Genomic DNA, 57,671 nt, shown 5'->3' with positions numbered 1-57,671 from the left:
CTCGGCGACCACATCGGCCGTCGGTTGCTGCTCATGATGGGTGCAGTGGTGTTCGGCGCGGCGTCCCTGGCCGCCGCCTACGCGGGCAGCGCCGAGCTGCTGATCGCCGCGCGGGCCGTCCTGGGCGTCGCCGGAGCCGTGCTCGCGCCCTCCACCCTGGCGCTGATCCGCAACATTTTCCACGATCCCACCGAGCGCCGTACCGCCATCGCCATCTGGACGGCCGGTCTCTCGGGCGGCGCGGCACTGGGTCCGATCGTGTCGGGGCTGCTGCTGGAGAAGTTCTGGTGGGGATCCGTCTTCCTCATCAACATCCCGGTCATGGCCGTGATCCTGGTGCTGGGCCCGCTGCTGCTGCCGGAGTACCGCGCCCCGCGCCCCGGCCGCTTCGACCTGCTCGGCGCCGCGCTGTCGCTGGGCACTGTGCTCCCGGTCATCTACGGCATCAAGGAACTCGCCGACGACGGCTTCGCGTGGACGTACGCGGCCATCACGGCGGCCGGGGTCGTGATCGGTGTGCTGTTCTTCCTCCGCCAGCGCTCGGCCGCCAATCCGCTGATCGACCTGAGCCTCTTCCGCGACCGGGGGTTCAGCGCGTCCATCGGCGTCAACCTGGTGGCCCTGTTCGCCATGGTCGGCTTCCTGCTGTTCTCCACCCAGTGGATCCAACTGGTCTACGGGCTGAGCCCGTTGAAGGCCGGGCTATGGACACTGCCCGCGCCATTGGCGGTGGCGGTGACGACATCGGTGGCCGCCGTGCTGGCCAAGTCGATCCGCCCCGGGTACATCATCGGCGTCGGCATGGTCATCGCCACGATCGGATTCGCCGTCATGACGCAGCTGCGCGCCGATTCGAGCCTGGCTCTCGCGGTGGTCGGCGCGACGATCATCTCGGCCGGGGTGGGCATGGCGATCCCCCTGACCGCCGACCTCATCGTCTCCGCGGCGCCACCGGAGCGGGTGGGCGCGGCCTCGGCGCTGCCGGAGACCAGCAACCAGCTCGGCGGGGCGCTCGGCGTGGCGCTCCTGGGCAGCATCGGTTCCGCCATCTACACCCGCGATGTCGCCGACGCGACGTCCGGTTTTCCGCACGAGGCCGCCGACGCCGCGCAGGGCTCCCTCGGCGGCGCGGCGGAGGTGGCCAAGCACCTGCCCGACGACGCGAGCGAGCCGCTTCTCCAGGTCGCCGGGGAGGCGTTCACGCGCGGAATGAACGTCGGCGCCGTGGTGGCCGGGGCCGTGATGCTGGTGGGTGCCGTGGGCGCCGTACTGCTGATGCGCCACGTCGCGATCCCCACGGCCGCACCGGCCGGGCCTTCTGTGAAGGCCGAGCCCACGCCCGCGTCCAGCCCGGAGTAGGGAGCTGGCGTACGTACGGAGTCCCTGCGGCGACGGTCGCGGCAGGGACTCCGTACGTACGTGGCCCAAGGGGCCGTCAGCGGCCGAGGGTCACCGGGAGCGTGGTGTAGCCGGTCAGGCCCATGACGGCGCGGCGCTCGGGCGTACCGGCCTGCTCGATCTTCGGGAACGTGTCGATCAGCTTCGGGAAGAGTTCGGCGCCCTCGATGCGGGCGAGGCTGCCGCCGAAGCAGTAGTGGGCCCCGGCGCTGAAGCTCAGGTGGGGGCCGTTGTCGCGGGTCAGGTCCAGGCGGTGCGGGTCGGGGAAGCGGCGCGGGTCGCGGTTGGCGGCGGCGAGCAGGGTCAGGACGAGCACCCCCTCAGGGATGCTCTCGCCGGCGATGGTGACCGGCCGGGTGGTGACCCGGCTCGCCGCGGTGGTGTGGGTGGTGTGGCGCAGTAATTCCTCGACGGCCGACGGCGTGATGCTCTTGTCCGCGCGCCACCGGTTCAGCTCATCGGGGTGGTCGAGGAGCGCGAGCACACCGGTCGCGACGAGGTTGGTGGTGGCCGCGAAGCCCGCGGTGAACAGGAACAGGATGAGCGCCATCAGCTCGTCCTCGTCGAGACGGCCGTTGGTGGCCTCCTGGACGAGGGAGGACATCAGATCCTCGCGCGGGTTGATGCGGCGGCTCTTGATCACCTCACGGAAGTACCCGGCCAGCTCCTCGGCCGAGGCGTCGGCCCGCACCAGGTCCTCATCGGTGTAGAGACCGGAGAACACGTGTGACCAGTCGTCGGCCAGCTTCCACAGGTGTTTGCCGTCCTCGAACGGGAGGCCCAGCATGTCGCTGATGACCGCGACCGGGAACGGCACGGCCAGCAGGTCGACAAGGTCGACCGGCTCGCCGCCGTCGGACCGCTCGATGAGCCCGTCGATGAGCCCGGCGGTCAGCCGTTCCACCGCGGGCTGCATCTTCTTGATCTTGTTGGGGGTGAAGACGCGAGCGGCCAGGCCACGGATACGGCCATGGTCGGGCTGGTTGAGGGTGACCATCGAGTTCAGGTACATGCGCAGGGAGAGGTGGTCGGCCCAGTCCTCGCGCATCTGGGTGGCGGCGCGGGCGCCGCTCTGGACGTCGGGCAGCCGCAGGAACTCGGTGACCTCCTCGTACCCGGACATCACCCACACGCCGAGCGCGGCGGCGTTGTGGACCCGGTTCACCGACTGCAGCGTCTCGTAGAGGGGGAAGGGGTCGGCGGGGAAGGGCGGCGAGATGAGCGCGATCAGCGCTTCGTCGGCCTGCTGGGCGGTCGGGGTCGCTTCGGTGGTCATGTGAGGCGTTCTCCTCGGTGTGGTGCCGTGGTGGTGTGGCTCGGTGTGGTGGCTTTGTGTGATCGTTTTGTGTGGCTTTGTGTGGTGCTTCGGTGCGCGGCTACGACGGGGACCTCGTGTCCAGCTCGTCATCGAGGACGTCGAACAGCTCGTCGGCCGAGAGCGCGGCGAGGTCGGTTTCCTCGCCCTCGTCCGGCCGGTGGGCCTCCAGCCATCCGGCCGTCAGCGCGCGCAGCCGGTCGGCGACCCGGCCGTATGCCTCCCCGTCCGGCTTCGCCGACGCCAACGCGGCTTCCAGCCGGGCCAGTTCGGCCTCCAGAGGGGATGCGGCGGTCTCCTGGCCCCCGCTGAGCTGTTCGCGCAGCTCGTCGGCGACCTCGGCGGGTGTCGGGTGGTCGAAGACGAGGGTGGCGGGCAGCTTCAGCCCGGTCGCCGCGCGCAGGCCGTTGCGCAGCTCCACGGCGGTGAGCGAGTCGAAGCCCAGGTCCTTGAACGCCCGGTCGGCCCGGATGGCGTCGGCCCCGTCGTGGCCGAGCACCGCCGCCACCTGCGTCCGTACCAGGTCCAGCAGCAGCCCGTCGCGTTCGGCGTCGTCGGTCAGGGCCGCCAGCCTTCGCCGCAGCCCCGCGCCACCGTCTCCGCGCCCCGCCGCGCCCGGGCTCCCGGCGCGGCGACGCGGCGTGGGCACCAGGCCGCGCAGCATCCCCGGGAGCCGGTCGGCGGGGCGCGCCCGCAGGGCGGCCACGTCCAGCCGGAACGGCGCGAGCGCGGGCTCCCGCGTACGCAACGCGTCGTCCAGCAGCGCCAGGCCCTCGTCCTGCGACAGGGCGGGCAGGCCCATGCGCAGCATGCGTTTCCGGTCGGCCTCGGCCAGCTCGCCGAGGCCGGTGTCGGCCTCCCACAGCCCGTACGCCAGCGAGGTCACCGGCAGTCCGGCGTGGTGGCGGTGGCGGGCGAGCGCGTCCAGGAACACGTTCGCCGCGGCGTAGTTGCCCTGTCCTGCGGCCAGCACGAGCCCGGCGAGCGAGGAGAACAGGACGAACGCCGTCAGGTCGCGGTCGGCCGTCAGCTCGTGCAGGTTCCAGGCCCCGTCCACCTTGGGCCGCAGGACCGTGTGCAGACGCTCCGGCGTCATGTCCCGGACCAGGCCGTTGTCCACGACACCGGCCGCGTGGACGACCGCGTCGACCGGATGCCGGTCCAGCACTCCGGCGAGCGCGGCACGATCGGCCACATCGCACGCCTCCATCGCCACGTGGGCACCGTGCGCCGTCAGTTCGGCGCGCAGTTCCGCCGCACCCGGTGCGCTCTCGCCCCGGCGGCTGGTCAGGACGAGCCGCCGGACGCCGTGTGTGGTCACCAGGTGGCGGGCGACCAGGGCGCCGAGGCCACTGGTCCCGCCCGTGATGAGCACCGTGGACGCCTGATCCCACGGGCGGTGTGTCTGGTCCACCGCCCCGGCCGGAACGCGGACGAACTCGGGGACCAGCAGCTCACCGCCCCGGATGGCCATCTCGGGTGCGTCCATCTCGATATGGGAGGGCACGGTGGCGGCATCATCGAGGTCGAGCAGCAGGAACCGGCCGGGATTCTCCGCAACCGCCGCCCGGACCAGACCCCAGACGGGCGCCTGGCCCAGATCGATGTCCTCGCCCTCCACCGGCACCGCGCGACGGGTGACGACCGCGAGCTTGCCCTCGTCCTTGCCGTGGTCGGCCAGCCACTCCCGGAGCCGCGCCAGCACCTCGCCCAGAACGGAGCGTAGGGCCTCGGGTGTGTCCCCCGCCGCACGCGGGACCTCATACACCTCGACGGGGGTGTCCGGCGCGGGGCGGGTGGTGGCCTTGGTCCAGGTGAGGGCGAACAGCGACTCGCGGTGATCGCCGCCCGTGCGCAGTTGCCCGGCCGAGACGGGCCGGGACGCGAGGGCGGCCACGGAGAGGACGGGTGCCCCGGTCTCGTCGGCGACCAGCACCTCCGTACCGTCGTCCCCGTCCCGGTGCGACAGCCGGACGCGCAGCGCCGGGACACCGGCCCGGTGGAGTACGACGCTGCCCCAGGAGAACGGCAGCTCCGGCGCCCTCGCCTCCTCGCCTCCGGCCACGTCCTCACCTTCGATCAGGCCGACGTGCATCGCCGCGTCCAGCAGTGCCGGATGCACACCGAACCGGGCCGCCTCCGCCCCTTCCGGAAGCGCGACCTCGGCGAACACCTCGTCATCGCCGCGCCGCCAGGCCGCCTTGAGCCCCTGGAAGGCCGGACCGTAGTCGTACCCACGGGCGAGCAGCCGCTCATAGGCGCCGTCCACCGCGAGCGGCGTCGCGTCGACCGGCGGCCACACGGTCAGATCGGACGACGGTGGTGTGGCGGCGGTCGGGACGATGCCACCGGTGGCGTTGCGGGTCCAGGTCTCGTCATCGAGGGACGAGTAGATCTCGATGGTGCGCGCCGCGTCGGAGACGTCCGGGCCGCCGACCACGACCCGTACCGAGACCCCGCCCTTCTCGGGCACGACGAGGGGCGCTTCGAGGGTCAGTTCGTCGATGGCCTCGCACCCCATCTGCTGGGCGGCCTGCAACGCCAGCTCGACCAGCCCGGTGCCGGGCAGCAGCAGGGTGCCCAGCACATCGTGGTCGGCGAGCCAGGGGTGGGAGTCGAGGGACAGCCGCCCGGTGAACACGGCCCCGCCGGTGTCCGGCAGCACGATCCGCGCGCCCAGGAGGGGGTGGTCGACCGCGTCGGCCCCGGTGAGGGCCGTCGACCGCTCGACCAGCCAGTACCGCTTGCGCTGGAAGGGATACGTGGGCAGCTCAACGCGCCGGGCGCCACGCCCCGCGAATACCGAGTCCCAGTCCACCGCCGCGCCTGCGGTGTACAGCTGCCCGACCCCGGCGAACACGCTCTCCACCTCGGGACGATCGCGCCGCAGCGTGGCCGCCATCGTGCCCTCGACGGTTTGCTGCGCCATTGCCGTCAGCACACCGTCCGGCCCCACCTCCAGGAACCGGGTCACGCCCTCCGCGTGCAGCTGCCGTACGTCGTCGGCGAACCGCACCGCCTCCCGCACATGCCGCACCCAGTACTCCGCCGACCCCATGTCCTTCGTCAGGCGAATGGCGGGGGCCTGGTACTCCACGCTCTCCGCGACCTTGCGGAACTCCCCCAGCATCGGGTCCATCAGGGGTGAGTGGAAGGCGTGGGAAACGGACAGACGGCGCGTCTTACGGTCCTTGAAGCGCTCGGCCACCGCCGCCACCGCGTCCTCGGCCCCGGACACCACCACCGACGACGGGCCGTTGACGGCCGCGATCCCCACCTCACCGTCCAGCAGCGGCGCCACTTCCTCCTCCGTGGCCTGGATCGCCACCATGGCTCCACCGGGCGGCAGCGCCCCCATCAGCTGTCCCCGCGCCGTGATCAGCCGCGCGGCGTCCTTCAGACTCAGCACTCCCCCGACATGGGCCGCCGCCAGCTCCCCGATCGAATGGCCGACGAGAAAGTCCGGGCGCATCCCCCAGGACTCAAGAAGCCGATACAGCGCCACTTCGAGGGCGAAGATGGCGGGCTGGGTGAACTCCGTGCGGTGCAACGCCGTCTCGTCGTCACCCCACATCACCTCCTTCAGCGGCAGCCCCGACGCGTCACACACCGCGTCGAACGCCGCAGCGAAGGATGGAAAGGTCTTATACAACTCCCCTCCCATGCCGAGGCGTTGGCTTCCCTGCCCGGTGAACAGGAACGCAACCTTGCCTCCCCCACCCGCCACCACATCGCTGATCGGCTCCGACGACCCGATCAGCACCGCACGGTGCTCCAGCGCGGCACGCCCCGTCGCCGCCGAGAACGCCACATCCAGCGCATCCTGATCTGCGGCGAACGCGCGCATCCGCGCCACCTGGGCGTGGAGTGCGGCAGGCGTCTTCGCCGAGACGACGATGGGCGCCACCGGGAGCTCGCGGCGTTCCTCGGTCCGGTCCTCGACCGGTGGGGCTTCCTCCACGATCACATGGGCGTTCGTCCCGCTGATGCCGAAGGACGAGATACCCGCGCGGCGCGGGCGCTCGCCGCGCGGCCACGCCCTCGCCTCGGTCAGCAGCCGGACATTGCCGCCCGCCCAGTCCACCTGCGGCGTCGGCTCCTCGACGTGCAGCGTTCTCGGCAGTACACCGTGCCGCAGCGCCTGCACCATCTTGATGATGCCCGCCACCCCGGCGGCGGCCTGGGTGTGGCCCATGTTGGACTTGATCGACCCCAGCCACAGCGGCTCAGCGCGGTCCTGGCCGTACGTCGCCAGCAGCGCCTGCGCCTCGATCGGATCGCCCAGCGTCGTACCCGTGCCATGCGCCTCCACCGCGTCCACATCGGCGGCCGACAAGCCCGCGTTCGCCAACGCCTGCCGGATGACGCGCTGTTGTGAAGGCCCGTTCGGGGCCGAGATGCCGTTGCTGGCGCCGTCCTGGTTGAGGGCGCTGCCCCGTACGACCGCCAGCACCGGGTGGCCGTGGCGGCGGGCGTCCGACAGCCGCTCGATCAGCAGCATGCCCACGCCCTCGCCCCACCCGGTGCCGTCCGTGGAGGACGAGAAGGACTTGCATCGACCGTCGGCGGCCAGACCGCGTTGTTCGCTGAAGTCGATGAAGGACTGCGGCGTTCCCATGACGGTCGCGCCCCCGACGAGGGCGAGTGTGCATTCGCCGGTACGCAGCGCCTGCGCCGCCCAGTGCAGGGCCACCAGCGACGATGAGCACGCCGTGTCCACGGTCACCGCGGGGCCTTCGAGGCCGAGCGTGTAGGCCACCCGGCCGGAGACGAGGCTGCCGCCGCCGGTACCGCCGGAGTAGTCGTGGTACATGACCCCGGCGAACACCCCGGTCGGGGTGCCCTTCAGCGTGCCCGGGTCGATCCCGGCGCGCTCCAGCGCCTCCCACGACACTTCAAGCAGCAGCCGCTGCTGCGGGTCCATGTCGCGGGCCTCGCGGGGGCTGATGCCGAAGAAGTCCGCGTCGAACTCCGCCGCGTCATGCAGGAACCCGCCGTCGCGCACATAGGTCTTGCCGGGTTTGCCGGGCTCGGGGTCGTAGATGTCCTCGACGCCCCAGCCACGGTCGGCCGGAAACTCCGAGATCGCGTCCACGCCACCCTCGACCAGCCGCCACAGCCCCTCGGGCGAATCCACCCCGCCCGGATAGCGGCACGCCATCGCGACGACGGCGATCGGCTCGTCGTCCGCCGACGTCACGACCTGTGCGGCGGAAACCTCCTCCACCACACCGGACAGCTCGTCCAGCAGGTGCCGGGCCAGCTCGCGCGGTGTCGGGTAGTCGAAGACGAGGGTGGCGGGCAGCCGGAGTCCGGTGGCGGCCCCCAGGAGGTTGCGCAGTTCGATCGCGGTGAGGGAGTCGAAACCGAGGTCACGGAAGGCCCGTTCGGGGTCGACGGCCTCGGCTCCGGCGCTGCGGAGAACGGTGGCGGCCTGGGAGCGGACGAGGCCGAGGAGTTCGTCGGCGCGTTCGTCCTCGGTGAGTGCCGCGAGGCGCTGCCGCAGCCCGAGGGTGGCGGAGGCGGTGGTGTCGGCGACGCGGCGCGACCGGCCGCCGCGAACGAGGCCGTTCAGCAGGGGTGGGGGCGTGTCGAAGGCGGCCAGGTCGAACCGGGCGGGCACCAGCGCGGGGTCCGGACCACCGGCTGCGGCGGCGTCGAGCAGCGCCAGGCCCTCTTCCGGTGCCAGGGTGCGCAGCCCGGCCTGGGCGAGACCGTCCGCCATGCCGTCCCCGGCCCAGGGGCCCCAGGCCAGTGACAGCCCGGGGAGTCCGTGCGTGTGGCGGTGGTGTGCGAGGGCGTCGAGGAATGTGTTGGCGGCCACGTAGTTGCCCTGTCCGGGGGCGCCGAGGACGCCCGCGACGGAGGAGAAGAGCACGAACGCGGTCAGCCCCAGGTCGCGGGTGAGTTCGTGGAGATGCCATGCCGCGTCCGCCTTCGGGCGCAGTACGTGGTCGACGCGGCCGGGTGTCAGCGAGGGGATCACACCGTCGTCCAGTACACCGGCCGCGTGGACGACCCCGCCGATGGAACGGCCGTCGAGCAGCGTGGCCAGGGCGTCGCGGTCGGCCACATCGCACGCCGCCACCTCGGCCTCGGCGCCCAGTGTGGTCAGCTCCTCGGCCAGCTCGGCCGCGCCCGGCGCCTCCGGCCCACGACGGCTGGTCAGCAGCAGGCGCCGCACCCCGTGGCGGGTGACGAGGTGGCGGGCGACGGCGGCGCCGAGGGCGCCGGTCCCACCGGTGATCAGGACGGTGCGTTCCGTGTCCCAGGTGGGGGCGTCCGTACTGTGCGCCACCCTGGCCAGGCGCGGTACCCGCATCTCTCCGCCCCGGACGCTCAGTTCGGGCTCACCGGTCTCCAGGAGGGCGCGGATATCGATGTCGGTGTCCGTGTCCGTGTCGACGAGGACGACGCGGCCGGGGTTCTCACTCGCGGCGGTGCGCACCAGCCCCCGGACGGCGGCGTGGCCGAGGTCGGAGCCGTCGATCGCGCCGTGGGTGACGACGACGAGCGTGGCATCGCGTTCGGCCGCCGCCTGTACGGCTTCCAGCGCGCCGCCCACCGCCGCGCGCACTGCGGACGGAGTGTCGCCGGTCGTCGGCGGGCAGTGGTGGACGGCCACTTCGGCGTCATCGGCGTCATCGGCGGACGATCGTCCACCGGTGGTCGGAACCCCGGTGGCCGGGACCCACTCGACGCGAAACAGAGCGTCTGTGACCTGGACCGAGGCCAGGGCGAGACCGTCCGCGGTGACGGGCCGCAGCGTCAGCGCGCCGACCGAGGCCACGGGCCGTCCCATGGCGTCGGCCAGCTCCAGCGACACCGTGTCGTCGCCCCGGAGGCGCAGCCGGGCCCGTGCGGCCGTGGCGCCTTCGGTGTGCAGGGTGACGTCCGACCAGGAGAACGGCAGGACGGTCGCGCCCTCGTCCGCCAGGTCGAGCGCGTGCAACGCCGAGTCGAGCAGGGCGGGATGGAGGCCGAAGTGTCCGCCGTCGACACCTGCCGGAAGGGCGACCTCGGCGAACACATCGTCGCCGCGCCGCCACGCCGTACGCAGCCCACGGAACGCGGGCCCGTAGTCGAGCCGTTCGTAGAGCCCTTCGACGGCGAGGGGTTCGGCGTCGCGCGGTGGCCACGCGGCGAGGTCGGTGGCCGGTTCACCCGCGTCGGGTGCCAAAACCCCTTCGGCGTGCTGGATCCATTCCCGGTCGAGCGGGGCGTCGTCGGCGCGGGAGTACACCGTCACCGGGCGGCGGCCGGACGTGTCGGGGGCGTCGACGGCGACCTGGAGATGCACGCCACCGTGTTCGGGCAGGATCAGCGGGGCGCCCTGGGTAAGTTCCTCGACGCGGCCGCATCCCACCTGGTCACCGGCGCGTACGGCCAGTTCCACGTACGCGGTGCCGGGCAGCAGCACGGAGCCGAGCACGGTGTGGTCTGACAGCCAGGGGTGGGCTCCGGTGGCCAGCCGTCCGGTGAACACCACACCGTCAGAGCCGGGCAGCCGCACCATCGCGCCGAGCAGTGGGTGGTCGGGCCTTTCGAGGCCCGCGGAGGTGACATCACCGCCGTGGCCGCTCTTGTCGAGCCAGTAGCGGGCGCGCTGGAAGGGGTACGTGGGCAGGTCGACGCGCCGGGCGCCCCGTCCGTCGAACACGCCCGTCCAGTCGACGCGCAGGCCCGCCGTGTGCAGCTGGCCGAGGGCGGTGAGGGCGGCGACCGGCTCGGGGTCGCGGCGGCGCAGCGCCGGGACGAGTACGGCGGTGTCGGCGGTGGTGGTGAGGCACTGCCGAGCCATGGCGGTGAGCACCCCGTCGGGTCCCAACTCCACGTATCGGGTGACGCCTTCGGCCTCCAGCCTGGCCACCGCGTCGGCGAACCGGACCGTGTCCCGGACGTGCCGCACCCAGTGGTCGGCGGTGGTGACTTCGCCGTCCGCCATGACGGGGATGCGTGGCTCGGCGTAGGTGACGGACTCGGCGACACGGCGGAACTCAGCCAGCATCGGGTCCATCAGCGGCGAGTGGAAGGCGTGCGAGACGGTGAGACGGTTGGTCCTGCGGGCGCCGAGCCGTTCGATGGCCGCCACCACCGCGTCTTCCGTACCGGAAAGTACCACCGACGTAGGGCCGTTGACGGCGGCGATGCCGACACCCTCGCCGAGCAGCGGGGCCACCTCGTCCGGCGTGGCTTCGACGGCCACCATCGCGCCACCGGGCGGCAGCGCGCCCATCAGCCGGGCCCGCGCGGTGATGAGGCGGGCCGCGTCGGCGAGGGAGAACACCCCGGCCACATGGGCGGCGGCCAGCTCGCCGATGGAGTGGCCGGTGACGAAGTCGGGCCGTACACCCCAGGAGTCCAGCAGCTGGAACAGCGCCACTTCGAGCGCGAAGATGGCGGGCTGGGTGAACTCGGTGCGGTGCAGCGCCTCCTCGTCGCCCCACATCGCCTCACGCACCGCTGGATCCAGCGCGGCGCACACCTCGTCGAAGGCGCGCGCGAAGACGGGGAACGCCGTGTGCAGCTCCCGGCCCATGCCGAGGCGCTGGCTGCCCTGTCCGGTGAACAGGAAGGCGGTCAGCCCGGTCGGCCGGGCGGCGCCGCCCAGGTGCGTATCGTCGGGGGCGTCCGCCAGCGAGGTCAGCTCGGCGAGGAGTTCGTCGCGGTCGTGGCCGATGACGACGGCGCGGCGGGTGAGTGCGGCACGGCCGGTGGCGAGGGAGAATCCCACGTCCACGGGGTCCAGCCCGAGCCTGTTCCGCAGCTGGTCGGCCAGTTGCCGGGCCTGGGCGCGCAGGGCGGCCGTGGTGCGGGCGGACAGCGGAAGCGGCACGGGAACACCGGAGGCGGAAGGCCGCTCGGCGGGTTCGGGGGTGTCGGTGTCCGCCTGCTCGATGATGACGTGGGCGTTGGTGCCGCTGACGCCGAACGAGGAGACGGCGGCGCGGCGCGGACGGCCGGTGTCGGGCCACGCGCGGGCCTCGGTGAGGAGGCGTACGTGTCCGGCGTCCCAGTCCACCTGCGGTGTCGCCGCGTCGATGTGCAGTGTCTTCGGCAGGGTGCCGTGCCGGATGGCCTCGACCATCTTGATGACGCCCGCGACGCCAGCGGCGGCCTGGGAGTGGCCGATGTTCGACTTGATGGACCCCAGCCACAAGGGTTCCGTGCGGTCCTGGCCGTACGTGGCGAGCAGCGCCTGCGCCTCGATCGGGTCGCCGAGCGCGGTCCCGGTGCCGTGCCCCTCCATGGCGTCGACGTCGGCGGGCGTCAGCCCGGCCGCCTTGAGCGCCTGCCGGATCACACGCCGCTGGGACGGGCCGTTGGGCGCGCTGAATCCGTTGGACGCGCCGTCCTGGTTGACCGCAGAGCCGCGTACCACGGCCAGCACGGGATGGCCGTGGCGGCGGGCGTCGGACAGCTTCTCCAGCAGCAGGACACCCGCGCCCTCGCCCCAGCCGGTGCCGTCGGCGGAGGCGGCGAACGAGCGGCAGCGGCCGTCGGGGGAGAGCCCGCGCTGCTCGCTGAACTCGATGAACGTCTCGGGCGTGGCCATCACGCTGACGCCACCGGCCAGCGCGAGTGTGCACTCCCCCGTACGCAGCGCCTGCGCCGCCCACTGCAACGCCACCAGCGACGACGAACAGGCGGTGTCGACGGTGACCGCCGGGCCCTCGAAGCCGAGGCTGTAGGCGACCCGTCCGGACACCAGGCTGCCGTCGCTGCTGGTGATGCCGTAGTCGTGGTACATCGCACCGGCGAAGACACCGGTGCGGCTGCCGCGCAGCGCCACCGGGTCGAGGCCCGCCCGTTCCAGCGCCTCCCAGGTGATCTCCAGCAGCAGGCGTTGCTGCGGGTCCATGGTGAGGGCTTCGCGCGGGCTGATGCCGAAGAACTCAGGGTCGAAGTCGGCGGCGTCGTACAGGAAACCGCCGTGGCGGACGTAGCTCTTGCCGGGTTTTCCGGGCTCCGGGTCGTACAGGGCGCTCACGTCCCAGCCACGGTCGGCGGGGAACGGGCCGATGGCGTCGCGGCCCTCGGCGACCAGCTCCCACAGCTCCTCCGGGGAGCCGACGCCACCGGGGAAACGGCAGGCCATGCCGATGATCGCGACGGGTTCCGCGGCGGCGTGCGCGGTGGCGCGCAGGCTCTCGTTGTCCCGCCGCAGCCGCTCGTTCTCGACGAGCGAGCCGCGCAGGGCCTCGACGATCTCCTCGACCTTGGCATCCACGGTCGTCTCAGCCTCCGCTCAGCGTCGTGGTCCGCGCGCCGGGCCCGCCGACCGTGTCCAGGAATGTGCCGAGCACCTTGGTGAAGTGTTCCGGTTCTTCGAGGTGCGGGGCGTGGCTGGAGTCTTCGAAGATCTCCCAGCGGGCGTTCGGAATGAGGTCGTGGAACGGGCGCACGGTGACCGGGGTGGCCTCGTCGTGGCGGCCCGAGATGACGAGGGTGGGCACGTCGACTCGGGGCAGGTGGTCGATCACCGACCAGTCGCGCAGGCTTCCGATGACGTGGAACTCGTTGGGCCCGTTCATGGTGCGGTACACCGTCGGGTCGGTGACGGCCTCCAGGTACGAGGCCATGAGTTCGCCCGGCCACGGGTCGAGGCGGCACACGTGGCGGCTGTAGAAGACGAGCATGGCCTCCAGGTACTCATCGCTGTCGGTGGTGCCCTTGGCCTCGTGGCGCCGCAGCGTCTCGTCCACACCGGGCGGCAGCTGGGCGCGCAGCACATCCATCTCCGACAGCCACAGCGGGTAGGAGGCGGGGGCGTTGGCGACGACCAGGCCGCGCAGCCCGGCGGGGCGGGCGGAGGCGTGCCAGGCGGCCAGCATTCCGCCCCACGACTGCCCGAACAGGATGTAGTCGTCGGCGATGCCGAGCCGGTGCAGGAGGTTGTCCAGCTCGTCGCGGAAGAGCTGAGGGGTCCAGAAACCGGGGTCGGCGTCCGGCAGATGGGTGGAGCCGCCGTTCCCGATCTGGTCGTAGTGCACCACGGGCCAGCCGTGTTCGGCGAAGGCGGCCAGCCGGATCAGATAGTCGTGTGTGGACCCGGGGCCGCCGTGGATGACGACGAGCGCCGGGCGGCCCGATCCCGGCTGTCCGGTGACGCGGTACCAGGTGCGGTACTGCCGGAAGGGGACGGTTCCTTTGGCCGTGGGCGTGGGCGTGGGCGCCATGTCTCAAACCACCTCGGTTCGGGTCCTGCTCAGCAGCGGTCGCGGGTGCATCGGTCGCGTGTGCGTCGGTCGCGGGTCAGTCGAGCGCCGTCAGCCACTCATCGATGGTCCGGGCGGTCGTCGGGGCGTGCTTCTGCCCGAGCGAGAAGTGGTCACCCGGCACGGTGCGCAGCGTGTGCTCCGGGTCCCAGGGCCGGGCCCGCATCTGTGCCGGGTCGCCGCCCTCGGGCGGCTTGACGAACGGCTCGGCGGCCTGGACGAACAGGGTCGGCGCGGCCAGCGGTACGGGGTCGAACTCCCCCAGCACCCCGAAGTAGTGCGGCATCGCCGACAGCCGCGCCGCGTCGTACGGGCCGAAGGCCGACTCCATCGCCAGCACGTTCAGCATGAGCTGGTCGAACCCGACCTTCATCGCGTCGTCGTCGACGCGGAAGGTGTCGATCAGGATCAGCCCGGCGGGCGGGACCCCCGCCACCTCCTCCAGATGCCGGGCGAGGACGTGGCCGATGATGCCGCCGGAGGAGTAGCCGAGCAGCGCGTACGGCTCCCCCTCGGCCACCGCCAGGACGGCGTCGGCCAGCACCCGCGACAGTGCCTCGGCGGAGGCGGGCAGCGGCTCGTCCCGTACGAATCCGGGCAGCGGCAGCGCCGATACGTGGCGGATGTCCCGGAACTCCGCACCCAGGCGGGCGTGTTGGTGCACACCACCGGCCGCCATGGGCGTGGCCAGGCAGATCAGCCGGGTACGGCGCGGACCGTCGGCCAGCCGCACCGCCTGCGGTACGCGGTCGAGGTCGCCGGGCGCGGCGAACCGGGGCCGCAGCGCCGCGACGGCCGACATCAGCGCCAGCGCGCCGGAGGTGTCACCGGCGTGGACGGCCCGCCGGAACATGCCGGTGGCGGTCTCGTCCGGCTCTTTCTCCGGCGCTGTCTCTGTCTCTGCTTGCGGCTCTGGTTCGGCGGTGTCCAGCTGCGCCAGCTGATCGGCGATGAGACGGGCCAGCAGGGCCGGGTTCTTGCTGTCGAACACCGCCATCGCGGGCAGCTTCAGCCCGGTGGCGGCGTTCAGCGCGGTCCGCAGCTCCATCGCGGTGAGCGAGTCGAACCCGGACTCCAGGAAGTCACGCTCGGGATCGACCGCCTCGGGGCCACTGTGCCCGAGCACGGCGGCGGCCAGGCTCAGCACCAGATCGCGCAGCGCTCCCTCCCGCCGCTCGGCGGGCAGCGCCGCCAGCTCGCGCCGCAGCGCCGCCGGATCGGGAGCCGTCGCCGTACGTCGTGAGGTGGCCGGGACCAAGCCGCGCAGCAGCACGGGGAGTTCGCCACCGGTCCCGCTCCGCAGCGTTCGCATGTCCAGCCCCATCGGCACCAGCACCGGTTCGGTACGGGCGGACGCGGCGTCGAACAGCGCGAGGCCATCGGCCGACGACAGGGCGGGCATGCCCTGGCGGCGCAGCCGCCGAAGGTCGGCCTCGCTCAGGCCGCTCGCCATGCCGCCACTGCCTGCCATGCCGCCGGTGTCCGCCCACAGCCCCCAGGCGAGGGACTGCGCGGGCAGCCCTTCGGCGTGGCGGTGTGCGGCGAGGGCGTCGAGGAATGTGTTGGCGGCGGCGTAGTTGCCCTGGCCGGGCGCGCCGAGCACCCCCGCCGACGACGAGAACAACACGAAGGCGCCCAGGTCATGGTCGCGGGTGAGGTCGTGGAGGTTGAGCGCGCCGTCCACCTTGGGACGTAGCACCTGGTCGAGGCTGTCCGGCGTCAGGTTGGCGATCAGGCCGTCCGCCAGCACCCCGGCCGTGTGCACGACGGCGCCGAGCGGGCGATCGGCGAGCAGCGCCCTCAGGGCCTCCCGGTCCGCCACGTCGCAAGCCGCGATCTCGACCGTCGCGCCCAGCCCGGTCAGCTCCTGTCGCAGGTCGACCGCGCCCTCGGCCGCCATGCCGCGACGGCTGGTCAGCAGCAGATCGCGGACGCCGTGCTCGGCGACCAGATGGCGGGCGACGAGGGCGCCGAGGCCGCCCGTACCGCCGGTGATCAGCACGGTTCGGAGCCGGTCCCAGGCAGGCGGGTGTTCCGGGTCGGCGGAGGTGCGTGCGAGGTGGGGTACGAGGATGGCATCGCCCTGGATCCGCAGTTCCGGTTCGCCGGAGGCGATCGCGCGGCCGATCGCCTCCGGGGCACCGTGGCCATCCGTGTCGAGCAGCGCGAAACGCTCCGGGTCCTCCGCGTGGGCGGCGCGGACCAGGCCCTTCGCGGCCGCGTGGGCGAGTTCGTCGCCACGGGTGACCACCATGAGCCTGCGGTCGGCGAACCGTTCGTCCGCGAGCCAGGTCTGCAGAGCCTCTAGCGTCGCGCCGGTGACCGTTCTGACGTCGTCGGCGAGGTCGCCCGTGCCGCCGGGGAGCGTCAACGCCACCGTGGCGGGCACCGAGTCGGCGAGTGCCGCCAGGTCGGCGACCATCGTCCAGTCATCCGCTTCGGCGGTGGCCGTGGCAGGAACGGGCGTCCACTCCACATGGAAGAGGGAGTCGGCGGGCTTCGCGGACGCCGGTGCGAGGTGTTCGGCCGAGACCTCCCGCGCGATCAGCGAATCCACGGACGCCACCGGCCGCCCCTGGGCGTCGGCGATCCGCAGTTCCGTCGCGCCCTCGCCCTTGGGCGTGAGCCGGACGCGCGCGGCCGTGGCGCCGGAGGCGTACAGCCGGACGCCCTTCCAGGCGAACGGCAGCATCGTCGCATCGTCGTCACCCGCGCCGAGCAGCACCGCGTGCAGCGCGGAGTCGAGCAACGCCGGATGCAGTACGAAACGCCCTGCACCGGCCGCGTCGCCGAGCGCCACTTCGGCGAAGGTCTCGTCGCCGAGGCGCCAGGCCGCCTTGAGTCCCTGGAACACCGGGCCGTACACGAATCCGACGTCCCGGAAGCGTTCGTACGCGTCGTCAGTGGCGATCCTCGTGGCCTCGGGTGGTGGCCACTGCGTCAGATGATCGGAGAGCGGCGGCACGGCGGCGGTGTCCTCGGGCGTCAGCCCGCCCTCGGCGTGCAGGGTCCAGTCCGCCTCCGCGTCGGTGTCCTCGGTCTGCGCGTGCAGGGTGAGCGGGCGTCGGCCGGTGGCGCCGTCCGGTTCGCCGACCGTCAGCCGCAGCCGCGCACCGCCGCTCTCGGGCAGGGCCAGCGGCGCGTGCAGCGTCAGCTCCTCGAGGACACGGCAACCGACCTGGTCGCCCGCGCGGAGGGCTAGTTCGACGTACGCGGTCCCGGGCAGCAGCGTCGTGCCGAGCACCGCGTGGTCGGCCAGCCAGGGCTGGGTGTCCGTCGACAGCCGCCCCGTGAACACCACGGTCTCGGAGCCCGGCACCGCCACTTCGGCGCTCAGCAGCGGATGATCGAGGGCGCTGAGGCCCATGGACACCGCGTCTCGCCTGCCCGTCCCGGCCACCGGCTCCGACAGCCAGTACCGGCTTCGCTGAAAGGCGTAGGTCGGCAGATCGACGCGGTGCGCTCCCCGCCCCGCGAAGAGGGCGGTCCAGTCGGGGGAGGCGCCCGTGGTGTGCAGCTGCGCGACCGCCGTGAGCAGCGTCGCGGCCTCGGAGCGGTCGCGGCGCAGAGCGGCGGCCGTGGTGGCGTCCGGCGCGGTCTGCCGGGCCATGGCGGTGAGGATGCCGTCCGGCCCGACCTCCAGGAACCGGGTCACGCCCTCGGCGTGCAGCTGCCGTACGTCATCGGCGAACCGCACCGCCTCCCGCACATGCCGCACCCAGTACTCCGCCGACGCCACATCCTTGACGAAACGGACCACCGGCTCGCGGTACTCCACACTCTCCGCGACCTTGCGGAACTCCTCCACCATCGGATCCATCAACGGCGAGTGGAACGCATGCGAGACCGACAGACGGCGCGTCTTACGGTCCGTGAAGCGCTCGACCACCGCCGCCACCGCGTCCTCAGCGCCCGAAATCACCACCGAGGAAGGACCGTTGACGGCCGCGATCCCCACCTCACCCTCCAGCAGCGGCGCCACTTCCCCCTCCGTGGCCTGGATCGCCACCATCGCCCCGCCCGACGGCAGCGCCCCCATCAGCCGCCCCCGCGCCATGATCAGCCGCGTGGCGTCCTCCAGGCTCAGCACGCCTCCGACATGGGCGGCGGCCAGCTCACCGATGGAGTGACCGGCCAGGAAGTCCGGCCGCAGCCCCCAAGACTCCACCAGCCGATACAGCGCCACCTCCAAGGCGAAGATCGCGGGCTGAGTGAACTCCGTACGCTCCAACACCGCCGCATCCTCACCCCACATCACCTCCCGCAACGACAGCCCCGACACCTCACACACCGCATCGAACGCCGCCGCGAACACCGGAAACGCCTCATACAACTCCCGCCCCATTCCCAGGCGTTGACTCCCCTGCCCGGTGAACAGGAACGCCACCTTGCCCTCGCGGGTCCTGCCGGTGACCACGGACGGCGACGGGGCGGCCCGGGCCAGCGTGGTGAGGCCCGCGAGGAGGGTCGTACGGTCGTCGGCGACGATCGCCGCGCGGTGTTCGAGGGCCGCGCGGCCGGTTGCCAGCGAGAAGGCCACGTCCGTGGGGGCCAGTTCCGGGCGTTCGTCCAGGTGGGAGTGGAGGTGTTCGGCCTGGGCCCGCAGCGCTTCCGGGCTCCTGGCCGACAGGGTCCACAGGACGGGCCCCGCGCTCCCCACGACCGGCGGGGCGTCCTCTTCAGCGGGCGGCGGCGCCTCCTCGATGATGACGTGGGCGTTCGTCCCGCTGATGCCGAAGGACGACACGCCCGCGCGGCGCGGGCGCCCCTCGTCCGGCCACGCCCGCGCCTCGGACAGCAGCCGGACCTCGCCGCCCGCCCAGTCCACCTGCGGTGTCGGCTCGTCCACGTGCAGCGTCCTCGGCATGACGCCGTGCCGCATCGCCTGGACGACCTTGATGATGCCCGCCACGCCCGCCGCCGCCTGGGTGTGGCCGATGTTCGACTTGATCGAGCCGAGCCACAGCGGGCGGTCCCGCTCCTGGCCGTACGTGGCGAGCAGGGCCTGTGCCTCGATGGGGTCGCCGAGCGTCGTACCCGTGCCGTGTCCCTCGATGAGATCGACCTGGTCCGCGGAGATCCGGGCGTGGGCCAGGGCCTGCTTGATCACACGTTGCTGGGCCGGGCCGTTGGGGGCGGTCAGGCCGTTGCTGGCGCCGTCCTGGTTCAGGGCGCTCCCCCGTACGACCGCCAGCACCGGGTGGCCGTTGCGGCGGGCGTCCGACAGCCGCTCGACCAGCAGCATCCCCACGCCCTCGCCCCAGCCGGTGCCATCGGCGGCCGCCGCGTACGACTTGCAGCGGCCGTCGGGCGCCAGTCCGCGCTGGTGGCTGAACTCGATGAACGTCTCGGGCGTCGCCATCACCGTGACGCCGCCCGCGAGCGCGAGTGTGCACTCCCCCGACCGCAGTGCCTGGACCGCCCAGTGCAGGGCCACCAGGGAGGACGAGCAGGCGGTGTCGACGGTGACGGCCGGGCCCTCCAGGCCGAGGGCGTACGCGACGCGGCCGGAGGCGATCGCGCCCGTACTGCTGTTGTAGGTGTAGTCGTGGTACATCATCCCGGCGAACACACCGGTCGGGCTGCCCCTCAGCGTCGTCGGATCGATGCCCGCCCGCTCCAGCACCTCCCAGGACGCCTCCAGCAGCAACCGCTGCTGCGGATCCATGACCATCGCCTCGTTCGGCGCGATCCCGAAGAACTCGGGGTCGAACTCGGCCGCGTCGTACAGGAACGCCCCTTCCCGGCTGTACGTCTTGCCGGGGCGGCCGGGCTCGGGGTCGTAGATGCCCTTCTCGTCCCAGCCACGGTCGGTGGGAAAGCGCGAGACGGCGTCCGTCCCGTCCGCGACCAGCCGCCACAGCTCCTCCGGCGAGGCCGCGCCGGGGTAGCGGCAGCTCATCGCCACGATCGCGACGGGTTCGCGGGAGGCGGCCTGCAGAGCGCGGTTTCGGGCGCGCAGACTCTCGGTCTCCTTGAGCGACGCGCGCAGCGCCGCCACGAGTTTGTGGTCGGTGTCGGCCATCGTGTCCTCAGGCTTCTCGCGTCGCGTCGTCCAGGGCGGTGTCCTGCAGCGCCATGCTGATGAGGGTTTCGGTGTCCATCGCGTCGATCGCGTCCGTCTGCTCCGCCACCGGAGTGGCCGTGGCGGGGGCGGCACCGGCGAGTTCGAGCAGGGTGTCCATCAGGCCCGCGTCGTGCAGCCGGGTGAGCGGGATCGAGGCGAGCAGACGGCGGATGGTGTCCTCGTCCGTACCACCGTCGGCGTCGTCGGGCGCCACTTCCGTGGTGAGGTGTTCGGCCAGCACCCGGGCGTTGGGATAGTCGAAGATCAGGGTGGGTGGCAGCCGCAGCCCGGTGGCGGCGTTGACGGCGTTGCGGAATTCCACCGCCCCCAGCGAGTCGAATCCGAGGTCACCGAAGGCCCGCTCGGGTTCGATGGCCTCCGGGCCCGCGTGTCCCAGCACGGCGGCCGCATGGGTGCGGACGAGGGTGAGCAGTGCGTCGTACCGCTCGTCGGCGGGCAGTGCGGCCAGCCGCTGGCGCAGTTCGGCCGACCTTCCCTCGTCGTGCCGCGCCGACACGGCCCGCCGCGCGGAGCCGCGTACCAGGCCGCGCAGCATCGGGGGTACCTCGGTCGCGGTCAGCGCCTTGGTGTCCAGACTCACGGGGACCAGGGCGGGGGCGGCGAGTGCGCAGGCCGTGTCGAAGAGCTTGAGCCCTTCGGCGGGCGACAGCCCCAGCAGGCCCGTACGGCCGATCCGCTGCCGGTCGTGCTCCGCCAGCTCCCCGGCCATCCCGGCGTCCGTTGCCCACAATCCCCAGGCCAGGGACTGGGCGGGCAGGCCCTGGGCGCGGCGGTGTATGGCCAGGGCGTCCAGGAACGCGTTGGCCGCCGCGTAGTTGCCCTGGCCCGGCGCGCCGACCGCACCCGCCGCCGAGGAGAACAGCACGAACGCGCTCAGGTCCATCTCGCGCGTCAGCTCGTGCAGATGCAGCGCCGCGTCCACCTTCGGACGCAGCACCCGGTCCACCCGCTCCGGCGTCAGCGACGCGATCACCCCGTCGTCCAGCACCCCCGCCGCGTGGACGACGCCGGTGAGCGTACGCCCGGCCAGCAGCACGGCCAGCGCCTCACGGTCGGCGACGTCGCACGCCGCCACTTCCACCTCGGCGCCCAGCCCTGTCAGCTCCGCCACCAGCTCCGCCGCGCCCGGTGCGTCCGGTCCACGGCGGCTGGTCAGCAGCAGCCGCCGGACCCCGTGTCCGGTGACCAGATGGCGCGCCACCAGCCCGCCCAGCGCCCCCGACGCGCCCGTGATCAGCACGGTGTCGCCGAAGACGGACGACGGTTCGGACTCCGTCACCGAGGCGGCGCGCAGCCGTGGTGTGCAGACCTTGCCGTCCCGGACCGCCACCTGCGGCTCCCCCGCCGCCAGCGCCAGCGCGATATCCGTGTCGGCCGCGCCCACATCTCCGCCCACGTCGACCAGGACGAACCGCCCCGGGTCCTCCGACTGGGCGCTGCGCACCAGACCCCACACCGCCGCACCGGCCAGGTCGGTGATGTCCTCACCGGCCACGGACACCGCGCCCCGGGTGACGACCGCCAGGGTGGCGGCCCCTGAGGATTGGAGCGCGGTCAGTGCGGACCGCAGCGTGGACCGCACATCGTCGCCCTCGGGCCGCCACACCGTGATGTCGCTACGGCCCTCCACGCCCGCCACCACGGGTGTCCATTCCACCTGGAACAGCGAGTCGACGCGGGCGAGCGACGGTGCCGCCATCGGGCGCAGGGTCAGGGAGTCCACGGAGATGACCGGTCGTCCCGTGCCGTCCACGGCGTCCAGGGTGATCTGGTCCTGGCCCGCTGACGTCACCCGTACGCGGAGCACATCGGCGCCGGAGGCGTGCAGTTCCACGCCCGTCCAGGAGAAGGGAAGGACGACGCGGTCGTCGGCCGACACCAGCGGGATCGTGTGCAGGGCCGCGTCCAGCAGCGCCGGGTGCAGCCCGAACCGGTCCGCCGCGCCGGGCAGTACGACCTCGGCGAACACCTCGTCGCCACGCCGCCAGGCGGCCTTCAGCCCCTGGAAGACCGGCCCGTACGCCACTCCCGCGTCCGCCAGCGCCTCGTACAGGCCCGCCACGTCCACGGGAGCCGCCCCGGGCGGCGGCCACTGCTCCCCCGTCTTCGCACCCTCGCCGGTGGCCGGGGTCAGGGTCCCGGCGGCGTGGCGGGCCCAGGGCTGGTGGATCTCGTCCTCGCCGCGTGAGTACACCTCGACCGGTCGACGCCCCGAGCCGTCGTCCGCCCCGACCAGCACTTGGAGGGCCACGGCGCCGCGTTCCGCGAGAACCAGTGGCGCCTCGATCGTCAGTTCCTCGATCCGGCCGCAGCCCACCTCATCGCCCGCGCGGACCGCCAGCTCGACAAAGCCCGTGCCGGGGAAGAGCAGCCCGCCGCCGACGACGTGTTCGGCGAGCCAGGGCTGGGTCCCGGCCGACAGCCGCCCGGTCAGCACGGTCTGGTCCGTGCCCGCCAGCGCGACCGCCGCGTCCAGCAGCGGGTGGTCGGAGGCCTCCGGGCCGCGCCCCGACTCCAGCCAGTACGACTGCCGTTGGAAGGGATAGGTCGGCAGGTCGACGCGGCGCGCCCCGCGCCCGCCGAGGACGGCCGCCCAGTCGATCCGGACTCCGGCGGTGAACAGCCGCCCGACCGCGGTGAACAGGCTTTCCGTCTCGGGGCGGCCGCGGCGGAGCACCGCCGCCGTCGTGCCCTCGGCGCTCTGCCGCACCATCGCCGTCAGCACGGCATCCGGCCCGACCTCCAGGAACCGGGTCACCCCTGCGTCCCGCAGGACGCGCACATCGTCGGCGAACCGCACGGTGTCCCGCACATGGCGCACCCAGTACTCCGCCGACGCCATGTCCTTCGTCAGCCGGATGACCGGCTCACGGTAGGTGACGCTCTCGGCGACCTCCCGGAAGTCCTCCAGCATCGGGTCCATCAGCGGCGAGTGAAACGCGTGCGACACCTTCAGCCGGGTCGACCTGCGGTCACCGAACCGCTCCGCGAGAGCGGTCACAGCGTCCTCGGCGCCGGAGACGACCACGGAGGCCGGGCCGTTGACCGCCGCGAGCGCCACCCGCTCCCCGAGGAGCGGGGTGATCTCCTCCTCGGTGGCCTCGACGGCCACCATGGCGCCACCGGGCGGCAGCGCCTGCATCAGCCGCCCACGCGCCGTGATGAGCTGGGCCGCGTCCGCGAGATCGAACACCCCGGCCACATGGGCCGCCGCCACCTCTCCGATGGAGTGACCGGCCAGCACATCGGGTTTCATCCCCCAGGACTCCAGCAGCCGGAACAGCGCCACTTCGAGCGCGAAGACGGCGGGCTGGGTGAACTCCGTACGGCGCAGGGCCACTTCGTCGCCCCACATCACCTCGCGCCACGGCATGTCGAGCGCGTCGCACAGCTCGTCGAACGCGGCCGCGAACACCGGGAACGTGTCGTACAGCTCCCGGCCCATCCCCGCACGCTGGCTGCCCTGCCCGGTGAACAGGAACGCCAGCCTGCCTTCGGTGACCGAGCCGATGACGGTCTCGGAAGCTCCGATCCGCACCGCGCGGTGCTCCAGCGCGGCCCGGCCCGTCGCGGCCGAGTACGCCACGTCCAGCGCGTCCTGCCCCGCGGCGGCCATCCGGTCGAGCTGGGCGTCCAGCGCCGCCCGGGTCCGGGCCGACACCACCAGCGGGACGACCGGCAACTCCCGTCGCTCCGCACGCACTTCTTCGTTCAGCGGGGCTTCTTCGATGATGGCGTGGGCGTTGGTGCCGCTGATGCCGAAGGAAGACACGCCCGCGCGGCGCGGACGCTCGCCACGCGGCCACTCCCGCGCCTCGGTCAGCAGCCTGACCTCGCCCGCCGCCCAGTCCACCTGCGGCGTCGGCTCGTCCACGTGCAGGGTCCTCGGCAGGGTGCCGTGCCGCATCGCCTGCACCATCTTGATGACGCCCGCCACTCCGGCCGCCGCCTGGGTGTGGCCGATGTTCGACTTGATCGACCCCAGCCACAGCGGTTCCGCGCGGCCCTGGCCGTACGTGGCCAGCAGCGCCTGCGCCTCGATCGGATCGCCCAGCGTGGTGGCCGTGCCATGTGCCTCGACGGCGTCCACTTCGGCCGCCGACAGGCCCGCGTTGGCCAGCGCCTGGCGGATCACCCGCTGCTGGGAGGGGCCGTTGGGGGCGGTGAGGCCGTTGCTGGCGCCGTCCTGGTTGGTCGCGGTGCCCCGTACGACCGCCAGCACCGGATGGCCGTTGCGGCGGGCGTCCGACAGCCGCTCGACCAGCAGCATCCCCACGCCCTCACCCCAGCCGGAGCCTTCGGCGGCGGCGGCGAAGGACCGGCACCGGCCGTCCCGGGACAGGCCGCGCTGCTCGCTGAACTCGATGAAGTTGTCCGGCGTGGCCATCACGGTGACACCACCCGCGAGGGCGAGGGTGCATTCACCCGACCGCAGCGCCTGGGCGGCCAGGTGCAGCGCGACCAGGGAGGACGAACACGCGGTGTCGACGGTGACGGCCGGGCCCTCCAGGCCGAGGGTGTAGGCGACGCGGCCGGAGACGATGGCGCCCGTGCTGCTGTTCTGGCTGTAGTCGTGGTACATCATCCCGGCGAACACGCCGGTCGGGCTGCCCTTGAGCGTCGTCGGATCGATCCCGGCGCGCTCCAGCACCTCCCAGGACGTCTCCAGCAGCAACCGCTGCTGCGGATCCATGACCATGGCCTCGTTCGGCGCGATCCCGAAGAAGGCGGGGTCGAACTCGGCCGCGTCGTACAGGAATCCGCCCTGGTCGACGTAGGTGGTCCGGGGCCGGGTGGCCGTGGGGTCGTAGATCCGCTCCAGGTTCCAGCCCCGGTTGTCGGGGAAGGCCGAGATGGCGTCCGTACCGTCGTCCACCAGCCGCCACAGGTCCTCCGGCGAGGCCACCCCGCCGGGATAGCGGCAGGCCATGCCGATGATGGCGATCGGATCGCCGCCGTCGCCCGGGGTCGTGACCGGAGTGGCGTGGCCCTCGTGCACGGTCCCCGACACCTCGTCCAGCAGATGGCGCGCGAGCACGGCGGGGGTCGGGTAGTCGAACACCAACGTGACCGGCAGCCGGAGGCCCGTGGTCTGGCCCAGCGCGTTGCGCAGTTCCATCGCGGCCAGCGAGTCGACGCCCAGATCACGGAACGCGCGCTCCGGGTCGACGTCCTCCGGTCCGGCGTAGCCGAGCGTCATGGCGGCCTGGGCGCGGACCAGGGTCAGCAGCGTGTCCAGCCGCTGGTCCTCGGTCAGGCCCACCAGCCGCTGGCGGAGCCCGTCCGCGTCGGCCCGGGTCCGGGCGGTGCCCCGGGTGACGACGGGCACAAGACCGCGCAGCAGCTCCGGCACCGAGCCGCTGGCGCGGACCGCCGCGAGGTCCAGTTTCACGGGGACGAGCGCGGCGGGTGCGTCCGCCCGTACGGCGTCTGCCCGTACCGCCGCGTCGAAAAGTGCCAGGCCCTCGCGGTGGGACAGCGGGAGAATGCCACCGCGCGCCATACGGGACCGGTCGGTGTCGCCCAGGCTTCCGGCCATTCCGGAGCTGGTCTGCCACACGCCCCACGCCAGGGACTGGGCGGGCAGGCCCTGGGCGCGGCGGTGTGCGGCCAGGGCGTCCAGGAACGCGTTGGCCGCCGCGTAGTTGCCCTGCCCCGGTGAACCGATCACCCCGGCGGCGGAGGAGAACAGCACGAACGCGCTCAGGTCCATCTCGCGCGTCAGCTCGTGCAGATGCAGTGCCGCGTCCACCTTCGGACGCAGCACCCGGTCCACCCGCTCGGGCGTCAGCGAGGTGATCACGCCGTCGTCCAGCACGCCCGCCGCGTGCACCACGCCCGACAGCTTGCGGCCCGCCAGCAGCGCGGCCACGGCCGCCCGGTCGGCGACATCACACGCGGCGATCTCCACGTCGGCCCCGAGTCCGGTCAGCTCCGCCACCAGCTCGGCGGCGCCGGGCGTGTCCGCGCCCCGGCGGCCGGTCAGCAGCAGCCGCCGTACGCCGTACTCGGTGACGAGATGCCGGGCCACCAGTGCGCCCAGCACCCCCACCCCGCCGGTGATGAGCACCGCGTCGCCGAACACCGGTGGCTGGTCGTCCGTGTCTGCCACGTCCGTCAGCCGGGCGAGCCGGGGCGCGTAGAGGGTGTTGCCGCGCGCCACGATCCGGGGCTCTCCGGTCGCGCACGCCGACGCGATGACGGCGTCATCCGCCCCGTCAGCCACGCCATCCAGGTCGACCAGGACGAACCGGCCGGGGTCCTCGGTCTGCGCGCTGCGGACCAGGCCCCAGACCGCCGCCCCGGCCAGATCGGGGGCGTCCTCGCCGGTCACCGGCACCGCGCCCCGCGTGACCACCACCAGACGGGAAGTGGCGGATTGCAGCGCCTCCAGCGCCTCGTTGACCGCCGTACGCACATCGGCTCCGGCGGCGACGCGCAGCACCTCCGTGTCGGTGTCGGTGGCGGTGTCCCCGCTGCTGGGAAGCGGTGCCAGGGCGACGTGGTAGAGCGATTCGGTGCGCGGTCGGGCCCGTACGGCGGTGAGCGGGCGGAGCATCAGGGACTCGATGGTGGCGACGGGTTCGCCGGTCGCGTCGGCGATCGTCAGGGCCACGACGCCGTGCTGGCGCGGGGTGACGCGTACCCGCAGCGCGCCCGCGCCGGAGGCGTGCAGTTCCACGCCCGACCAGGTGAACGGCAGCAGGGCCGCGTCGCCAGTGCCCGCCGGGGAGAGGCCGATCGCGTGCAGTCCCGCGTCGAGCAGGGCCGGGTGCAGTCCGAAGCCATCCGGCTCGGCGTCGTCCGGCAGGGCGATCTCGGCGAACACCTTGCCCCCGGCCCGCCAGGCCGCCCGTAGTCCCTGGAAGGTCGGCCCGTACGCCAGGCCCATGTCGACCAACTCCCCGTACAGGGCGGCGACATCGAGGTCCAGCGGCTCGGCCCCGGGTGGCGGCCAGGCGGTCAGGCCGCTGCCACCGGCCGGGGTGGCCGTGGTCAGCAGACCGGTGGCATGGCGGTTCCAGGGCAGGTCGATGGCGTCCTGGCCACGGGAGTACACCGTGACCGCGCGGCGGCCCGCCTCGTCCGGTGTGCCGACGACGACCTGTACGGCCACTCCGCCGCGCTCGGTGAGGACCAGCGGTTCGTGGAGGGTCAGTTCCTCGATCCGGCCGCAGCCGACCTCGTCGCCCGCGCGCACCGCCAGCTCCACGAACCCGGTGCCGGGGAAGAGGACCGATCCGTCGATGACGTGGTCGGCCAGCCAGGGCTGGGCCCCGGTAGACAGCCGCCCGGTGAGCACCACCTCGTCCGAGTCCGCGAGCGTGACCATCGCGCCCAGCAGCGGGTGGCCGAGCGCCCCCAGTCCCATCGAGGCCGCGTCGGCGCCCGCCACCTGGTCGGTGAGCCAGTAGCGGCGGTGCTGGAAGGGGTACGTCGGCAACTCCACCTGCCGGGCGCCGGACCCGGCGAACACCTTCTCCCAGTCGACGGCCACGCCATGGGTGTGGGCCTGGGCCAGGACGGTCAGGAAGCGGTCCAGGCCACCGTCGTCGCGGCGCAGGGTGCCGATCGCGGTGTGTTCCATGCTGGGTGCCAGCACCGGGTGCGGGCTGGCCTCGATGAACACGTCCATACCCCGCTCGGTGAGCAGGCCGATCACCCGGTCGAACTCCACGGTCTGCCGCAGGTTCCGGTACCAGTAGCCCGCGTCCAGCCCCGTGGTGTCCATGAGGTCGCCGGTCACGGTGGAGTAGAAGGGGATGTGCGCGGCGCGGGGCCGGACCGGCGCCAGCACCTCCAGCAGTTCCTGCTCGATCCGCTCCACCTGCGCCGAGTGCGAGGCGTAGTCCACCGGGATCCGCCGCGCCCGCACCTCGTCCGCCTCACACGCGGCGAGCAGTTCGTCCAGGGCGTCCACTTCGCCCGAGACCACGGTGGAGGCGCCGCCGTTCACCGCCGCGACGGACGTACGGTCGCCCCAGCGCGCGAGGCGCCGTTCCACCTCCTCCCGGGGCAGCGCGACGGACACCATGCCGCCCTGGCCGGACAGCGCGGGCAGCGCCCTGCTGCGCAACGCCACCACTCGGGCCCCGTCCCCCAACGACAGCGCTCCGGCCACGGTGGCGGCGGCGATCTCCCCCTGGGAGTGGCCCACCACGGCGACGGGCTCCACGCCGTAGTGCCGCCACAGCCCCGCGAGCGACACCATCACCGCCCACAGCACGGGCTGGACCACATCGACCCGTCGCAGCATGGCCTCGTCGCCCAGCGCGTCGCGGAGCGACCAGCCCACGAAGGGTGCCAGGGCCTCTTCACACGCGGCCATGTGCTCCGCGAACACCTCGGACGCCGCGATCAGTTCGGTGGCCATCCCCACCCACTGCGCTCCCTGCCCCGGGAACACCATCACCGGGCCGGTGGCGGAGCGGGCCGCCACCACCGGGGCCTGCCCCCGCGCCACGGCGTCGAGGCCCTGCGCGATCTCCTCCGCGCGGGCACCCACCACGGCGGCCCGGTACGTGAAGGGGGCGCGCCATGTCGCCAGCGACCAGCCCACGTCCGCCGGGCGCAGGTCGCCGGACGCGTCCCGCAGCCGCCCGGCGTACGCGCGCACGGCGGCCTCGGACTTGCCCGAGATCACCCAGGGCACCGCCACCGGGTGCTCCTGCGGCTCCCGCAGGTCTTCGATAGGCGGGGCCTCTTCGAGAACCACGTGGGCGTTCGTCCCGCTGGCGCCGAACGACGACACGGCGGCGCGGCGCGGGCCGTCGCCCTGCGGCCATACGCGCGCCTCGGTCAGCAGCCGGACGTTCCCCGCCGACCAGTCCACCTGCGCTGTCGGCTCGTCCACGTGCAGTGTCTTCGGCAGCGTTTGGTGGCGCATCGCCTGCACCATCTTGATCACACCCGCGACGCCCGCGGCCGCCTGCGTGTGTCCGACGTTCGACTTGACGGAACCCAGCCACAGCGGCCGGTCCTCCGGGCGGTCCTGTCCGTACGTGGCGAGCAGCGCCTGCGCCTCGATCGGATCGCCCAGCGTCGTCCCGGTGCCGTGTGCCTCCACCGCGTCCACATCGGCCGCCGACAGGCCCGCGTTCGTCAGCGCCTGCTGGATGACCCGGCGTTGGGACGGGCCGTTGGGCGCGGTCAGGCCGTTGCTGGCGCCGTCCTGGTTGACGGCGCTGCCCCGTACGACCGCCAGCACCCGGTGACCGTTGCGGCGCGCCTCCGACAGCCGCTCCAGCACCAGCACGCCGACGCCCTCGCCCCACCCCGTGCCGTCGGCCGCCGCCGCGAACGCCTTGCACCGGCCGTCCACCGACAGGCCACGCTGGCGGCTGAACTCCACGAAGGTGACCGGTGTCGACATGACCGTCACCCCACCGGCCAGCGCCAGTGAGCACTCCCCGCCGCGCAGCGCCCTGACCGCCATGTCGAGCGCGACCAGCGACGACGAACACGCGGTGTCGACCGTCACGGCCGGGCCCTCAAGACCGAGGGTGTAGGCCACCCGGCCGGACACCAGCGCGCCCGTCACACTGCTGGCCGGATAGTCGTGGTACACCAGCCCGGCGAACACCCCGGTCGCGCTGGCCTTCAGCGACAGCGGATCGATCCCGGCCCGCTCCACCGCCTCCCAAGATGTCTCCAGCAGCAACCGCTGCTGCGGGTCCATCGCCAGCGCTTCCAGTGGGCTGATCCCGAAGAACTCCGGGTCGAAGTCGCCCGCGCCGTCGAGGAAACTGCCCTGGTCGACATAGCTGGTGTTCTCGCCCGACCCGTCCGGGTCGTACAGCCCGTCCAGGTTCCAGCCCCGGTCGGTGGGAAACGCGCCCACCGCGTCCCGGCCGTCGGCGACCAGCTCCCACAGCCCCTCCGGTGTGGCCGCGCCACCGGGGAAACGGCAGGCCATTCCCACGATCGCGACCGGCTCCCGCTCCCGGTCCTCCACCTCGTGCAGACGGCGCCGGGTCTGCTGCAACTCACCGGTGGCGAGCCGCAGATACTCCCGCAGCCGGTCTTCGTTGGAGCCCTTCGACATCGTCATCAACCCATCCGTGAAAGTCCACAAGCAGACGCGGTGTCCGTCAGGACAGTCCCAGTTCCTTGTTCAGCGCCTCGAACAGCTCGTCGTCGGAAGCGTCGGAGGCAGGTGCCGAGGCGCCGTCCGGCCCGGCATCCGCCACCACGCCGCTCCGAGCGTCCCGCGCCCGCCGCGACGCCGCCTCCAGCCGGGCCGTGACCTTGGCGTGGGCCGCGTCGTCGTCCGAGGCGAGCGCGGTCAGGGCGGCCTCCAGTCGGCCCAGTTCGGCCAGCAGCGGCGCGGCGCGGTCGGCCTCGGCCGGGCGCAGTCCGTCGTGCAGGAGACCGGCGACGGCGAGGGGGGTCGGGTGGTCGAAGACCAGGGTCGGCGGCAGCGCGAGGCCGGTCTCGGCGTTGAGCGCGTTACGGAGTTCCACGGCGCCCAGCGAGGTGAGGCCCAGCTCGTTCACCGCGCGGTCCGGCGGTACGTCATCGACGCCGTCGTGTCCCAGGACGCGCGCGACGTGGCCGCGTACCAGCTCCAGCAGGAGTTGTTCGCGGTCCGCTCCGGTCAGTCCGTTCAGCCGCCGCTCCAGCGCCTCCCGGCCGGACGACGCGCGGCGGGCCGGGGCGCGTACGAGCCCGCTGAACAGGGCGGGAAGCGCCCCCGTCCCGGCCTGGGAGCGCATCACCGCCAGGTCGAACCGGACCGGAAGTGTCACGGGTGGCCGCCCGGGCACGGTCGCCGCGTCCAGCAGCGCCAGCCCCTCGCCGGGGAGCAGCGGTGGCATTCCCGTGCGCCGGAGCCGCTGCAACTCGGCCTCGTCCATCCGGTCGGCCATGCCACCGACCTGGGTCCACGGCCCCCAGCCCAGGGACAGCGCGGGCAGCCCCTGAGCGGTGCGATACCGGGCGAGCGCGTCCAGCCAGGCGTTCGCGGCGCTGTAGTTGCCCTGCCCGGCGCCACCGAGCGTGCCCGCGACGGACGAGAAGATGACGAAGGCCGAGAGGTCGTGGTCGCGGGTGAGTTCGTGCAGATGCCAGGCTGCGTCCACCTTCGGCCGCATGACCGCGTCCAGCCGCTCGGGCGTCAGCGCCCCGATCAGTACGTCGTCCACGACACCGGCCGAGTGCACGACGCCCGTCAGGGAGCGCCCGGACAGCAACGTGGCCACGGCGTCCCGGTCGGCGACATCACAGGCGGACACTTCCACCGCCGCACCCAACTCGGCGAGTTCTTGGACGAGTTCGGTCGCGCCCGGCGTGTCCATGCCCCGGCGGCTGGTCAGCAGCAGGCTCCGTACGCCGTGCTCACGGGCCAGGTGGCGGGCGGTGAGGGCGCCGAGACCGCTCGTGCCACCGGTGATCAGGACCGTGCCGTCCGGGTCCCACGAGGGGGCGCCGTCCAGCGCGGGGACACGAGCCAGCCTGGGCACCAGGATCTCGCCACCGCGAACGGCCATCTCGGGCTCATCGAGGCGCAATGCCTCCTCGGGCAGTTCGGCGGCATCGTCGTCCACATCGACCAGAACGAACCGGCCCGGGTGCTCCCCTTCCGCCGCGCGCACCAGCCCCCACACCGCCGCATGCCCCAAGTCGGTGCCATCGGTGGCGCCACGGGTGACGACCACGAGCCGCGCGGACGCCGCCTGCGCATCATCGGTCAGCCACTTCTGGACGACGGACAGCACCTGATGGGTCAGCGCGCGGAAGCCCTCCGGCGTGGTGTCCGCTGTGGGCGGGCACGCGTGGGCCACGTGAGCGCCGGTTTCAAGGTCTGCGGGTGGCGTCGGGGGCGCGATCCACTCCACGTGGAAGAGCGATTCCCGTCCTCCGGTGTGGGCCCGCACCTCCTCCGTGGAGAGGGCACGTGTCCCGGCCGACTCCACCGACAGGACCGGATGCCCTTCCTCATCGACGCGCACCGAGGCTCCGCGCCACGCGTGGGCGAGGGTGGGTTCGGGGTCGGTGTGCACCCCGGCGGCCTCTGCGGCGGCGTCGAGCATGGCGGCGTACGTGGTCTCGTCGCGGGTCCAGGAGGGGCCGTCGGGCCCGGAGGTCAGGACACCCGTGGCGTGCTTCACCCAGGCGGTCCGGCCGTCACGCCGCGCGTGCACACTGACGGATCCCGCCTCGCCGACCAGCACGCGCAGCGTCATGACGTCCTCGGTGTCGGTCAAGACCAGGGGTGCGTGGAGATCAAGCTCCTCGACCCGGCCACGGCCCGTCCGCTCGGCGGCGAACAGGGCCAGTTCCAGGAACACCTGCCCGGGCACCACCACCGCGCCGAAGGCGTCGTGGTCGGCGAGCCAGGGGTGGGAGTCGAGGGACAGCCACCCCGTGAACACGGCCCCGCCGTCCTCGGGAAGCTCCACCATCGAGGTCAGCAGCGGGTGGTCTACGGTGTCGGCCCCGGCAAGGGCGTTCGGCCGCTCGACCAGCCAGTACCGCTTGCGCTGGAACGGATACGTGGGCACCTCGACGCGCCGGGCACCGCGCCCCGCGAACACCGCACCCCAGTCCACCGCCACGCCTGCCGCATACAGCTGCCCGACCCCGGCGAACACGCTCTCCACCTCGGGACGATCCCGCCGCAGCGTGGCCGCCATCGTGCCCTCGACGGTCTGCTGCGCCATCGCCGTCAGCACACCGTCCGGCCCGACCTCCAGGAACCGCGTGACCCCTTCGTCGCGCAGCACCCTTACGTCATCGGCGAACCGCACCGCCTCCCGCACATGCCGCACCCAGTACTCCGCCGACGCCACATCCTTGACGAAACGGACCACCGGCTCGCGATACGCCACACTCTCCGCGACCTTGCGGAACTCCTCCACCATCGGATCCATCAAGGGTGAATGAAACGCATGCGAGACCGACAGACGGCGCGTCTTACGGTCCTTGAAATGCTCGGCCACCGCCGCCACCGCGTCCTCAGCGCCCGAAATCACCACCGACGACGGGCCATTGACCGCCGCGATCCCCACCTCACCCTCCAGCAGCGGCGCCACTTCCCCCTCCGTGGCCTGGATCGCCACCATCGCCCCGCCCGACGGCAGCGCCTGCATCAACCGCCCACGCGCCACCACCAACCGCGCCGCGTCCTCCAGACCCAGCACACCCGCCACATGCGCCGCCGCCAGCTCACCGATGGAGTGACCGGCCAGGAAGTCCGGCCGCAGCCCCCAGGACTCCACCAGCCGATACAGCGCCACCTCCAGAGCGAAGATCGCGGGCTGAGTGAACTCCGTACGCTCCAACACCGCCGCATCCTCACCCCACATCACCTCCCGCAACGGCAGCCCCGACACCTCACACACCGCGTCGAACGCCGCCGCGAACACCGGAAACGCCTCATACAACTCCCGCCCCATCCCCAGGCGTTGACTCCCCTGCCCGGTGAACAGGAACGCCACCTTGCCGCCACCGCTCCCACCCGCCGCCGCCACATCGCTGATCGACTCCGACGCCCCGACCAGCACCGCACGGTGCTCCAGCGCGGCACGCCCCGTCGCCGCCGAAAACGCCACATCCAGCGCATCGTGGTCCCCGGCGAACGCACGCATCCGCTCCACCTGCGCCTGAAGCGCCTCGGCGGTTGCTGCCGATACGACGATGGGCGCCACTGGCAGCGCGCGGCGTTCCTCGGGCTCGTCCTCAGCCGGTGGCGCCTCTTCGACGATCACATGGGCGTTCGTCCCGCTCATGCCGAACGAGGAGACACCCGCGCGGCGCGGGCGCTCGCCGCGCGGCCACGCCCGCGCCTCGGTCAGCAGCCGGACGTTGCCGCCCGCCCAGTCCACCTGCGGCGTCGGCTCGTCCACATGCAGCGTCTTCGGCAACACCCCGTGCCGCAGCGACTGCACCACTTTGATGATCCCGGCCACGCCCGAAGCGGCCTGGGTGTGGCCCATGTTGGACTTGATCGACCCCAGCCACAGCGGCTCCGCGCGGTCCTGTCCGTACGTGGCCAGCAGCGCCTGCGCCTCGATCGGATCGCCCAGCGTCGTCCCCGTGCCATGCGCCTCCACCGCGTCCACATCGGCCGCCGACAAGCCCGCGTTCGCCAACGCCCGGCGGATGACGCGCCGCTGGGAGGGCCCGTTCGGGGCCGACATGCCGTTGCTGGCACCGTCCTGGTTCAGGGCGCTGCCCCGGATCACCGCGAGCACCGGGTGGCCGTGGCGCCGGGCGTCCGACAGACGTTCCAGCAGGAGGACTCCGGCGCCTTCGGAGCAGCCGACGCCATGGGCGCCCGCGCCGAACGACTTGCAGCGGCCGTCCGTCGCCAGGCCACGCTGTTCGCTGAAGTAGATGAACATCTCGGGCGTGGACATCACCGTCACCCCGCCCGCGAGCGCGAGCCCGCACTCCCCGGACCGCAGCGACTGCATCGCCATGTGCATCGCGACCAGCGACGACGAGCACGCCGTGTCCACGGTCACCGCGGGGCCTTCGAGGCCGAGGGTGTAGGCGACCCGGCCCGAGACGATGCTGCCGCCGTTGCTGCCGCGCGCGTAGTCGTGGTACATGACCCCCGCGAACACCCCGGTCGGAGTGCCCTTCAGCGACAGCGGGTCGATCCCGGCCCGCTCCAGCACCTCCCACGACACTTCCAGCAGTAATCGCTGCTGGGGGTCGGTTTCGGTGGCCTCGCGCGGGCTGATGCCGAAGAGCTGGGCGTCGAACTCGCCCGCGTCATGGAGGAATCCGCCCTCGCGTGCGGCGGTCTTGCCGGGTTTGCCCGGCGCGGGGTCGTAGATGTCCTCGACGCCCCAGCCACGGTCGGCCGGAAACTCCGAGATCGCGTCCACGCCACCGTCGACCAGCCGCCACAGCCCCTCGGGCGAATCCACCCCGCCCGGATAGCGGCACGCCATCGCGACGATGGCGATCGGCTCCCGGTCGCGGTGTTCCATCTCCGCGATGCGTTTGCGGGCAGCGCGCAGGTCCGTGGTCGCGCGCTTGAGGTAGTCGAGAAGCTTCTCCTGGTTGCCCACCACAGCCACCCCGGGTCGAAAAGGCGCCCGACACTGCGACGCGCGCTTGCCGGGAACGCTACGCAGGGTGATAAGGGGTCCCAACCCCTGATCGCCCCTAACGTGACCGCCGCCAAAGCGGCTCCGCGGCGACAGAACCTGATCCACCTGCTCGCTCGTCTAGGCGGGCGAGGCCACGGAGACGAGGCGTCACGCTGACCGAGGAGAGAGGAAAGACATGGTGGAGCGGGCGGAGCGCGGCGGCGAAGACGCGAGGCGCCGGTGGGGCTGGCGGCGGGGGCGGGTGCTCGCCGCGCTCGCGGTGCTGACGGCCGTGCTGCTGGCGTTTCCGGGGGTCGTGCCCAACGCCGGGGTACGGCTGGGCAGTCTGCTGGAGTCGTTCCTGCCCTGGCTCGGGCTGGCGGTCGTGGTGCTGCTCGGCCTGGCGCTGCTGCGCCGCTCGGCCACGGCGCTGGTGGCGCTGCTGCTTCCGGCGGCGGTCTGGGCCTACGTCTTCGGCCCTCTGTTCCTGCCCGGTGCGGAGCCCGCGGTGCGTGATCTGGTCGTGGTGCAGCACAACGTGAGCGACGAGAACACCGATCCCGAGGGCACGGCCCGTGCCCTGGCCGACGCCGGGCCCGATCTCATCGCGCTGGAGGAACTGGTTCCGCGGGCGCTGCCGGTCTACGAGAGGACCCTCGCCCGGGAGTACCCGTATCACTCGGTCCACGGCACGGTCGGGCTCTGGTCCAAGCATCGGCTGAGCGGCGCCCGTCAGCTGGACATCAAGCCCCGGGCCATCACCGAGGACTGGAGTCGCGGGCTGCGGGCCGTGGTCCACACGCCGCACGGCCGGATGGCGGCGTACGTCGCGCATCTGCCCTCGGTACGGGTCGGGGCGGGCGGGCTCGGGTCCGCGTGGCGTGATGAGAGCGCCGGTCTGCTGGGCAAAGCGGTCGCCGCCGAGCGGGTGAAGAGCGTGCTTCTTCTGGGTGATCTGAACAGCACGGTCGACGACCGCGGGCTGTCCCCTCTGACCTCACGGCTGAACGTGGCGGAGCGGGGCTTCGCGTTCAGCTTTCCGGCCGCCTTCCCGCTGGCCCGGATCGATCAGGTCATGGCCCGCTCGGCGACCGTGGGCCACATCCGCACCCTGCCCGCCACCGGCAGCGACCACCTCCCGGTCACGGCGCGGATCACCCGGGGCTGACGCGCGGGCTTTACGTCTGCTTTGCTGTTCGGGAACCCGGTCGCCGTCAGGAGCGTTCACCTGAGGCAGACCGCGAAGCAGCGCGACACACGAGCAGAACCGGACAAGCAGCAACAGAAGCCGAGGTGGCACCGATGGCAATGTGGGACCGGCTCAAGGACCAGGCCAAGAACCTCCAGCAGTCCCAGGGCTCCCGGGGAGGGGCCGGGCACGGGCAGGGGCAGGGGCACGGCTCCTTCGGGCAGGGGCAGCACGGCGGCCACGGGTCCGGCTCGTCCTCAGGCTCGTCCTCCGGCGGCTCCAAGGCCCAGCTGGTCGGGCTCCTCAAGTCCCAGCTCGCGTCGGTGAAGACCGAGCTGAAGAGCGGCGCCTACCGCGATGCCACGATGGCGATGTGCGCGCTGGTGGCCGCGGCGGACGGGCATGTCGAGCCCGCGGAGCGGCAGCGCGTCGAGGAGCTGATCACCACCAACGACGTCCTGCAGAACTTCCCGGCGGACCAGCTCCGCCAGCGGTTCAACAAGAACCTGGACCAGCTCATGGCCAACTTCCAGCTGGGCAAGACCCAGGTGATGCAGGAGATCGCCAAGGCGGCCAAGAAGCCGACGGAGGCCCGCGCGGTCGTCCAGACCGGCATCGTCATCGCCGGGGCCGACGGTTACATCGAGCCGTCCGAGCAGCAGGCCATCCGCGAGGCCTGCGCCACCCTGGGGATCTCGCCCACGGAATTCGGTATCTGAGGCGCCTGAGGGCATCTGCGAGCAGCTGCCCCTCCCGTCCCCGGCCACCGGCGACTACGCCTATGACTGTGGGCGGGGGGACCTCAGGTGAAGGTCACCGACACCGGGCCGAGGCCGTCGAAGCGTGCCTCGATCCGCTGGCCGGGGCTGACGAACGGGGCGGTGGTCATGGTGCCGGGCAGCACCACGTGCCCCGGCTCCAGCGCGGTGTCGAAACCGGCGAGGGTGTTGGCCAGCCAGGCGACCGCGGCGGCGGGGTGGCCCAGCACCTCGCGGCCACTGCCCGAGGCGACCCGCTCGCCGTCGACCACCAGGTCAACCGAGACGGCGGCCAGGTCGGGCGCTTCGGCCAACGGCGTCCACGCACCGCACACCAGCCCGGCGGCGCTCGCGTTGTCGGCCACCGTGTCGGCAAGGGTGATCTTCCAATCGCGGATCCGGCTGTCGACGATCTCCAGGGCCGGAGCGACCGCCTCGGTGGCGGCGAGGACGTCCTCGACGGTGACGCCCGGTCCGCACAGCGGCTCGGCGAGGCGGAAGCAGATCTCCGGTTCGATGCGCGGGGCGCAGTAGCGCGCCGCGCGCACGGCACCGCCATCGGGGTGGACCATATCGTCCAGCAGATGGCCGAAGTCCGGCTCGTCCACGCCGAGGAGCTGCTGCATCGCCACCGCGGTAAGACCGACCTTGTGACCGACGACCGTGGCACCGGCGGCCAGCCGCCGCGCGATGTTGTCCCGCTGGACGGCGTACGCGTCGGCCACGTCCAGGCCGGGCATCAGCTCCGCCAGCGGGTCGATCGGCGCCACGTGCCGCTCGGCGTCCCGCAGCAGCCGTCCGGCGTCCTCGCGCTGTACGTCGGTCAGGGTCATCCCGCGCTCCTCGTCGCCATGCGGCTCGCCGCGTCGTGGACGAGCCGCGCGTGCCGTTCGCTGCGACAGCGTAGGTGGTGAGGGGGCGCCACGGCGCCCTCGTCCGCCCCGAGAACGTCAGGTACAGGTCTTTCCGTTGAGTGTGAAGGCACCCGGAGCGCCGGTCGTGCCTGTGTGGTTGGCCTGGTAGCCGATGGTGACGTTCGCGCCCGGGGCGAGTGTGCCGTTGTAGGCGGCGTTGGTGGCGGTCACGGCTCCGCTCGACGGGCTGTACGTGGCGCCCCAGCCGCCCGTGATGGTCTGGCCGGAGGGCAGGGTGAAGCCCAGCTGCCAGCCGCTCAGCGTGGTCGTGCCCGAGTTGGTGACGGTCACGGACGCGGTCAGGCCGGTGCTCCAGGCGCTGGTGGTGGCCGACACCCGGCAGGCGCCCGGCTGGGGCTGGGGCTGGGGCGCGGGGCCGTTGCCGTCCAGGCCGAAGAACGTGATCACACGGGCCGCCATTCCGCTGGTGACCAGGTTGTGGCCGACGCCCTGCAGGCTGATGGCCTCGACGGCGGCCTGGTCACCGGTGGAGCCGTAGCGGGTGCGGGTCCAGCCGGACTGGGGCGAGTCGGTGCGGGCCGGGGTCTGGCTCACGCCGTGGACGTTCGTCCACTGTTTGATCTCCTCCCCGAAGTTGGGGTAGCGCAGGATGTCGTCCTGCGTGCCGTGCCAGAGCTGCATACGCGGCCGGGGCCCGCTGTACCCCGGGTAGGCGCCCCGGACCAGATCGCCCCACTGCTGCGGGGTGCGGGTGATGGTGCCGTTGGCGCACTCGCTGTTCCACTCCGATCCGTTGGTGGTGGCGAAGCAGGCGAACGGCACACCGGCGAACGCGGAGCCCGCCGCGAACACATCGGGGTAGTCCCCCAGCAGCACATTGGTCATCATCGCGCCGGAGGAGGTGCCGGTGGCGAAGACCCTGCTGGTGTCGGCGGAGTAGGTGCGGGTCACCCAGTCGACCATGGACTTGATGCCGACCGGGTCGCTTCCACCGCCACGGCGCAGCGCCTGCGGTGAGGAGACGTCGAAGCATTTGCTGCTGCGGGTGACGGACGGGTACACGGCGATGAAGCCGTACCGGTCGGCCAGCGAGGCGAACTCGGTGCCGGAGTACATCGCGGGCCCGGATCCCGTGCAGTAGTGCACGACCACCACCACGGCCGGGTTGGGGGCGACGTTGTCCGGGACGTACAGATACATCTGGAGATCGCTGGGGTTGGTGCCGAAGTTCTTGATCTCGGTCAGGGCCGCGGTGGGGGCCTTGGCCGCGCCGGGGGCCTCGGTGGCGGCCGTACGGGCCGAGGCCGTGGGCGCGCCCAGCAGCATGACCGCGAGTAACGAGGCCAGCGCTCCGGCGAGGGTGACGAGCACCGAACGCCGTGGTCTTCGCGGGGTGGTGCGGGTCGATGGGGACACGTCCTCATCCCTTCCTGATCGCGGTTACGGATCGTTCCCGCGCAGGACCGCCGCGGGCGCGGCAGCATCGTGGCATGAACACGACCGCCATGGAAGCGCTCCCACAGCCCCGCCTCCGGCTGTCGGCTATCCCCGGATCAGCGAGGCGAGGATGTCGATCGCGGTCGGGATCGCTTCCTCCGCGATGTCGAACGTCTCGCTGTGGTGCGGCCCGGGGCTGCCCGCGCCGACCATCAGATAGGCGCCCTTGCCCCCGCGCCGCTGGACATGCCGGATGAGCAGGTTGGCGTCGTCGCTGCCCGCGAACGCCCGGGTCCGGATGACCTCGGTGACCTCGTCATGAGCGGTGGCCACCGCCACGATGCGGTCGATCATCTCGTCGTCCGGTGTGACGGTGGCGGACTGGCCCATCACCGCGACGCTCGTCCGGACCCCCTGAGCCAGGCCCGCCCCCTCCACGATCGAGCGGACGCGCTCGACCAGCTCATCGACCACCTCGTCGTCGGTCGCCCGGACCTCGCAGGTCATGGCCGCGGAGGAGGGCACGATGTTCACGCCGTCACCGGCGACGAGCGTACCGACGTTGAGCCGGGTGTCCACGGAGTTGAAGCGCGGGACGCCCATGATGCCGAGCGCGGCCGTGGCGGCCGCGAGCAGCGCGTTGCGGCCCTGTTCCGGCGCACCGGCCGCGTGCGAGGCCTTGCCCTCGAAGTCGACCTTCAGCTTGCGGGTGGCCAGGCCGCCGGTGAAGCTCCCGACGACTCCGCCCACGGCCATGTCCCCGGCCATGTGCAGGGCGAGCATATGGTCGATCTCGTCGGCCACCCCGGCGTCGATCATCGTCTGTGCGCCCCGGACGCCCTCCTCGGCGGGCTGGAACAGGATCCGCAGGGAGCCCGCGAAGTCGCGGTCCGCCAGCCGGTGCAGCAGGCCGACACCGATGGTGGCGTGGGCGTCGTGGCCGCACGCGTGCATGGCGCCGTTGGTCGCGGCGAATCCGTTCGCCACCGGGAAGTGGGCGGCATCAGCCGATTCGCGCATCGGCAGCGCGTCGATGTCCACGCGCAGCCCCCAGCGCGGCCCGGGGCGGGTGCCCTCGAGGTCGGCGACCAGCGCGGTGCCGTTCTCCCGGAAGTACCGGACCCGCTCCTCCGGAGCACCCGAATCGACCGCGCGGGCGGCCCATTCGTCCAGGGTCTCCGGGGACGGGAAGTTGACGACGCGGGAGAGATCCTGGGCGGCCTTCCCCGTGAGGACGCGTATCGGCAGCCCCTCGATGACTTGTTCGATTCGGGCCGCCGTGCCGATCTCCACGAACGCCGGCTCCGCGTTCCGGTGCAGTTCCCTGCGCAGCGCGACGAGCTGTGCGAAGTCCACCAGTGGTCCTCTTTCCCTCAGTGTTCTCTCGGTGTTCCGGCCGCCCGTTCGGCCGCCTGGCGCCGAGGTTAGACGCCCCGGCCACGGCGATCGACGGCCGCGTACCGCCTACCGGGAAAGCCGGTGTTGTTCACCGCCGCGGAGTGGGTGACCGAACAATCGCGGACCGCGTTGAACTGGGCCCGCGGCGCCAGAATCCGGCCCGCGACAACCGCATCACAGCAACGTGATCACTGGCACGGAGAGAGGTCGTTGGATGTTCACGAGGGGGAGCGCCGCCGTCGTGGCGGCCGGACTGGTACTGGCCCTCGGCGGCTGCGGCGGCGGGACGGACGGGAAGGCCGACGCGCCGGAGAAGGCGGCGTCGGACAAGAGGTCGGCCAAGCCGACGCCGCCCCGTCCGCCGTCCAGGGAACTGGTGAAGTGGGTCGGCGGCCTGTGCGAGTCGACGCGCGCGATCAAGGACCTGCGGACGGACAGCACGACGGATCTCAAGGAGATCCGGAATCCGGACGAGGAGCTGTTCGCCGACGCCCGCGCCACCGGGTACCTCATCGACACCCAGATGACGGTGGACGACGTGGACCAACACCTGAAGGGCCTCGGCCCCTCCGGTGTCCCCCCGGCCGACCGGCTGCTCGACGCCTGGCAGACGAAGCTGAAGCGCGTCGTGCCGCGACTCGACGAGATGTCCCCGGCGGACCTCGACGTCGCCGCGGGCGATGCGACGGACATCAACAAGCTCGTCCAGTCCCTCACTTCGCCCCAGCCGGACCTGGCCGCGCTGACGAAGAAGGACGCGCGGCTCGCGGCCGCGCACGGGCGCGCCAAGCAGTGCGCCCCCGACTGGAAGCCCGCCGAGGAGTCGGCCTCGCCCTCCCCGGACCCCACGCCCACCGGCCCGCTGCCGAAGGCGGCGGACGGCACGAACACCGCCGCCTGTTCCGACGGCACGTGCGAGGTTCTGGTCACCTCCGCGGCGGACATCACGGCGAACGGGATGAGCGTGCATGTCACCGCCGGGGACAACTCCGTCACCTTCCAGACGGCGAGCACCATCATGAACCTCGGCGGCCAGGGCGGCGTCGCCAAGTTCGGTGACACGCTGAAGGCAACGGTCGTCGCGCAGAACAAGGACGGCGCCGTGCTGAAGTTCACCATCCCCTAGCGGGCACCCTTAGCGCCCCTCGCACACCTTCCGGTAGCCGAGTCGCGGCAGGTGCTCCTCCCAGGTGGCGCGGGTGAGGACACCGCCGGTGCGGTCGCAGACGGAGTCCGCCGCGCGGTCGGCGTCCAGGGTCCACACCCGCGCCGTCAGGTCGTAGCCGACGGAGGTGAGGGCGTCGCCCTTCGGGCTGAACGCCACGGAGGTGACGGTGTCGAGATGGCCGGTGAGTTCCTGCCCGGCCATCTCGGCATGGGCCGGGTCGGCCACGTTCCACAGCCGCACCATGTGGTCGCCGCCGCCGGTCGCCAGGGTCTTCCCGTCCGGGGCGAACGCCACGGACCTGACCGGCCCCCGGTGTCCGGCCAGCTCCTCCCCCAGCTGACGTGCGTGGTCCGGCCGTGCCACGTCCCACAGCCGCACCGTGCGATCGTCGCCGCCCGTCGCCAGGGTCTTGCCGTCCGGGGCGAACGCCACCGCGTTGACCTGCTGGTCGTGCCCGGTGAGCGCGGCGCCTGCGGGCCGTGGCCGCTTCCCGGCGCCCACGTGCCACAGCCGCGCCGTGCCGTCCTCGCTGCCGGTGGCCAGGGTGCGGCCGCCCCGCGCGAAGGCCACGGAGGTGACGGCGTCCGCGTGGCCGCGCGGCGGTGCGCCGAGCGGCCGTACACGGCCCGGCCGCCGTACGTCCCACAGCCGCACCCTGCCGTCGTCTCCGCCGGTGGCCAGCCTGCGGCCATCCGGGGCGAACGCGACAGCGGGAACACCGCCGTCGTGCGCGTCCAGCGGTTCGCCGAGCGGGACGGGACGTTCGGGCGCGGACACGTCCCACAGCCGTACGGTGCCGTCCTTGGAGCCACTGGCCACCGTACGGCCGTTCGGCGAGAACGCCACGGCCGCCACCGCGTCCTCGTGGCCGAGCGTCCGGGCGATCCGGCGCGGGCGGTCCGGCCGTCGTACGTCCCACAGGCGGATCAGCCCGTCATCGGTGCTGGCGACGGCGAGCAGGCGGCCATCGGGGCTGTAGGCGGCGGCGGTCAGCGGGTTGGTGAAGTCGGTGAGGACGGTCGGTGGCCGGTGCCAGAGGCGGACACTGCCATCGGCTCCGGTGCTGGCCAAGGTGCGGCCGTCACGGCTGAAGGCCACCTCCCACACGGCCTCCGTGTGGCCGGTCAGCGGCTCCCCGAGCTGCTCCGGCCAACCGGGGTTGGCCACGTTCCACAACAGGGGCGCATCATCCTCGCCCGCCGTCGCCAGGCTCTCGCCATCGGAGCTGAAGGCCACCGACATGACGGGCGCGGTGTGCGCGGTGAGCGGTTCGCCCAGCGGCTCGACACGGCCCGGCTCGGACGCGTCCCACAGCCGTACGGTCTCGTCGAAACCGCCGGTGGCCAGCGTCCGGCCGTCCGGGGAGAAGGCCACCGTCCAGACGGACGAGGTGTGTTCGCTCAGCGGCTTGCCGCGCGGGGCGAGCCCGTCGTCCCCGCCGATGCGCCACATGCGTACGGTCCCGTCGTAGCCGCCGGTGGCCAGGGTGTCCCCGTCCGGGGCGAACGCGACGGCGCGGACGCTGCCCTGCTCGGACCCGTCCGCCTCGGCGGGCTCGCCGAGCGGCGCGGGGCGGGCCGGGTCGCTCAGGTCCCACAGCCGTACGGTCCCGTCGTCGCCCGAGGTGGCAAGCCGCCTGCCATCGGGGGCGAACGCGGCGGACACCACGTTCTGCTCGTCGTGGCTCACCAGCGGCCGCCCGAGGGCGCGGGGCCGCGAGCGGTCGCTCACGTCCCACAGCTGGATGCCACCGCCCTTCCCGGTGGCCACCAGCAGATCGCCGCCCCGAGGGGAGAAGGCCACCGCGCCGACCCCTCCCGTCCGCAGCCGCAGCGGTGCGCCCAGCCGCCTGCCCCGGTCCGTGTCCCACAGCCGGACCGTGCCGTCGTGGCCACCGCTGGCGAGGGTGCGGCCATCGGGCGCGTACGCCACCGAACTGCCGATACCGGCGTGGCCGGGCAGCCGGGTGGCCAGCGCCCGGCCCGCGTCCGAGGCCAGCCGGGTCCGCAGATCCGGGGTGGTGCGCATGCGGTACGCGGCGACATCGAGCCGGGCGGCCAGGCCCCCGTCGGTCTCGCGGACGCTGTCGGCCTCGGCGGTGAGACGGCCGAACACGGCGTCGTCCCGTTCGGCCTGCGCGGTGGCGCGCGCCTGGAGGGCGACGACGGCGGTGCCGGTGGCGAGCAGCACCAGCGCGGCGAGTACGGCCACCACCGTACGGCGCAGTCGCACGGCGCGGTGGCGGCGCCGGAGCGAGAAGGTGAGGAACTGCCGCTCCAGCGGGGTGAGTTCATCGCCCCGGCGCACCTCGCCACTCTCCCCCGACGCGCTGAAGGCGTCGCGGGCGGCGGACAGCCGGGAACCGGCGTAGAGCGCGGCGTTCTCCTGCCCGAGCGTCTGCCAGGTGCGGGCCGCCTCGGAGAGCGAGCGGTGGACCCGCAGCCGGTCGCGCTCGGCGTCGATCCACGCACGCAGCCGGGGCCATGCCGTGATGAGGGCTTCGTGGGCGAGGTCCACCGTGCCGTCGTCGAAGGTGATGAGACGGGCCCGGACCAGGCGCTCCAGGACCACCCGGGTGTCGGCCACGCCGCCGAAGTCGAGTTCCGAGCGGTCGGTGGGACGACGTGTATCCGGCGTGCCTCCCCCAAGCTCTCGGCTTCGCTCGAGCAGGGGGGACCCCCCTCCGGGTGCGACGAGTCTGAGCAAGATACGGCGCGCCACCTCGGCCTGCGGTGCGGTGAGTTCGCCGTACACCTGCTCGGCCGTACGGACCACGGCGCCGCGCAGCCCGCCCGCCGCCTCGTACGCGGTCTCGGTCAGGGCGCGGCCGCTGCGGTGGCGCCAGGTCTCCAGCAGGGCGTGCGACATCATCGGCAGTCCGCCCGGGGCGCCCTCGACCTCGTCCAGGAGGCGTTCGGTCAGGGAGCGTTCCACGATCAGGCCGTCGGCGGCGGCCGGGCGGACGATGGCCTCGCGCAGCTCGGTGCGGCTCATCGGCCCGGCGAGCAGCGTGGCGTCCTGCAACGCGGCGGTGAGGCCGGGGTGTTCGGCACAGCGGCCGAGGAAGTCGGCCCGCACCGCGATGACGACGCGCAGCCGGCTGTCGGGGGCGGTGGCGGCGATGAGGCGGTCGATGAACGTGTCCCGGTCGGCCGGATCGGCGCCGAGGGTGTACAGCTCCTCGAACTGGTCCACGATCAGCCACGTGTCGGCGTCGGTGCCGGGTACGGGCAGCAGCCGGTCGGCGTGGGTGCGCAGCGGGTCTGCGCCGGGCGTGAGGATCCGTACGGCGGCGGGCGGCACCTCGTCGTCGGAGGCCGTCCGCAACCGGGGGATCAGGCCCGCGCGCAGCAGCGAGGACTTGCCGCTGCCGGAGGGGCCGAAGACGGCGGTGAAGCGGTGCTTGCGGTTCAGCTCAACCAGTCGTTCGACGAGCCGGTCGCGGCCGAAGAAGAGTTCGGCGTCGCCCGGTTCAAACCGGGTCAGGCCACGGTACGGCGGCCGGGCTGTCTCGTCGGCGGCGACCTCGGCGGCCAGCTCGGCCGACGCCTCGCTCCAGCGCCGCTCCCACTCGATGAGGTCGCCGCCGCACGCCTTCACATAGGCGAGCGCCACCGCGCGGGTGGGCAGCTGCTTCCCGGCCGCCGCCTGCGACAGCGTGGTCACCCCGTACCGGGTCCGCTGCGCCATCGTCCGGTACGTGGGCCTCCCCGCGGACTCGCGCAGCGCGCGCAGCCCGGCGGCGAACCGCGGCACCGTCCCGGCCTCCGGATCCAACTCGCCCTCGGTCCGCCCCGGCCCCGCCCGTCCTGGCTCCGCTCGCCCCGACCCTGGTCGTCCCGCCACGTGCCCGCCCGCCCCTCGCTCGCCGTGTCACCGCCGGGCCATCACCCAACGCGGCCACTCGGGCGCCCACGGTAGGCAGTCGCCGGGGTGGCCGCAATCGAACTACCGGTGTTCCGGAGGACGGTGCAAGGGACGTTCACCCCATCTTCACGCTCTTCCCGACCCGTTCGCCCGGTCCGCGCCCCCGGGTTGTTCGGTGCGGGGCGGGGCCCTGCCGAACAACCCCGTACGGCGGTCGAATACCCGAGGGACGTGGCTTGGACGGGCCACGGCGCGGTCCGAACCCCACGAGGGAGGGGTTCGGGCCGCCCCGGTCCCCGCGCCCCCGCACCCCTGCGCCAGGCCGAAGGAGAGCCATGTACGGACGACATCGCGCCCGCCACCTCGCCGTGGGATGCGGCGCGGCGGCACTCACGGTGACGCTCATGGCGGCCACGGTGAACGCCACCCCCGCCCCACCCGCGACCGCCGCCGAGCGGTACGGCTGGGGCGATCCGCTGTCCGAGTGGTCGGACGAGTTCGACTACGGCTCCGAGGCCGCCCCCGCCGTACCCGACCGCGACAAGTGGCGGCTGGCGGGCGGTGGCCCCGGCGCGTGCTGGCCCGGCCACGGCGGCAACGGCCGCCGCTGCGACGCCAACACCCGGGCCGTCGGCGGCGTCCTGCGCATGACGGGCGAGGCCAACGGGGACACCGGCTGGCTCGCCTCGCCGTACGGCAGCCAGTACGGCCGCTGGGAGGCCCGCGTACGCTCCCGCGCCACCGCCCCCGACAACGGGCGGACGTACCACCCGCTGCTGATCCTGCCGTCGTAGTGACGCAACGTGGCCGTCGAGTGGACCCCGGACCAACTGCGCGGATTCATCGACGGCGAGGAGTGGTTCCGGTTCTCCGGTGGCGCGAACGAGGACCGGCCCGGGTCTACGACCTGCCGTAGAGGTCCGGTCTCACCAGGCCACGGGCAGTTCGTGGACCCCGTACACGAACGAGTCGTGTTTGAAGGGGATCTGCTCCAGGCCGGTGGCCAGCCGGAGGGTGGGGATGCGCTTGTAGAGGGTGCTGTAGACGACCTGGAGTTCCATGCGGGCCAGTGGCTGGCCCAGGCACTGGTGCACGCCGAAGCTGAACGTGACGTGGCGGCGGGCGTCGCGGTGGAGATCCAGCCGGTCGGCGCCGGGGAAGACGTCGGGGTCGCGGTTGCCCATCTCGTTGAGCAGCAGCAGCCCTTCTCCGGCGCGGATGGTCCGGCCCGCGACCTCGATGTCCTCCAGGGCGACCCGGCGCATCCCGAGGTGCGGGATGTGCAGATAGCGCAGCAGTTCCTCGACCGCGCCCGCGACGAACGCCGGGTCGTCGCTCTCCCGGAGGCGGGCCAGCTGGTCGGGGTGTTCCAGCAGGGCCAGGGTGCCCAGGGCGATCATGTTGGCGGTGGTCTCGTGTCCGGCGAAGAGCAGGAGGACCGCCATCGAGGTCGCTTCCTGGCGGGTCAGCGCGCCGTCCTTCACCTTCGCGGCCAGGTCGGACAGCACGTCCTCGCCGGGCTGGTCGTGCTTGGCGTCCAGTAGCTCGCCGAGGTAGCCGCCCAGTCGGCGGTGTGCTTCGGTGCGCTGCTCGGGCGTCGAGGAGCGGGTGATGATGGCCTTGCTGTTGGCCTGGAAGAACGCGTGGTCCTCGTAGGGCACGCCGAGCAGTTCGCAGATGACCAGCGAGGGCACCGGCAGGGCGAAGGCCTCGACCAGGTCCGTCGGGTTCGGCCCGGCCAGCAGGTCGTCGATCCGATCGTCGACGATCTTCTGCACCGCCGGACGCATGGCCTCCATGCGCTTGATGGTGAACGGCCCGGTGACCATCCGGCGCAGCCGCGCGTGTTCGGGGTCGTCCATGTTGATGAAGCTGAGGCCGTGGGCTTCGGCGTCCCCGTGACCGGTGTCGGCGGCAGTGGCGGTGTCGTCGTACTCCCGCTCCGGGCGCGGAAAGCCGGGGTGGGCGGGGAGGACGCTGAGCCTCGGGTCCGCCAGCAGGGTTCGCTGCTCGGCGTACCGGGTCACCGCCCACGGGGTGCTGCCGTCCCGCAGCCGGACCCGGGTGAGCGGCCCCTCCTCCCGCAGCGCGCGGAACGCCGGGGGCGGGTCGAAGGGGCATCCGTGCGCCCTGGGCATGGGGAATTCGGGAAGCTCCGAGGCGTTCTCGGCACCCTCAGTTGGCGGATTCGCCATGCTGCTGGTCATGGTGCGTCTCCCCTGATGGATTCCTGGAACGCGTCGACGACTTCCTGCCGACGCAGCCGGGTCTGCTTGGGCATGCGCCAGCCGAGCACGCCGGCGGTGACGCCGTTACGGCGGTATCGCGCGACGAACCGGCCCTGCGCCATGTCCCCCTCCACGACGGTCACCTCGGCATCGGCCGACGGCACGCCGTACACCTGGAGCTTGACGTCGAACTGGTCGGTCCAGAAGTACGGAACGGGGGTGAAGGGCCGCCGCTCGCCGAGGATGGCGGCGGCCACGTGGGCCGCCTGCTCGGTGGCGTTGGTGCGGTTTTCCAGGCGCAGCAGGGTGCCCAGCCCTTCGTGGTGCCAGCGCGCCACGTCCCCGACCGCGTAGACGCCGTCGGCGGCACGGCACGAGGAGTCGCACACCACTCCGTTGTCGACCTTGAGGCCGCTGCCCGCGAGCCAGTCCGTCGCCGGGGTGGAGCCGAACGCCACCACGACCAGGTCGGCGGGCAGCACCTCGCCGGTGGCCAGGCGCACTCCCGTGACGTGTCCGCTCTGTTCGGCGAGGCTGGTCACGGCGGCGCCGAGGCGCGGTTCGACGCCGCGCTCGGTGTGCAGTTCGGCGAGGCGCCGCGCGATGAGCGGGCCGAACTGGCTCTCCAGCGGCGCCGCTTGGGGGCCGGTCAGGGTGACCGGCAGGCCCATGGTCCGTGCGGTGGCGGCGATTTCCGTGCCGAGCACCCCGTCCCCCACCACCACGACGCGCGTGGCGGTCAGCAGTCCGGCGCGCAGCGCCAGCGCGTCGTCGAGCGTACGCAGCACATGCACCCCGGCCACGCCGTCCTGCCCGGCGAACGTGCGCGGCCGCAGACCGGTCGCCACGACGATCGCGTCGGCCCGCAGCACCCGGCCCGACGCGGTGTGGACGGTACGTGCCGCCGCGTCAAGGCTGACCGCCGGGTCACCGAGGATGAACTCGGCGTCCAGCGAGGCCAGTTGCTCGGGTCCGCGCAGCGTGGCCCGGTCCGGCTCCCAGGCCCCGGAGAGGACCTGCTTGGACAGCGGCGGCCGGTCGTAGGGCTGGTGCGGCTCGGCGCCCAGCACGGTCAGGGCGCCCTCGAATCCCTTGCGCCGCAGGGCTTCGGCGGTGGAGAGCCCGGCCGCCGAGGCTCCGACGACCAGGACACCCGCGGGGTCGCTCACACGTCCTCGCTCACGTGAATCGCGCCCGCGGGGCACACCTGCACGCATTCCCGCACCGCCTCGTGATGCTCCGCGGAGGGGGTCGCGTCGAGCAGGACGACGATGCCGTCCTCCTCGCGCTGGTCGAACACCTCGGGCGCGATCATGACGCAGGTGCCCGCGGCACAGCACTTCTCGTCGTCCACCGTGACCTTCATCGCCGATACTCCTTCGTTGATCCGTCGACCCCGATAAGTAAACCCGATGATTTAATCCAGTCAAGCGTACGACTTAAACAATCTTGAAAGAACCCCTCGATCAAGCCACCGCCTACGTGTCCGCCGTGACCGGCGCCTGCCACAGGGCGACGACGACATCGATCAGACCGTTCGCCGTCTCCCGCCAACTGGCCCTGGGCGTCGGCGCGTTGTCCGCGAGCGCACGCTCCCGCTCGGCGGACATCTGCGTGATCAGGTGAAGTGTCATGGCGGAGCGCTCGGCGTGCACCTCGGCCGGAAGGTCGGGCAGACAGCGCGCCGTGCCCTCCCGTAGCTTCAGCATCGACGGCGACCCGGCCGCGAACTCCTCGACCGTGATCGCGCGCAGTGCCGGGTCGGCCGTGACCTGGGCGATGAACCGGGCGTACCAGCTGGGGGCGCCCAGGGTCTCCAGATGCCCGGTGACCGGGCGGACCGCGCAGGCCACCCAGTCCCGCAGATCGGTGGAGTCGCCGATGTCGGCCATCATGCGCAGCCGCTCGGCATCCATCTTCTCGGCGTGCCTGCGGGCGATGGCGCGCACCAGGTCGGTCTTGGCGCCGAAGTGGTAGCTGACCGCGGCGTTGTTGCCCTGCCCGGCGGCCAGGCTGATCTGGCGGTTGGCGACCGCGTGCACACCGTGTTCGGCGAACAGCCGCTCCGCCGCGTCCAGGAGCGCTTCGCGTGTCGCGCTGACCTGCTCGTCCCGCCGCACCCTGCCGGGCATCGCCACCACCACTTCGGGACATCACGCTGGTCCACGGGAGCCCGTCCCCCAGGCCACCGCGGATCCTCGGCCGGGTCGGCGAGGTCGGACGGGGAAAGCGTACGCAATCACCCGCCCGACCCGGACGATCGTCACCCCATACGCCCTTCCGTCACACGGCGGCCCAGCCGTCGTCCACCGGGAGGACGGCGCCGTTGACGAAGGACGCGGCGTCGGAGGCCAGGAAGACGATGGCGGCGGCCTGCTCCTCCGACGACCCGTACCGGCCCATGATGGCGGCGCTCAGCTGGCTGACCAGGGCGGGCCCGTGGGCCTCCTGGGCGGCGTCCACCCGCATGCCGGTCAGGGTGGGGCCGGGGGCGATGGCGTTGGCGCGGATGCCCTGCCCCCGGTACATGACGGCCAGGTTCTTCACCAGGCCGACGATGCCGTGCTTGGAGGCGGTGTAGGCGGCGCCCGCCGTGCTGCCGCGCAGGCTCGCCTCGGACGCGGTGAAGACGATCGACCCGCGCCCGGCGGCCCGCATGTGCGGCAGCACCGCGCGGGTCAGCAGGAACGGCGCCGTCAGGTTGATCCGGATGACCCGCTCCCATTCGGCGTCCTCGGTCTCGCCGAGCGCGGACATCCGGTCCATGATCCCGGCGTTGTTCACCAGGACGTCCACGCCACCGAACGCGTCGACGGCCCGCTCGGCCACCTCGTCCACCACGCGCTGGTCGCTCAGGTCGCCGACGACCGCCACGGCGGCTCCCCCGGCGGCCTCGATCTCCGCCACGGTCTCCTCGGTGCCCGCCTGGTCGACGTCCGCGACCAGCACCTTCGCGCCTTCCCGCACGAACTTCAGGGCCGTGGCCCGGCCGATTCCGGACGCGGCGCCGGTGACGATGACGCCGCGCCCCTCAAGACCCGTACCGCTCATGTGACGGCCCCTTCCCTCTGTGTCATGTCTTCAGCTGCCATACGGTGCCCTCGCCATTGGCCGCGAGGAGCAGAGAGCCGTCCGGGGCGGTGGCGAGCCCGGCGAACGGGCGCGGAGCGCCGACCATGCCGTGGGCGAAGAGCGCGGGCGCGGTGCGGGGAGCGGTGCCCGGGGGCTGTCCGACCGGCAGGTCTTCGGCCTCGGTCCGGCGCTCCCCCGTGCTCAGCGAGATCGCGGTGAGCCTGCGCGGCCCGGTCTCGACGGTGAACAGCGTGTCGCCGAGGATCGCAAGACCCTGGGGCACGCCGAGCCCGTCCGCGACCACTGCCGTCGTCCCGTCTTCGCCGATCCGGAGGACGGCCCCGAGCCCGTCGTCGCTCACGTGGCACCGCCCCTGGGCGTCGAAGGCCACGTCCACCGGGTGGCCGAGCCCTTCGGCGAGGACGGTGATGGTGTCGCCGTCCTCGCTGTCGCCTATGCACACGATTCGGCCCGCGCCCGCCTCCGCGACGACGAGCGAGCCGTCCGGGCCCACGGCGATGCCGACCGGCTCGCTCAGACCCGTCGCCCGCTGGCGCGTCGTCCGCTGCTCGGGGTCGTGGGTGTGCACGTCGCCGTACTGGGAGGTGAAGTGCACGAGCCCGTGTGCGATGGTCACGCCGTGGACGAAGGGCATCAGGGTCAGCGAGGTGACACCACCCTCGCCGCCCTCGCCATCCGCCCCGCCCGACCCGTTCGCCACGTCTACGGCGACCGGGTCGCCCTCGTCGGTGAGCGCCGGGCTCGCCAGCCGGTAGTGGTCGGCCACGTACACCGTGCCGCCGAGGTCGACCGTCACACCGTACGGGCCGTCGAGGCCACGGGGGACGATCTCGCGGGTGCGGCCGTCGGGGTGCAGTTCGGTGATGCCGCCGCTGGCGTAGCTGGAGACGAACATGCGGTTCTCCGCGTCGAACGCCGCGTTGTCCAGCCCCACCAGGCCGCTGGTGACCAGCGTGCGGGAGCCGGATCCTTCCAGGTCGATCCGGGTGACGATGCCTTCCACTCCGCGCGAGAGGACGTGCAGCACCCCGCCCTGGTCGAAGCGGACCGCGACCGGCTGGTGCACGTTCTCGGCGACCACCTCGGGCACACCGCCGTCCGGCGGGATCCGCCAGACCTGGTCCGTCATCATGTGCGGGTAGTACAGGTGGCCGTCCGGGCCGAGCTGCATGGCGTTGCCGAGGGCGAGCCCTTCGGTGAGCACCACGGGCTCGCCACCGTCCGGGAACAGCTCCAGCAGCCGTCCGTCCGGCCGCATCTCGTTGACGAAGAGCCGGTCGCCGACACAGGTGATGCCGTTGACCACCTTCACCTCGTCCGAGACCACGGTGTACGTGCCCTCCGGGGTGCGCCGCCATACGCGGCCCGGGATGAGGTCGGCGATGTACATCGACCCGTCCGCCCCGAAAGCGAGGTCGTCCGGCGACTGCACCGGGCCGTCCATCGGCACGATCACCTCGACGTCCCCGGTGGCCGGGTCGACTGCGCTGATCTGCCCGGCGAGGTACTGGGCGACGTACAGCCGCCCGTCCGGGCCGAAGGCGACGCCGTTCGAACCCCACAGCGGGCTCGGGGGGTTGAGACGCCGTGCGTGCGGGCGTGAGCCGGTGGCGGACACCCGCACGCGGTCGCCGTACCGGTTGTGGCGTGGTGTGGTCACGCGTCCTCCGCCTCCACCAGTACGTCGTCCATGCCGCCGTTCGCGCGCCAGTGCCGGAGCAGGTCGTGGAAGGCGACGGGCCCGTCGGCGTACGCGTTGCGCTTCTGCGGCCTGCCCTCGTTGTTGTAGTAGCCCGGGGTGCACTCCGCCTGGAACGCGAGCAGGTCGGGCGCGTTCTCCGCGAGGGCGTCCAGCCACGCGTCCTGCGCCTCGGGGGTGGGTTCGACGTACCGGGCGCCGCGCTTGCGGGCCTCGGCGACCATCTCGGCCACGTGCTGGGCCTGTTCGTCCAGGACGTGGACGAAGTTCACGGACGACGCGTTCTGCAACGGGCCCAGCTGGAAGAGGTTGGGGAAGCCGTGGGTGGAGAAGCCGTGGAGCGTTCTCGGGCCGTTCACCCAGGCCTCGAAGAGCGGGACGCCGCCTCTGCCGTACACCGGGAGCTGACCGGAGAGGATCCCGGACACCCCTACCTCGAAGCCGGTCGCGAAGATGACGCAGTCCACCTCGTACGCGGTGTCGCCGACCACGACGGAGGTTTCCGTCATCCGCTGCACGCCGTGGGTGTCCGCCGTGTCGATGAGGGTGACGTCCGGCCGGTTGAAGGCCTGGAGGTAGCTGTCGCTGAAGGTGGGCCGCTTGCACATATAGCGGTACCAGGGCTTGAGCTTCTCGGCCGTGGCCGGGTCCTCGATGACGTTCTCCACGCGGGCGCGGATCTCGTTCATCTTCTGGAAGTCGGCGATCTCGTACAGCCGCTCCCGGTCCTCCGGCGGGACGTCCGCGTACGCGTTGGTCGGGATCAGCTTCTCCTGGAGCCGGGCGCTGCTGGTCCAGGAGTCGTTCACCAGGTCCTGATCCGTGCGCACGCCGGTGACGACCCTGAGGAAGTTCTCCATGCGGCGCCGCTGCCAGCCCGGCCGGAGCGATGCGGCCCACGCGGGGTCGGTGGGGCGGTTGTCGCGCAGGTCGACGGAGGAGGGGGTGCGCTGGAAGACGTACAGGTGTCCGGCGGCCGCGGCGAGGTGGGGCACGACCTGGATGGCGGTGGCGCCGGTGCCGATGAGCGCGACGCGCTTGCCCGCCAGCTTGTCGAGTCCGCCGTCCGCGTCGCCGCCCGTGTAGTCGTAGTCCCAGCGGCTGGTGTGGAAGGTGTGGCCCCGGTAGCTCTCGATGCCGGGGATGCCGGGGAGTTTGGCCTGGCTCAGGGTCCCGGTGGAGGTGATCACGTAGCGGGCCCGCATGCGGTCGCCACGGTCGGTGCCGACGATCCACTCCATCTGGTCGTCGTCCCAGCGCAGTTCGCTCACCTGGGTCTGGAAGCAGGCGTCGGCGTAGAGGCCGAAGTGGCGCGCGATGGCCCGCGCGTGCTGCCGGATCTCCTCCCCGGGCGCGTAGCGCCACTTCGGGACGTAGCCGACCTCCTCCAGCAGCGGCATGTAGATGTACGACTCGATGTCGCAGTGGATGCCCGGGTAGCGGTTCCAGTACCAGGTGCCGCCGAAGTCCCCGCCCTTGTCGATCACCCGGATCGACTCCACGCCCGCCTGCCGAAGCCGGGCGGCGGCGAGCAGGCCGCCGAATCCGCCACCGACGATCACCGCGTCCACCCGGTCGTGCAGCGGCTCTCGCGTGAACTCGGGGTCGGCGTAGGGGTCGTCGGCGTAGTAGCCGAACTCGCCTCCGGTGCCACGGTATTGGGCGCTGCCGTCGGGGCGGATGCGGCGCTCGCGCTCGGCGCGGTAGCGGGCCCGTAAGGCCTCGGGGTCGAACCCGAGGTCCTGCGGCGGACCGGGCGGGGTGGCGGGGGTGTGCGGGGCGGACATCGGCGTCCCCTTTCCGGGAGTCGGACGCCGAAAATCTATCACCCAAAAATTTAGTGGTCGGCGGGCGGCGGCGCCAGCATCCGGGCGAACGTCTGGGCGACCGCGGCGATGTCCACCGTCGGGTCGTGCATCCACTGGGTCTGCAGGCCGTCCATCACCGCCAGCACCGCCCTGGCCAGGTGCTCGGCCGGTTCGTCGGCGCGGATCTCACCGGTCCGCTGCCCCTCCTCGAAGTCCTGCGTGACCTCGTCCACCAGGTCCCGGTAGCGCTCGGCGAAGTGGCCGCGCACGGGGCTCTCCGGGTCGGTGGCCGCCGCCGACAGCGTGACGTAGAGCTTGGCCAGCCCGGGGTGGTCGGTGATGAGGCGGGCGCCCGCCACCATGCCCTCGGCCACGGTCTCGCCGTCTCCGGCGTCCCGGGCGAACGCCTTGCCCAGCACATCCCGCCGCTCCAGGACGGCGAGGAGCAGGTCGTCGCGGGTGGGGAAGTAGTACGTCAGCGCGGGCTGGGTCACCCCGACCCGGGCGGCGATGTCCTGCAGGGAGGCCCGCTCGCCGTGCTCGTCGATGGCCTCGTAGGCGGCCTGGAGGATCTGTTCCCGTCGCTCCGCGCTCTTGCGGTACGGGCCCCGTGGCTTTCGCTGGTTCGTCACTCGCCAGACCGTACTGGACCCCGGGCCGACGCCTCGCCGTGTGCCTTCATCACCAGCTTGTTGAGCACCCACAGCCCGACCCCGATGGCCAGCAGCACGCCCGCCCTGATGTACACGTGTGCGGGCCGGTCGGCCAGCGGACTGGCCAGCACCAGGGCCGTGATCGCGCCCAGCACGGGCAGCGGGGTGGGGGTGCGGAAGTGGCGGTGTTCGACGTGGTCGCGGCGGAGCACGAGCACGGCGACGTTGACGATGACGAACACGCACAGGAGCAGGAACGCCGTGGTGTCGCCGAGCCCGGCGATCTCCCCGGTGGACACCAGACCGATGGCGAGGAGGGAGACGAACACGATCCCGACGACCGGGGTACGGCGCCCGGCGAGCACGCGGCCCATGGCGCGCGGCAGGATGCGTTCGTTCGCCATGCCGTAGCAGAGGCGGGACGCCATCATGATGTTGATCAGCGCCGAGTTGGTGACCGCGAACAAGGCGATCAGCGCGAACAGCTTCGGCGGAAAGTCCAGCCCGCCGACCTCCACCACCTCCAGCAGCGGCCCGCTCGACCCCTCCAGCACCCGGTAGTCCACCAGCAGGGACGACACCAGGGCGACGAGGACGTAGAGGGTGCCGGTGACGGCGACGCCGATGAAGATGGCGCGCGGGAAGGTGCGCCGGGGGTCCTTGGTCTCCTCGGCCATGTTGACGGAGTCCTCGAAGCCGACGAAGGCGAAGAACCCGAGGGCCGTCGCCCCCAGCACGCTGGTGAGCAGCGCGTAACCCGTGCCCTCCGCCCGGAACTCACCCAGCCGGGACGGATCCCCCTCCCCGCCCAGCACCGCCCAGGCCCCCGTCACGAGGATGACGAGCAGTCCGGTCAGCTCGACCAGCGTGAGCACCACATTGGTCTTCACGGACTCCGACACACCCCGCAGATTGAGAGCGGCCAGGGCCAGGATGAAGAGGATCGCCACGAGCGTGGGCGGGAGCGCGTCCGTGAACTCGGCCAGATAGTCCCCACTGAACGCCCGCGCCGCCGCACTCGCCGACGACAGCCCCGAGCACATGACCATGAAGGCGACGATGAACGTCACGAACGGCACCCCGAACGCCTTCTGCGTATACAGCGCCGCCCCCGCCGCCTGCGGATACTTCCCCACCAGCTCGACATACGAGGCCGCCGTCAGGATGGCCACCACGAACCCGATGACAAACGGCAACCACAGCGCCCCGCCGACCTTCCCCGCGACCTGCCCGGTGGTGGCGTAGATCCCGGTCCCGAGGATGTCGCCGATGACGAAGAGGATCAGCAGCTTGGGCCCAATGGCCCGCCGCAGCGGAGTGCCATCCCCGCCGTCCGGCACATCGGTGGCATCGCTTGCGGCTGCGGGCACGACGACTCCCCTGGGGCGTTCTGCGCTGAATAAGGCGATTCCTTCCCGGCGCGCCATTAGATGATGCCCCGTCGTACTGCAACCAGAGCCACTCCGGCCGAAAGAGTGACGATCATCGTCAATCACGGCGCGCTCGGTGTGGTGGGTTCGGGCAGGGTGCGGAACAGCAGCCAGCTGAGGGCGGGCATCAGGATCAGTGGGGTCAGGGCCGTCCGCAGGGAGGTCGCGTGGGCGAGGCTGCCGAGGAGCGGGGTGATCAGGCCGCCGATGCTGACGGTCAGTCCGAGGGTGATTCCGCTGGCGGTTCCGGTGCGGGTGGGCAGGTAGTCCTGGCCGAGGGTGACCTGCAGGGAGAAGGGGACGTACAGGCCGACGGAGGTCAGCGCCACGAACGCGTAGAGCGCCGGGCCGGGTACCCACACGATCCCCGCGACGGCCGCGACCGCGACCAGGTACGACCAGCGGGCGACGGTGACCCGGTCCCAGCGGTCGGCCAGGCGGCCGCCCAGTACGGAGCCCACCGCGCCGCCGAGGTAGAGGACGAACAGCGCCACGGTGCCCGCCGCCGTGCTGCCGCCCGGGCGCGCTTGCGCGTACAGCGAGATGAAGGTGCTCAGGCCGATGAAGACGATGGACCGGCAGACCACGGCCAGCGACAGCTTCACGAACGAGGCGATGTCATCGGCGCCCGCCGCCACCGCGCTGCCCGCGCCGCCGCGCACGGGAGTGTTCAGGGCGCGCAGGACCGGCAGGCACAGCAGGCTGCCGACCAGCGCCGGTACGACGAGCAGTGGCGACAGCCGCAGACCGCCGGTGGCGACGACGGCGGCGACCATGAGCGGCGCGGTGGCGAAGCCGAGGTTGCCGCCGAGGGAGAACCAGGCCATCGCGCTGTGGCTGCCCGCGCTGACGCGCCGCGCGACGCGGGCGGACTCGGGGTGGTACGCGGCGACGCCGACACCGGACACCGCCACGAACGCCAGTGTCCAGGCGTACGAACCGCTCAGCCCGCTCAGCGCGATGCCGAGCCCGCCGAGGACCGTACTCACCGGCAGCAGCCACGG

Annotated in this window: 24 protein-coding genes and 1 pseudogene (2 of these 25 only partly in view); 5 read left to right on the top strand and 20 right to left on the bottom strand. The window is 72.5% G+C overall.

Features of this window, described 5'->3' with window-relative positions; genetic code table 11:
• On the top strand, positions 1-1,359 hold the 3' portion of the coding sequence (locus tag ACWC5C_RS29565) for an MFS transporter (protein WP_450880288.1). Its footprint begins 219 nt before the window's first position; the window shows 1,359 of its 1,578 coding nt (coding positions 220-1,578); its start codon lies beyond the left edge, outside the window; it ends in the stop codon at positions 1,357-1,359.
• A gap of 76 nt (positions 1,360-1,435) precedes the next feature.
• On the opposite strand, the gene ACWC5C_RS29560 is transcribed toward ACWC5C_RS29565, so the two are convergent.
• From ACWC5C_RS29560 to ACWC5C_RS29535, 6 genes and pseudogenes are all read right to left on the bottom strand, one after another.
• The gene (locus ACWC5C_RS29560) at positions 1,436-2,674 is read right to left on the bottom strand and encodes a cytochrome P450 (RefSeq protein ID WP_450880286.1); all 1,239 of its coding nucleotides are present in this window, start codon (positions 2,672-2,674) and stop codon (positions 1,436-1,438) included.
• Between the two features lie 100 nt (positions 2,675-2,774).
• Positions 2,775-12,944, bottom strand: coding sequence for an SDR family NAD(P)-dependent oxidoreductase (locus ACWC5C_RS29555; RefSeq protein ID WP_450880284.1), 10,170 nt, complete (start codon positions 12,942-12,944; stop codon positions 2,775-2,777).
• Positions 12,945-12,951: 7 nt separating this feature from the next.
• Complete coding sequence (locus ACWC5C_RS29550) at positions 12,952-13,893, bottom strand: proline iminopeptidase-family hydrolase (RefSeq protein ID WP_450880282.1); 942 nt, start codon at positions 13,891-13,893, stop codon at positions 12,952-12,954.
• Positions 13,894-13,969: 76 nt separating this feature from the next.
• Complete coding sequence (locus tag ACWC5C_RS29545; protein WP_450880280.1) at positions 13,970-19,957, bottom strand: SDR family NAD(P)-dependent oxidoreductase; 5,988 nt, start codon at positions 19,955-19,957, stop codon at positions 13,970-13,972.
• Between the two features lie 7 nt (positions 19,958-19,964).
• Positions 19,965-30,074 carry an SDR family NAD(P)-dependent oxidoreductase gene (locus ACWC5C_RS29540; RefSeq protein WP_450880278.1) on the bottom strand — a complete coding sequence of 3,370 codons (10,110 nt, stop codon included), beginning with the start codon at positions 30,072-30,074 and terminating at the stop codon, positions 19,965-19,967.
• A gap of 37 nt (positions 30,075-30,111) precedes the next feature.
• Positions 30,112-35,001, bottom strand: a pseudogene (locus ACWC5C_RS29535) (SDR family NAD(P)-dependent oxidoreductase); the annotation flags it as partial.
• 259 nt (positions 35,002-35,260) lie between these two features.
• On the opposite strand from ACWC5C_RS29535, the gene ACWC5C_RS29530 reads away from it, so the two are divergent.
• Both ACWC5C_RS29530 and ACWC5C_RS29525 read left to right on the top strand, forming a co-directional pair.
• Positions 35,261-36,232, top strand: coding sequence for an endonuclease/exonuclease/phosphatase family protein (locus tag ACWC5C_RS29530; RefSeq protein ID WP_450880276.1), 972 nt, complete (start codon positions 35,261-35,263; stop codon positions 36,230-36,232).
• A gap of 134 nt (positions 36,233-36,366) precedes the next feature.
• Complete coding sequence (locus tag ACWC5C_RS29525) at positions 36,367-36,972, top strand: tellurite resistance TerB family protein (RefSeq protein WP_450880274.1); 606 nt, start codon at positions 36,367-36,369, stop codon at positions 36,970-36,972.
• 83 nt (positions 36,973-37,055) lie between these two features.
• On the opposite strand, the gene ACWC5C_RS29520 is transcribed toward ACWC5C_RS29525, so the two are convergent.
• From ACWC5C_RS29520 to ACWC5C_RS29510, 3 genes are all read right to left on the bottom strand, one after another.
• Complete coding sequence (locus ACWC5C_RS29520) at positions 37,056-37,844, bottom strand: 2-keto-4-pentenoate hydratase (protein WP_450880272.1); 789 nt, start codon at positions 37,842-37,844, stop codon at positions 37,056-37,058.
• A gap of 117 nt (positions 37,845-37,961) precedes the next feature.
• Positions 37,962-39,302, bottom strand: a complete 1,341-nt coding sequence (locus ACWC5C_RS29515; protein ID WP_450880270.1) for an extracellular catalytic domain type 1 short-chain-length polyhydroxyalkanoate depolymerase — start codon at positions 39,300-39,302, stop codon at positions 37,962-37,964.
• 126 nt (positions 39,303-39,428) lie between these two features.
• Positions 39,429-40,679 carry an amidohydrolase gene (locus ACWC5C_RS29510; protein ID WP_450880268.1) on the bottom strand — a complete coding sequence of 417 codons (1,251 nt, stop codon included), beginning with the start codon at positions 40,677-40,679 and terminating at the stop codon, positions 39,429-39,431.
• Between the two features lie 256 nt (positions 40,680-40,935).
• On the opposite strand from ACWC5C_RS29510, the gene ACWC5C_RS29505 reads away from it, so the two are divergent.
• Complete coding sequence (locus tag ACWC5C_RS29505; RefSeq protein WP_450880266.1) at positions 40,936-41,847, top strand: hypothetical protein; 912 nt, start codon at positions 40,936-40,938, stop codon at positions 41,845-41,847.
• 9 nt (positions 41,848-41,856) lie between these two features.
• Here ACWC5C_RS29505 and ACWC5C_RS29500 read toward each other — a convergent pair whose 3' ends face one another.
• Positions 41,857-45,645, bottom strand: a complete 3,789-nt coding sequence (locus ACWC5C_RS29500) for an nSTAND1 domain-containing NTPase (RefSeq protein WP_450880264.1) — start codon at positions 45,643-45,645, stop codon at positions 41,857-41,859.
• Positions 45,646-46,091: 446 nt separating this feature from the next.
• On the opposite strand from ACWC5C_RS29500, the gene ACWC5C_RS29495 reads away from it, so the two are divergent.
• Positions 46,092-46,550 (top strand): hypothetical protein, encoded by a 459-nt coding sequence (locus ACWC5C_RS29495; RefSeq protein WP_450880262.1) that lies wholly within the window; start codon positions 46,092-46,094, stop codon positions 46,548-46,550.
• Between the two features lie 132 nt (positions 46,551-46,682).
• Here the strand turns inward: ACWC5C_RS29495 and ACWC5C_RS29490 are convergent, their stop codons facing one another.
• From ACWC5C_RS29490 to ACWC5C_RS29445, 10 genes are all read right to left on the bottom strand, one after another.
• Positions 46,683-47,963, bottom strand: a complete 1,281-nt coding sequence (locus ACWC5C_RS29490; RefSeq protein ID WP_450880260.1) for a cytochrome P450 — start codon at positions 47,961-47,963, stop codon at positions 46,683-46,685.
• Positions 47,960-49,153 carry an NAD(P)/FAD-dependent oxidoreductase gene (locus ACWC5C_RS29485; RefSeq protein ID WP_450880258.1) on the bottom strand — a complete coding sequence of 398 codons (1,194 nt, stop codon included), beginning with the start codon at positions 49,151-49,153 and terminating at the stop codon, positions 47,960-47,962. Before ACWC5C_RS29485 ends, ACWC5C_RS29490 begins: the two co-directional genes overlap by 4 nt.
• Positions 49,150-49,350 (bottom strand): ferredoxin, encoded by a 201-nt coding sequence (locus tag ACWC5C_RS29480; protein ID WP_450880256.1) that lies wholly within the window; start codon positions 49,348-49,350, stop codon positions 49,150-49,152. The genes ACWC5C_RS29485 and ACWC5C_RS29480 overlap by 4 nt, the downstream gene beginning before the upstream one ends.
• A 112-nt stretch (positions 49,351-49,462) precedes the next feature.
• Entirely contained in the window at positions 49,463-50,116 is a 654-nt protein-coding gene (locus ACWC5C_RS29475) for a TetR family transcriptional regulator (RefSeq protein WP_450880254.1), read from the bottom strand.
• 151 nt (positions 50,117-50,267) lie between these two features.
• Complete coding sequence (locus tag ACWC5C_RS29470; protein WP_450880252.1) at positions 50,268-51,035, bottom strand: SDR family NAD(P)-dependent oxidoreductase; 768 nt, start codon at positions 51,033-51,035, stop codon at positions 50,268-50,270.
• Between the two features lie 22 nt (positions 51,036-51,057).
• The gene (locus ACWC5C_RS29465; RefSeq protein WP_450880250.1) at positions 51,058-52,737 is read right to left on the bottom strand and encodes a hypothetical protein; all 1,680 of its coding nucleotides are present in this window, start codon (positions 52,735-52,737) and stop codon (positions 51,058-51,060) included.
• Positions 52,734-54,563 carry a flavin-containing monooxygenase gene (locus tag ACWC5C_RS29460; RefSeq protein ID WP_450880248.1) on the bottom strand — a complete coding sequence of 610 codons (1,830 nt, stop codon included), beginning with the start codon at positions 54,561-54,563 and terminating at the stop codon, positions 52,734-52,736. The genes ACWC5C_RS29465 and ACWC5C_RS29460 overlap by 4 nt, the downstream gene beginning before the upstream one ends.
• Positions 54,564-54,613: 50 nt before the next feature.
• Complete coding sequence (locus tag ACWC5C_RS29455; protein WP_450880246.1) at positions 54,614-55,216, bottom strand: TetR/AcrR family transcriptional regulator; 603 nt, start codon at positions 55,214-55,216, stop codon at positions 54,614-54,616.
• Positions 55,213-56,607: an APC family permease gene (locus ACWC5C_RS29450; RefSeq protein ID WP_450880244.1), complete on the bottom strand. Its 1,395-nt coding sequence runs from the start codon at positions 56,605-56,607 to the stop codon at positions 55,213-55,215. Before ACWC5C_RS29450 ends, ACWC5C_RS29455 begins: the two co-directional genes overlap by 4 nt.
• A 122-nt stretch (positions 56,608-56,729) precedes the next feature.
• Positions 56,730-57,671 carry the 3' portion of an MFS transporter gene (locus ACWC5C_RS29445; protein ID WP_450880242.1) on the bottom strand. The gene runs 207 nt beyond the window's last position, so only the last 942 of its 1,149 coding nucleotides appear in the window; its start codon lies beyond the right edge, outside the window; the stop codon is at positions 56,730-56,732.

Source organism: Streptomyces sp. NPDC001700 (assembly GCF_053596435.1).
The sequence above is the reverse complement of the archived record's forward strand: the minus strand, read 5'-3'. Positions and strand labels throughout refer to the sequence as shown.

Coding starts and splice junctions, on each gene's coding strand:
- ACWC5C_RS29560 (WP_450880286.1), bottom strand. CDS start 2,674: ATGACCACCGAAGCGACCCCGACCGCCCAGCAGGCCGACGAAGCGCTG.
- ACWC5C_RS29550 (WP_450880282.1), bottom strand. CDS start 13,893: ATGGCGCCCACGCCCACGCCCACGGCCAAAGGAACCGTCCCCTTCCGG.
- ACWC5C_RS29545 (WP_450880280.1), bottom strand. CDS start 19,957: ATGGCCGACACCGACCACAAACTCGTGGCGGCGCTGCGCGCGTCGCTC.
- ACWC5C_RS29530 (WP_450880276.1), top strand. CDS start 35,261: ATGGTGGAGCGGGCGGAGCGCGGCGGCGAAGACGCGAGGCGCCGGTGG.
- ACWC5C_RS29525 (WP_450880274.1), top strand. CDS start 36,367: ATGGCAATGTGGGACCGGCTCAAGGACCAGGCCAAGAACCTCCAGCAG.
- ACWC5C_RS29520 (WP_450880272.1), bottom strand. CDS start 37,844: ATGACCCTGACCGACGTACAGCGCGAGGACGCCGGACGGCTGCTGCGG.
- ACWC5C_RS29505 (WP_450880266.1), top strand. CDS start 40,936: ATGTTCACGAGGGGGAGCGCCGCCGTCGTGGCGGCCGGACTGGTACTG.
- ACWC5C_RS29495 (WP_450880262.1), top strand. CDS start 46,092: ATGTACGGACGACATCGCGCCCGCCACCTCGCCGTGGGATGCGGCGCG.
- ACWC5C_RS29490 (WP_450880260.1), bottom strand. CDS start 47,963: ATGACCAGCAGCATGGCGAATCCGCCAACTGAGGGTGCCGAGAACGCC.
- ACWC5C_RS29480 (WP_450880256.1), bottom strand. CDS start 49,350: ATGAAGGTCACGGTGGACGACGAGAAGTGCTGTGCCGCGGGCACCTGC.
- ACWC5C_RS29475 (WP_450880254.1), bottom strand. CDS start 50,116: ATGCCCGGCAGGGTGCGGCGGGACGAGCAGGTCAGCGCGACACGCGAA.
- ACWC5C_RS29470 (WP_450880252.1), bottom strand. CDS start 51,035: ATGAGCGGTACGGGTCTTGAGGGGCGCGGCGTCATCGTCACCGGCGCC.
- ACWC5C_RS29460 (WP_450880248.1), bottom strand. CDS start 54,563: ATGTCCGCCCCGCACACCCCCGCCACCCCGCCCGGTCCGCCGCAGGAC.